Annotated in this window: 56 protein-coding genes, 1 other RNA gene and 1 riboswitch (1 of these 58 running past the window's edge); of the genes, 40 read left to right on the top strand and 17 right to left on the bottom strand. The window is 43.3% G+C overall.

The window, feature by feature from the left end:
* On the bottom strand, nt 1–2026 hold the 5' portion of the coding sequence (gene pbp1a / locus HMPREF1518_RS02125; protein WP_033583808.1) for a penicillin-binding protein PBP1A. It extends 149 nt beyond the left edge of the window; only the first 2026 of its 2175 coding nucleotides appear in the window; the start codon lies at nt 2024–2026; the stop codon falls past the left edge of the window.
* Nucleotides 2023–2619: a Holliday junction resolvase RecU gene (gene recU / locus HMPREF1518_RS02120; RefSeq protein ID WP_033583806.1), complete on the bottom strand. Its 597-nt coding sequence runs from the start codon at nt 2617–2619 to the stop codon at nt 2023–2025. Before recU ends, pbp1a begins: the two co-directional genes overlap by 4 nt.
* Nucleotides 2620–2685: 66 nt before the next feature.
* Between recU and HMPREF1518_RS02115 the strand changes: the two genes are divergently transcribed.
* From HMPREF1518_RS02115 to tig, 17 genes are all read left to right on the top strand, one after another.
* A complete protein-coding gene (locus HMPREF1518_RS02115) occupies nt 2686–3213 on the top strand; it encodes an SLOG family protein (protein ID WP_033583804.1) in 528 nt (175 codons plus the stop codon).
* Nucleotides 3214–3282: 69 nt separating this feature from the next.
* A complete protein-coding gene (gpsB, locus tag HMPREF1518_RS02110) occupies nt 3283–3609 on the top strand; it encodes a cell division regulator GpsB (RefSeq protein WP_033583802.1) in 327 nt (108 codons plus the stop codon).
* A gap of 22 nt (nt 3610–3631) precedes the next feature.
* Nucleotides 3632–4013: RNase P RNA component class B (gene rnpB / locus HMPREF1518_RS10565), an RNA gene on the top strand.
* 83 nt (nt 4014–4096) lie between these two features.
* Complete coding sequence (locus tag HMPREF1518_RS02105) at nt 4097–5254, top strand: THUMP domain-containing class I SAM-dependent RNA methyltransferase (protein WP_033583800.1); 1158 nt, start codon at nt 4097–4099, stop codon at nt 5252–5254.
* A gap of 12 nt (nt 5255–5266) precedes the next feature.
* Nucleotides 5267–6709: a cell division site-positioning protein MapZ gene (gene mapZ / locus HMPREF1518_RS02100; protein WP_033583799.1), complete on the top strand. Its 1443-nt coding sequence runs from the start codon at nt 5267–5269 to the stop codon at nt 6707–6709.
* Nucleotides 6710–6784: 75 nt separating this feature from the next.
* Nucleotides 6785–8209 (top strand): NADP-dependent phosphogluconate dehydrogenase, encoded by a 1425-nt coding sequence (gndA, locus tag HMPREF1518_RS02095; protein WP_007518502.1) that lies wholly within the window; start codon nt 6785–6787, stop codon nt 8207–8209.
* 11 nt (nt 8210–8220) lie between these two features.
* Nucleotides 8221–8910: a response regulator transcription factor gene (locus HMPREF1518_RS02090; protein ID WP_033583798.1), complete on the top strand. Its 690-nt coding sequence runs from the start codon at nt 8221–8223 to the stop codon at nt 8908–8910.
* A gap of 99 nt (nt 8911–9009) precedes the next feature.
* Nucleotides 9010–10005 (top strand): choline-binding protein CbpF, encoded by a 996-nt coding sequence (cbpF, locus tag HMPREF1518_RS02085; RefSeq protein WP_033583795.1) that lies wholly within the window; start codon nt 9010–9012, stop codon nt 10003–10005.
* 117 nt (nt 10006–10122) lie between these two features.
* Nucleotides 10123–11001 (top strand): mevalonate kinase, encoded by an 879-nt coding sequence (gene mvk, locus HMPREF1518_RS02080; RefSeq protein ID WP_033583793.1) that lies wholly within the window; start codon nt 10123–10125, stop codon nt 10999–11001.
* Nucleotides 10983–11936, top strand: coding sequence for a diphosphomevalonate decarboxylase (gene mvaD / locus HMPREF1518_RS02075; RefSeq protein WP_033583792.1), 954 nt, complete (start codon nt 10983–10985; stop codon nt 11934–11936). Before mvk ends, mvaD begins: the two co-directional genes overlap by 19 nt.
* Entirely contained in the window at nt 11923–12930 is a 1008-nt protein-coding gene (locus tag HMPREF1518_RS02070) for a phosphomevalonate kinase (RefSeq protein ID WP_033583791.1), read from the top strand. The genes mvaD and HMPREF1518_RS02070 overlap by 14 nt, the downstream gene beginning before the upstream one ends.
* The gene (fni, locus tag HMPREF1518_RS02065; protein WP_033583790.1) at nt 12914–13909 is read left to right on the top strand and encodes a type 2 isopentenyl-diphosphate Delta-isomerase; all 996 of its coding nucleotides are present in this window, start codon (nt 12914–12916) and stop codon (nt 13907–13909) included. The genes HMPREF1518_RS02070 and fni overlap by 17 nt, the downstream gene beginning before the upstream one ends.
* 172 nt (nt 13910–14081) lie before the next feature.
* Nucleotides 14082–14780: a cell wall-active antibiotics response protein LiaF gene (gene liaF, locus HMPREF1518_RS02060; protein ID WP_033583788.1), complete on the top strand. Its 699-nt coding sequence runs from the start codon at nt 14082–14084 to the stop codon at nt 14778–14780.
* Nucleotides 14777–15775 carry a sensor histidine kinase gene (locus HMPREF1518_RS02055; protein WP_033583786.1) on the top strand — a complete coding sequence of 333 codons (999 nt, stop codon included), beginning with the start codon at nt 14777–14779 and terminating at the stop codon, nt 15773–15775. Before liaF ends, HMPREF1518_RS02055 begins: the two co-directional genes overlap by 4 nt.
* Before the next feature lie 10 nt (nt 15776–15785).
* Complete coding sequence (locus HMPREF1518_RS02050; RefSeq protein WP_033583784.1) at nt 15786–16418, top strand: response regulator transcription factor; 633 nt, start codon at nt 15786–15788, stop codon at nt 16416–16418.
* The gene (locus HMPREF1518_RS02045; RefSeq protein WP_033583779.1) at nt 16419–17075 is read left to right on the top strand and encodes a DNA alkylation repair protein; all 657 of its coding nucleotides are present in this window, start codon (nt 16419–16421) and stop codon (nt 17073–17075) included. It begins immediately after the preceding gene.
* A gap of 90 nt (nt 17076–17165) precedes the next feature.
* On the top strand, nt 17166–18449 hold the full coding sequence (tig, locus tag HMPREF1518_RS02040) for a trigger factor (RefSeq protein WP_033583777.1): 1284 nt from the start codon (nt 17166–17168) through the stop codon (nt 18447–18449).
* Between the two features lie 47 nt (nt 18450–18496).
* Here tig and recD2 read toward each other — a convergent pair whose 3' ends face one another.
* From recD2 to rnhC, 3 genes are all read right to left on the bottom strand, one after another.
* The gene (gene recD2 / locus HMPREF1518_RS02035) at nt 18497–20866 is read right to left on the bottom strand and encodes an SF1B family DNA helicase RecD2 (protein WP_033583775.1); all 2370 of its coding nucleotides are present in this window, start codon (nt 20864–20866) and stop codon (nt 18497–18499) included.
* 129 nt (nt 20867–20995) lie between these two features.
* Entirely contained in the window at nt 20996–21610 is a 615-nt protein-coding gene (gene lepB, locus HMPREF1518_RS02030) for a signal peptidase I (RefSeq protein WP_033583773.1), read from the bottom strand.
* A gap of 3 nt (nt 21611–21613) precedes the next feature.
* Nucleotides 21614–22495: a ribonuclease HIII gene (rnhC, locus tag HMPREF1518_RS02025; protein WP_033583771.1), complete on the bottom strand. Its 882-nt coding sequence runs from the start codon at nt 22493–22495 to the stop codon at nt 21614–21616.
* 86 nt (nt 22496–22581) lie between these two features.
* Between rnhC and zapA the strand changes: the two genes are divergently transcribed.
* From zapA to HMPREF1518_RS01995, 6 genes are all read left to right on the top strand, one after another.
* Entirely contained in the window at nt 22582–22884 is a 303-nt protein-coding gene (zapA, locus tag HMPREF1518_RS02020) for a cell division protein ZapA (RefSeq protein WP_000002028.1), read from the top strand.
* Entirely contained in the window at nt 22881–23429 is a 549-nt protein-coding gene (locus HMPREF1518_RS02015; RefSeq protein ID WP_000623538.1) for a CvpA family protein, read from the top strand. The genes zapA and HMPREF1518_RS02015 overlap by 4 nt, the downstream gene beginning before the upstream one ends.
* A gap of 113 nt (nt 23430–23542) precedes the next feature.
* Nucleotides 23543–25879 carry an endonuclease MutS2 gene (locus HMPREF1518_RS02010; RefSeq protein ID WP_033583766.1) on the top strand — a complete coding sequence of 779 codons (2337 nt, stop codon included), beginning with the start codon at nt 23543–23545 and terminating at the stop codon, nt 25877–25879.
* A 165-nt stretch (nt 25880–26044) separates the two neighbouring features.
* Nucleotides 26045–26133, top strand: a riboswitch (glycine riboswitch).
* A gap of 89 nt (nt 26134–26222) precedes the next feature.
* Nucleotides 26223–27545: an alanine/glycine:cation symporter family protein gene (locus HMPREF1518_RS02005; RefSeq protein WP_033583764.1), complete on the top strand. Its 1323-nt coding sequence runs from the start codon at nt 26223–26225 to the stop codon at nt 27543–27545.
* Nucleotides 27546–27676: 131 nt separating this feature from the next.
* On the top strand, nt 27677–28225 hold the full coding sequence (locus HMPREF1518_RS02000; protein WP_033583763.1) for a carboxymuconolactone decarboxylase family protein: 549 nt from the start codon (nt 27677–27679) through the stop codon (nt 28223–28225).
* 109 nt (nt 28226–28334) lie between these two features.
* On the top strand, nt 28335–29234 hold the full coding sequence (locus tag HMPREF1518_RS01995) for a TDT family transporter (RefSeq protein ID WP_033583761.1): 900 nt from the start codon (nt 28335–28337) through the stop codon (nt 29232–29234).
* Nucleotides 29235–29257: 23 nt separating this feature from the next.
* On the opposite strand, the gene serS is transcribed toward HMPREF1518_RS01995, so the two are convergent.
* From serS to HMPREF1518_RS01980, 3 genes are all read right to left on the bottom strand, one after another.
* Nucleotides 29258–30532, bottom strand: a complete 1275-nt coding sequence (serS, locus tag HMPREF1518_RS01990; protein ID WP_033583760.1) for a serine--tRNA ligase — start codon at nt 30530–30532, stop codon at nt 29258–29260.
* 212 nt (nt 30533–30744) lie between these two features.
* Nucleotides 30745–31116: a DUF956 family protein gene (locus HMPREF1518_RS01985; RefSeq protein ID WP_033583758.1), complete on the bottom strand. Its 372-nt coding sequence runs from the start codon at nt 31114–31116 to the stop codon at nt 30745–30747.
* A gap of 2 nt (nt 31117–31118) precedes the next feature.
* A complete protein-coding gene (locus tag HMPREF1518_RS01980; protein WP_033583756.1) occupies nt 31119–32483 on the bottom strand; it encodes an aspartate kinase in 1365 nt (454 codons plus the stop codon).
* A gap of 282 nt (nt 32484–32765) precedes the next feature.
* Between HMPREF1518_RS01980 and HMPREF1518_RS01975 the strand changes: the two genes are divergently transcribed.
* The 14 genes from HMPREF1518_RS01975 to HMPREF1518_RS01910 all read left to right on the top strand — a co-directional run bounded on the left by HMPREF1518_RS01975 (nt 32766) and on the right by HMPREF1518_RS01910 (nt 44182).
* Nucleotides 32766–33551, top strand: coding sequence for an enoyl-CoA hydratase (locus HMPREF1518_RS01975; RefSeq protein WP_001015587.1), 786 nt, complete (start codon nt 32766–32768; stop codon nt 33549–33551).
* Between the two features lie 90 nt (nt 33552–33641).
* Nucleotides 33642–34076 (top strand): fatty acid biosynthesis transcriptional regulator FabT, encoded by a 435-nt coding sequence (gene fabT / locus HMPREF1518_RS01970; RefSeq protein ID WP_000386338.1) that lies wholly within the window; start codon nt 33642–33644, stop codon nt 34074–34076.
* Nucleotides 34076–35050, top strand: a complete 975-nt coding sequence (locus HMPREF1518_RS01965; protein WP_000852968.1) for a beta-ketoacyl-ACP synthase III — start codon at nt 34076–34078, stop codon at nt 35048–35050. Before fabT ends, HMPREF1518_RS01965 begins: the two co-directional genes overlap by 1 nt.
* Before the next feature lie 57 nt (nt 35051–35107).
* Nucleotides 35108–35332, top strand: a complete 225-nt coding sequence (locus HMPREF1518_RS01960) for an acyl carrier protein (RefSeq protein WP_000257840.1) — start codon at nt 35108–35110, stop codon at nt 35330–35332.
* 117 nt (nt 35333–35449) lie between these two features.
* The gene (gene fabK, locus HMPREF1518_RS01955; RefSeq protein ID WP_000857452.1) at nt 35450–36424 is read left to right on the top strand and encodes an enoyl-[acyl-carrier-protein] reductase FabK; all 975 of its coding nucleotides are present in this window, start codon (nt 35450–35452) and stop codon (nt 36422–36424) included.
* Nucleotides 36417–37337 (top strand): ACP S-malonyltransferase, encoded by a 921-nt coding sequence (fabD, locus tag HMPREF1518_RS01950; protein ID WP_033583753.1) that lies wholly within the window; start codon nt 36417–36419, stop codon nt 37335–37337. The genes fabK and fabD overlap by 8 nt, the downstream gene beginning before the upstream one ends.
* 45 nt (nt 37338–37382) lie before the next feature.
* Nucleotides 37383–38114 carry a 3-oxoacyl-[acyl-carrier-protein] reductase gene (fabG, locus tag HMPREF1518_RS01945; protein ID WP_033583751.1) on the top strand — a complete coding sequence of 244 codons (732 nt, stop codon included), beginning with the start codon at nt 37383–37385 and terminating at the stop codon, nt 38112–38114.
* A gap of 28 nt (nt 38115–38142) precedes the next feature.
* Nucleotides 38143–39378, top strand: coding sequence for a beta-ketoacyl-ACP synthase II (gene fabF / locus HMPREF1518_RS01940; RefSeq protein WP_000774052.1), 1236 nt, complete (start codon nt 38143–38145; stop codon nt 39376–39378).
* A gap of 2 nt (nt 39379–39380) precedes the next feature.
* The gene (gene accB / locus HMPREF1518_RS01935) at nt 39381–39869 is read left to right on the top strand and encodes an acetyl-CoA carboxylase biotin carboxyl carrier protein (protein ID WP_033583749.1); all 489 of its coding nucleotides are present in this window, start codon (nt 39381–39383) and stop codon (nt 39867–39869) included.
* A complete protein-coding gene (gene fabZ, locus HMPREF1518_RS01930; protein WP_000565515.1) occupies nt 39866–40288 on the top strand; it encodes a 3-hydroxyacyl-ACP dehydratase FabZ in 423 nt (140 codons plus the stop codon). The genes accB and fabZ overlap by 4 nt, the downstream gene beginning before the upstream one ends.
* 11 nt (nt 40289–40299) lie before the next feature.
* Nucleotides 40300–41667 carry an acetyl-CoA carboxylase biotin carboxylase subunit gene (gene accC / locus HMPREF1518_RS01925; RefSeq protein ID WP_000488663.1) on the top strand — a complete coding sequence of 456 codons (1368 nt, stop codon included), beginning with the start codon at nt 40300–40302 and terminating at the stop codon, nt 41665–41667.
* Nucleotides 41668–41702: 35 nt separating this feature from the next.
* Nucleotides 41703–42569, top strand: coding sequence for an acetyl-CoA carboxylase, carboxyltransferase subunit beta (accD, locus tag HMPREF1518_RS01920; RefSeq protein WP_001173380.1), 867 nt, complete (start codon nt 41703–41705; stop codon nt 42567–42569).
* Nucleotides 42566–43333 (top strand): acetyl-CoA carboxylase carboxyl transferase subunit alpha, encoded by a 768-nt coding sequence (locus HMPREF1518_RS01915; RefSeq protein WP_033583746.1) that lies wholly within the window; start codon nt 42566–42568, stop codon nt 43331–43333. The genes accD and HMPREF1518_RS01915 overlap by 4 nt, the downstream gene beginning before the upstream one ends.
* 147 nt (nt 43334–43480) lie before the next feature.
* Complete coding sequence (locus HMPREF1518_RS01910) at nt 43481–44182, top strand: CPBP family intramembrane glutamic endopeptidase (RefSeq protein WP_033583744.1); 702 nt, start codon at nt 43481–43483, stop codon at nt 44180–44182.
* 49 nt (nt 44183–44231) lie between these two features.
* On the opposite strand, the gene nusB is transcribed toward HMPREF1518_RS01910, so the two are convergent.
* From nusB to gatC, 9 genes are all read right to left on the bottom strand, one after another.
* The gene (gene nusB / locus HMPREF1518_RS01905) at nt 44232–44654 is read right to left on the bottom strand and encodes a transcription antitermination factor NusB (protein WP_000203659.1); all 423 of its coding nucleotides are present in this window, start codon (nt 44652–44654) and stop codon (nt 44232–44234) included.
* Nucleotides 44647–45036, bottom strand: a complete 390-nt coding sequence (locus HMPREF1518_RS01900) for an Asp23/Gls24 family envelope stress response protein (protein ID WP_000510584.1) — start codon at nt 45034–45036, stop codon at nt 44647–44649. The genes nusB and HMPREF1518_RS01900 overlap by 8 nt, the downstream gene beginning before the upstream one ends.
* Before the next feature lie 21 nt (nt 45037–45057).
* Complete coding sequence (gene efp, locus HMPREF1518_RS01895; RefSeq protein ID WP_000568640.1) at nt 45058–45618, bottom strand: elongation factor P; 561 nt, start codon at nt 45616–45618, stop codon at nt 45058–45060.
* A gap of 81 nt (nt 45619–45699) precedes the next feature.
* Nucleotides 45700–46827 (bottom strand): SPFH domain-containing protein, encoded by a 1128-nt coding sequence (locus HMPREF1518_RS01890; protein ID WP_033583743.1) that lies wholly within the window; start codon nt 46825–46827, stop codon nt 45700–45702.
* An 8-nt stretch (nt 46828–46835) separates the two neighbouring features.
* A complete protein-coding gene (locus HMPREF1518_RS01885; RefSeq protein WP_033583741.1) occupies nt 46836–47792 on the bottom strand; it encodes a zinc-ribbon domain-containing transport protein in 957 nt (318 codons plus the stop codon).
* A gap of 99 nt (nt 47793–47891) precedes the next feature.
* Nucleotides 47892–48287, bottom strand: a complete 396-nt coding sequence (locus HMPREF1518_RS01880; RefSeq protein WP_033583740.1) for a hypothetical protein — start codon at nt 48285–48287, stop codon at nt 47892–47894.
* Between the two features lie 57 nt (nt 48288–48344).
* Nucleotides 48345–49790 (bottom strand): Asp-tRNA(Asn)/Glu-tRNA(Gln) amidotransferase subunit GatB, encoded by a 1446-nt coding sequence (gatB, locus tag HMPREF1518_RS01875; protein WP_033583738.1) that lies wholly within the window; start codon nt 49788–49790, stop codon nt 48345–48347.
* A complete protein-coding gene (gene gatA / locus HMPREF1518_RS01870) occupies nt 49790–51256 on the bottom strand; it encodes an Asp-tRNA(Asn)/Glu-tRNA(Gln) amidotransferase subunit GatA (RefSeq protein ID WP_033583736.1) in 1467 nt (488 codons plus the stop codon). Before gatA ends, gatB begins: the two co-directional genes overlap by 1 nt.
* The gene (gene gatC, locus HMPREF1518_RS01865; RefSeq protein WP_033583734.1) at nt 51256–51558 is read right to left on the bottom strand and encodes an Asp-tRNA(Asn)/Glu-tRNA(Gln) amidotransferase subunit GatC; all 303 of its coding nucleotides are present in this window, start codon (nt 51556–51558) and stop codon (nt 51256–51258) included. Before gatC ends, gatA begins: the two co-directional genes overlap by 1 nt.
* 165 nt (nt 51559–51723) lie before the next feature.
* Here gatC and HMPREF1518_RS01860 point away from each other — a divergent pair, with 165 nt between their 5' ends.
* The 3 genes from HMPREF1518_RS01860 to HMPREF1518_RS11025 all read left to right on the top strand — a co-directional run.
* Nucleotides 51724–52416, top strand: coding sequence for a YwaF family protein (locus tag HMPREF1518_RS01860; RefSeq protein WP_033583732.1), 693 nt, complete (start codon nt 51724–51726; stop codon nt 52414–52416).
* 142 nt (nt 52417–52558) lie between these two features.
* On the top strand, nt 52559–54103 hold the full coding sequence (locus HMPREF1518_RS01855; protein ID WP_000155100.1) for a peptide chain release factor 3: 1545 nt from the start codon (nt 52559–52561) through the stop codon (nt 54101–54103).
* 699 nt (nt 54104–54802) lie between these two features.
* The coding region (locus HMPREF1518_RS11025) for an accessory Sec-dependent serine-rich glycoprotein adhesin (protein WP_033583731.1) at nt 54803–57671 on the top strand (2869 nt) is incomplete at its 3' end.

Below are 57671 nucleotides of genomic sequence, written 5' to 3'. Positions count from 1 at the left end.
CTGATGTCGAGCTTGAACTTTCAGTTGATGGGGTTTGCTGTGGAGCAGGTGTAGTCCATGTAGAACGAGCACCATTTTTAAATACGAATTCTCCACTTCTGTAGAGGCCCTCAGGCATAGTCCAGTCACCAGGATGATCATCTTCAGAGAGATAAGTCATCATTGAACGGTAGACCTTAGCAGCGACATAGAAGCCATCACCAACGATAGGAGTAAGACGATTTGAGTAACCTGTCCAAACTGCCATTGAATATTTACGAGTATAGCCAACGAACATTTCGTCCGGAGCTACATAACCCGTATTTTTAATGTAGTTTTCAATCTCATCATCTGTATAGTTTGACGTACCAGTTTTACCAGCTTGTGGTAGCCAAGGGAGGTAGGCTCCTCGACCAGTTCCGTATGCCAAGACAGTTTTCATCATATCTGTCATCATATAGGCGGTCGTTTCTTTCATAGCACGTGTACCAGAATCAGAGAATTCTTTTGAACTGCCATCACTAAAGACAATCTTGTTGATATACATAGGTTTACGGTAGATACCGCCATTGGCAAAAGCAGCATAAGCCGCAGCCATCTTCTCGCTGCTTGCTCCATACTTTTTGTCAGATTCAGTTGTATTACTTGAAATAGCATTAGCATAGTGTATGCTTGGGTAGTCAATACCGAGTCCATTTAGGAAGGTCTTGGCACGATCGAGCCCTACTTTCTCTAGCGTTTCTACAGCCGGCACATTCCGTGATTGCTGGAGAGCATACTGGAGTGTTATGTTTCCAAAGTAACTCTTATCCCAGTTATAGACAGGGGTAGAGGTTCCAGGGTAATTATAAGGACTATCGTGAACAATCGAAGCAGTTGAATCATAAACGCCATATTCCAAAGCAGGAGCATAGTCTGTAATAGGCTTCATGGTAGAACCCCAGTCACGGTTAGTTTCTACAGCTTGGTTTATTCCAAAGGAAACGTTACTTGATTGGTGGCGAGCACCTAATTGGGCAATGACTTTCCCGTTTGTGACATCAACGATAGTAGAGGCCACCTGTAACTCATCATCTGGATAGTTGACATACTCGTCCGTATTGTAAATATCCCAGAGACGTTGTTGGACCTTAGAATCAACGTTTGTGTAGACTTCCATACCCGTAGTTAAAAGGTTGTAACCTGTTTCCTGTTCAACTTGGTCAATCACCTCTTTGAGGTAATTATCCATGTATGGAGGATAACTATTAGCCGATTTTAGACTTTGAAGTCCATCTGTAATCGGAGTATTAATCGCTTTTTCATATTGCTCAGCTGAAATGTAACCTTGCCCCTTCATCTCAGAGAGGACGAGATTACGACGTTCTTGAGCGGCTTCTGGATGCGAGTAAGGGTCATACTGGTTTGGAGCCTGAGGCATACCAGCAAGGAGGGCCAATTGAGGGATGCTCAAATCTTTAAGGTCTTTGCCATAGTAACTTTGGGCAGCTGTCTGCATTCCGTAGTTACCGTTTGACATGTAAACCTTGTTGATGTAGTAGGTCAAGATCTCTTGCTTAGTCGCTTTTTGTTCTAGCTGAACGGCTAACCAAGCTTCCTGGGCCTTACGAGAAAGAGTCTGATCAGAAGTTGACGTAGAGAAATAAGTTAACTTAATCAACTGCTGCGTCAAGGTGGAAGCTCCTTGCAGACCTCCACCACCACGAAGGTTTCGTAGGGTAGCACCTAGGATACGGATCGTGTCGATTCCTCGGTGATTAAAGAAGCGATGGTCCTCAATCGAAACAATAGCGTTGACCAAATCGGTCGGTATTTCGTTTGCTTGGGCATTGACCCGACGTTCCGATCCAAGATCAGCGATAAGTTCATCATTGCTATCATAGATCTTACTTGACGTTGTAGCAACTAGTTTACTTTCAGATAGGGCTGGAGTCTTGCTAACATAGTAGAGAAAGAGACCTCCGCCCAGCATAATAGCTGCGATAAATACAGTTAAGAAGCAGATACTGATATATTTAGCTATTCGCAGGATATTTTGTTTGTTCATCTTGTTTTACCACCTAGTAAATGTTCTTTGATAATATCGAGATAGGGAATCTGGGGAAAGGCACCCAGCTCAATCCTATATCCATTTTCTCGAATATATCCAAGTGGCATTGACTTTTGTCCCTTATCTTGATGATAGAAACGAATCAGGTCAACAGCCGGCAATAAATAAGTTTCTTGCTGAGAAGCAAAGTGAAGAAGGACAAAGCAGATTCCTCGCTGGGCAAGGACCTGTTCCATATGCTGAATCTGATGGTGATGGAAATTCTTCATCGGAATCGCATGTTTTTGCCTAGTTTCCTTTGCTTCAAAGTCGATGTAATATCCATCATAAACCCCTGAATAGTCTGTGGTTGAGGCTTGTCTAAAGTAGGCTTCAACGATCTTGGCTCGACTTCGTTGGGGATAGTCAACACGTACGATTTGGACGGGAGTTGGTTTCTTGTGAATCACTGCCATCCCATGCGACAAGTAATAATCGTTCGTAGCGTTGATCATCTTTTCAAAAGACATTCCCCGATTTGCGAAATTTTTAGTTTGTGACGGGGGAGCTTGTCTCTTCTGTGATGAAATTTTATGTGGATAGTTGACCATAATTCTCCTTATTGGTACAATAACATCACTCTATTATATCATAAATTTACAAAGAAAGGGTTAAAAATGACAACAGCCTTGATTTCAGGTTATTCTGCCTTCGACCTTGGTCTCTTTAATGACAAGGATATTCGCGTTGATATTATCAAAACAGCTATTCGGAGAGACCTGGAGCGTCTAGCAGAGGAAGGGGTGACCTGGCTTGTCTTTACTGGGGCTCTGGGCTTTGAGTACTGGGTGCTTCAGGTGGCGAAAGACATGAAAATAGACTATGAATTTCAGCTGGCGACCATTTTTGATTTTGAAACCCATGGCAGTAACTGGAATGAAGCCAATCAAGTGAAGTTGAGCGAATTCAAGCAAGTTGATTTTGTCAAATATGCCTATCCACAGTATGAACACAAGGGACAACTACGTGATTATCAGAAATTTTTACTGGAGAACACAGATATTTGCTATCTTTTTTATGATGAAGAAAACAAAACTAAGTTACAATATTTTTACCAAATGATAAAAAATCAAGCGGACTATGTTACAAGGCAATTAACATTTGATGAGTTAAATGAACTAGCAGAAAATTTTTCTGAAAAGTAACCCTTTGACCTTGATTTTTACTTGTATTTTTTTATATAATAATACTAGTAACCCAGAATGGAGAGAGACATGGCAAGTATTATATTTTCAGCAAAAGATATTTTTGAACAAGAGTTTGGACGCGAAGTACGTGGATATAGCAGAGCAGAGGTGGATGAATTCCTCGATGATGTGATTAAGGATTATGAAACCTACGCAGCTTTGGTTAAATCCCTTCGCCAAGAAATTGCCGATTTGAAGGAGGAGTTGTCTCGTAAACCACAGGCGACTCCAACTCAACCAGACTCTATTGAAGTAACAGCTTCTACTTCAATGACAAACTTTGATATTTTGAAACGCTTAAATCGTCTCGAAAAAGAAGTATTTGGTAAGCAAATCTTAGACAACCAAGATTGATATTGAATAAGGGATGAGTGCAATTTTTGGATAATCGCGTGAAGAGGTTCTCTTTTCATGAGGAAAGTCCATGCTAGCACAGGCTGTGATGCCTGTAGTGTTTGTGCTAGGCGAATCCATAAGCCTAGGGACGAGTGATCGTTACGGCAGTCGAAATGGCTAAGTCTTCGGATAGGTCAGAATAGGCTTGAAAGTGCCACAGTGACGGAGTCTTTCTGGAAACAGAGAGAGTGGAACGCGGTAAACCCCTCAAGCTAGCAACCCAAATTTTGGTCGGGGCATGGAGTGCACGGAAACGAACGTAGTACTCTGACTGCTAGCAGATTTATGCTGTTAGCGGTAGACAGATGATTATCGAAGGAAGTGGTCCTAGTCACTTCTGGAACAAAACATGGCTTATAGAAAATTGCATATAGGTTGAGGCTGAGAAATCTTTCTCAACCTCATTTTTTAAAGTGAACAAGAGAAAGGTCCTGCAAGACTAGAAATGAAAGAACAATTTAATTTAATCGCAACTGCTGCGGCGGGTCTTGAGGCTGTCGTTGGACGAGAAGTGCGAGATCTGGGTTATGATTGCCAGGTTGAGAATGGACGTGTCCGCTTCCAAGGAGATGTGAAGGCAATCATTGAGACCAATCTTTGGCTTCGTGCAGCGGATCGCATCAAGATTGTAGTCGGAAGCTTTCCAGCTAAGACCTTTGAAGAGCTTTTTCAAGGTGTTTTGGCTCTAGATTGGGAAAACTATCTCCCGCTTGGGGCGCGTTTCCCGATTTCAAAGGCTAAATGTGTTAAATCAAAACTTCATAACGAGCCCAGTGTTCAGGCCATTTCTAAGAAAGCTGTTGTGAAGAAATTACAAAAACACTATGCCCGCCCAGAAGGAATTCCCTTGATGGAAACTGGTCCTGAGTTTAAGATTGAGGTATCCATCCTTAAGGATGTGGCAACTGTTATGATTGACACGACAGGTTCTAGCCTCTTTAAACGTGGTTATCGTACGGAAAAAGGTGGAGCTCCTATCAAGGAAAATATGGCAGCGGCCATTTTGCAACTTTCTAACTGGTATCCAGACAAGCCCTTGATTGATCCGACCTGTGGTTCAGGAACTTTCTGCATCGAGGCGGCTATGATTGCTAGAAAGATGGCTCCAGGACTTCGCCGTTCCTTTGCTTTTGAGGAATGGAACTGGGTCAGCGATCGGTTAATCCAAGAAGTTCGCACAGAGGCGGCTAAGAAAATTGATCGTGAACTTGAGCTGGACATTATGGGCTGTGATATAGATGCTCGCATGGTGGAAATTGCCAAGGCAAATGCTCAAGCAGCAGGTGTCGCAGGTGATATCACCTTTAAGCAAATGCGGGTACAGGACTTGCGCACTGACAAGATTAATGGCGTTATCATTTCCAATCCACCATATGGGGAGCGTTTGTCCGATGATGCAGGAGTTACGAAACTTTATGCTGAGATGGGACAGGTCTTTGCACCACTGAAAACCTGGAGTAAGTTTATCCTGACGAGTGATGAAGCTTTTGAAAGTAAGTACGGAAGTCCAGCGGATAAAAAACGAAAACTCTATAACGGGACCTTAAAAGTGGATTTGTATCAATACTTTGGTCAGCGTGTGAAACGCCAAGAGGTAAAATAGAAAGGTAAACTCATGAGCAAGAAAAGACATGATCGTCATAAAAAAGAACAGCAAGAGCCACAATTCGACTTTGACGAAGCAAAAGATTTGACTGTTGGTCAAGCAATTCGTAAGAATGAGGAGGTTGAGGCTGGAGTATTGCCTGAAGACAATATCTTGGACAAATACATCAAACAGCACCGCGAAGAGATCGAGGCAGATAAGTTCGAAACTCGTCAGTTTGAAAAAGAAGAATTGGCTTCTACTCGAAACTTAGAGGAATTGATCCAAGAAGTTCGTGAAACAAGTGAACTTTCTGGAGAGGTAGAAGGTTCAGATGTGGTTTCCGAGGAATCTATTGAAGAGATAGACAATGAAGAAACTACTCAGTTTGTTCCTCCACTTCAAGATGAAGAAAGTACTGAAATGGAGCCTCTCGTTTTAACAGAAACAGCATCCAAGGAAATGAATGAGGAAAATGAGGAACAAGAAGAAACCTATACTTCCCTATCACGATCAGTACAGACGGAACCTGAAACAGGCTCTAAAAAGAAACGTCTGATTACTATCGTTTCTGTGGTAGCTGCGATTCTTGTTCTTGCTGGGACGTATTATGTTTACCGTCAGGTATCTCGTTCAAACCAAGAAATTCAGTCTTCTCAAGCATCTTCAGGAAATCAAGAATCGCAAACCGACTTGCAAGAGTTCAATACGCTTTATGATTCCTTCTATACAGATGCCAATAAGACTGCTTTAAAAAATAGCCAGTTCGATAAGTTGAGCCAGCTAAAAACCTTACTGGATAAGTTAGAAGGTAGCCGTGATTATACACTAGCTAAGTCAAAATACGATAGCCTAGCAACTCAAATCGAGGCCATTCAAGATGTCAACGCCCTCTTTGAAAGTCCAGCTATTACTGATGGTGTCTTGAATACCAATGCTAAAGCCAAGGCGGATGCTAAGTTCACGGAAGTTAAAACGGGAAATACAGAGCTTGATAAACTGTTAGATCAGGCGATTAGTCTTGGTAAGAGTCAACAAACCAGTGCTTCCAGCTCAAGTTCTAGCACGAGTCAAGCAAGCTCAAGTTCAGCTACAGAAAGCAGTGCAAGCAGTACGACGCCTTCAACAAGTACCACAGCACCGGCTAGAGATACAAATGGTGGTTTATCTGGCGATGGGGTTAATCTTCAAAGAAGTGCTAGTCGTGTACCCTACAACCAATCAGCTGTAGACGATAGCAATAACCCTGCTTGGACGTTTGCAGATGGTGTATTGGAACAAATCCTAGCAACCTCACGTGCTCGTGGCTATATCACTGGCAACCAATACATTCTCGAACGTGTCAATATTGTAAACGGAAACGGCTATTACAACCTCTACAAACCAGATGGAACCTACCTCTTCACCCTCAACTGTAAGACTGGTTACTTTGTAGGGAATGGTTCTGGCCATGCAGATGACTTGGACTATTAGGAGTCCGTTACAAAATTCTTTTCTTTCATAGGTAAAAATGATAAAATAAAACAAATTAAATAAGAGGAGTGTCACATGACAAAAGCTAACTTTGGTGTCGTAGGTATGGCCGTAATGGGTCGTAACCTTGCCCTAAATATCGAATCTCGTGGTTATACAGTTGCCATTTACAACCGTAGTAAAGAAAAAACAGAAGACGTAATTGCTTGCCATCCTGAAAAGAACTTTGTACCAAGCTATGACGTTGAAAGTTTTGTAAACTCAATCGAAAAACCACGTCGTATCATGCTGATGGTTCAAGCTGGGCCTGGTACAGACGCTACTATTCAAGCCCTTCTTCCCCACCTTGACAAGGGTGATATCTTGATTGACGGAGGAAACACTTTCTACAAAGATACTATCCGTCGTAATGAAGAATTGGCAAACTCAGGTATCAACTTTATCGGTACTGGAGTTTCTGGTGGTGAAAAAGGTGCCCTTGAAGGTCCTTCTATCATGCCTGGTGGACAAAAAGAAGCCTACGAATTGGTTGCGGATGTTCTCGAAGAAATCTCAGCTAAAGCACCAGAAGATGGCAAACCATGTGTGACTTACATCGGTCCTGATGGAGCTGGTCACTATGTGAAAATGGTCCACAACGGTATCGAGTATGGTGACATGCAATTGATCGCAGAAAGCTATGACTTGATGCAACACTTGCTAGGCCTTTCTGCAGAAGACATGGCTGAAATCTTTACTGAGTGGAACAAGGGTGAGTTGGACAGCTACTTGATCGAAATCACAGCTGATATCTTGAGCCGTAAAGATGATGAAGGTCAAGATGGACCAATCGTAGACTACATCCTTGATGCTGCAGGTAACAAGGGAACTGGTAAATGGACTAGCCAATCAGCACTTGACCTTGGTGTGCCATTGTCACTTATCACTGAGTCAGTATTTGCCCGCTACATCTCTACATACAAAGAAGAGCGTGTACATGCTAGCAAAGTCCTTCCAAAACCAGCTGCCTTCAAGTTTGAAGGTGACAAGGCTGAGTTGATCGAAAAGATCCGTCAAGCCCTTTACTTCTCAAAAATCATCTCATACGCACAAGGTTTTGCCCAATTGCGTGTGGCTTCTAAAGAAAATAACTGGAACTTGCCATTTGCGGATATCGCATCTATCTGGCGTGATGGCTGTATCATCCGTTCTCGTTTCTTGCAAAAGATTACAGATGCCTACAACCGCGATGCTGATCTTGCAAACCTTCTCTTGGATGAGTACTTCTTGGATGTTACTGCTAAGTACCAACAAGCAGTTCGTGATATCGTAGCTCTTGCTGTTCAAGCTGGTGTACCAGTGCCAACCTTCTCAGCAGCTATTACTTACTTTGATAGCTATCGTTCAGCAGACCTTCCTGCAAACTTGATCCAAGCACAACGTGACTACTTTGGTGCACACACTTATCAACGTAAAGACAAAGAAGGAATCTTCCACTACTCTTGGTATGACGAGAAATAAGTAGGTCTGCCATGGGGAAACGGATTTTATTACTTGAGAAAGAACGAAATCTCGCTCATTTTCTCAGTCTGGAACTCCAAAAAGAGCAATACCGTGTTGATCTGGTCGAGGAGGGACAAAAAGCCCTCTCCATGGCTCTCCAGATAGATTATGACTTGATTTTACTGAATGCTCGTCTGGGGGATATGACGGCCCAGGATTTTGCAGAGAGGCTGAGTCGGACAAAATCTGCCTCAGTGATAATGGTCTTGGACCATCGCGAAGAATTGCAAGACCAGATTGAGACAATCCAGCGCTTCGCCGTTTCTTACATCTATAAGCCAGTGATTATTGATCAGCTGGTGGCTCGTATTTCAGCGATTTTCCGAGGTCGGGACTTTATCGACCAACACTGTAGTCAGATGAAGGTCCCAACGTCTTACCGCAATTTGCGTATGGATGTAGAACATCATACCGTTTATCGTGGCGAGGAGATGATTGCTCTGACGCGCCGTGAGTATGACCTTTTGGCCACTCTCATGGGAAGCAAGAAGGTCTTGACTCGTGAGCAGTTGTTGGAAAGTGTTTGGAAGTACGAAAGTGCGACAGAAACCAATATCGTGGATGTTTATATCCGTTATCTACGTAGCAAGCTTGATGTAAAAGGTCAAAAAAGCTACATTAAAACCGTGCGTGGTGTTGGGTACACCATGCAAGAATAGAAAAGCAGTTGCAGTTTTGTAACTGCTTTTTTTGAGAAATTTCTATATATTGACATACAATAAAGTCTTTGCTACAATCAGTTATGGAGGAAAGATCTAATGAAAAAATTTAAAATAATGATGCAAGTTGGACTCGCAGTCTTTTGCTTTGCTTTGCTAGCGACAAGCACCGTCTTTGCGGATGATACTGATTCAGAAGGCTGGCAATTTGTCCAAGAAAATGGTAGAACCTACTATAAGAAGGGAGAACTCAAAGAAACCTACTGGCGAGTGATTGATGGTAAGTACTATTATTTTGATCCTTTATCTGGAGAGATGGTTGTCGGCTGGCAATATATACCTGCTCCACACAAAGGGGTTACGATTGGTTCTTCTCTAAGGCAAGATGTTGCTTTTAGACCAGATTGGTTTTACTTTGGTCAAGATGGGGTACTACAAGAATTTGTTGGCAAGCAAGTTTTAGAAGCAAAAACTGCTACAAATACCAACAAACATCATGGGGAACAATATGATAGTCCAGCAGAGAAACGAGTCTATTATTTTGGAGATCAGCGTAGCTATCACACTTTAAAAACTGGTTGGATTTCTGACGAAGGGCATTGGTATTATTTACAGGAGGATGGTAGCTTCGATGCTCGTATCGACAGTTTAACGGTTGGGGAGCTAGTGCGTGGCTGGACCAATGATAACTCAACTTGGTACTATCTAGATCCAGAAACTGGTATCATGCAAACTGGTTGGAAACAACTTGGCAATAAGTGGTACTATCTCCGTTCATCAGGAGCAATGGCGACTGGCTGGTATCAAGAAGGCTCAACTTGGTATTATTTAGATGAACCAAATGGCGATATGAAAACGGGCTGGCAATACCTTGGGAACAAGTGGTACTATCTCCGTTCATCAGGATCTATGGCAACTGGCTGGTATCAGGAAGGCTCGACTTGGTACTACTTACATGCAAGTAATGGAGATATGAAGACAGGCTGGTTCCAGGTCAATGGCAAATGGTACTACGCTTACAGCTCAGGTGCTTTAGCAGTGAATACGACCGTAGAAGGCTATTCGGTCAACTATAATGGCGAGTGGGTTCAATAATGAAAGAGGCGATTGTGAAGGAAACAATCGCTTTTTTTGTGAAAATATAATAAAATAGATAGGAGAAAATACTACTGTATGAAATGAGACGGTCTTTTCGTCTGGTTAAAGGAAAACATGACAAAAAAAGTTGGTGTCGGTCAGGCACATAGTAAGATTATTTTAATAGGGGAGCATGCGGTCGTCTACGGCTATCCTGCTATTTCCCTGCCTCTCTTAGAGGTGGAGGTGACATGTAAGGTGGTCCCTGCTGAAAGTCCGTGGCGTCTCTATGAGGAGGATACCTTGTCCATGGCGGTTTATGCTTCGCTGGAGTATTTGGATATCAAAGAAGCCTGCATTCGATGTGTGATTGACTCGGCTATCCCTGAAAAACGGGGAATGGGTTCGTCAGCGGCTATCAGCATAGCAGCCATTCGAGCTGTTTTTGACTACTATCAAGCCGACCTGCCTCATGATGTACTAGAAATCTTGGTCAATCGGGCTGAGATGATTGCCCATATGAATCCAAGCGGTTTGGATGCTAAGACCTGTCTCAGTGACCAGCCCATTCGCTTTATCAAGAATGTTGGTTTTACAGAACTTGAGATGAACCTATCTGCCTATTTGGTGATTGCAGATACAGGTGTGTATGGTCACACTCGTGAAGCCATCCAAGTGGTTCAAAGCAAGGGGAAGGATGCTCTGCCGTTTTTGCATGCCCTGGGAGAATTGACCCAGCAGGCAGAAGAGGCAATTAGACGAGAAGATGCTGAGGGACTGGGACAAATCTTCAGTCAAGCGCATTTACATTTAAAAGAAATTGGTGTTAGTAGCCCTGAGGCAGACTCCCTCGTTGAAACGGCTCTGAGCCAGGGTGCTCTAGGTGCCAAGATGAGTGGTGGTGGGCTAGGAGGCTGTATCATAGCCTTGGCAACCAATTTGACTCAAGCTCAAGAACTAGCAGAAAGATTAGAAGAGAAAGGAGCTGTTCAGACATGGATCGAAAGCCTGTAACAGTACGTTCCTACGCAAATATTGCCATTGTCAAATATTGGGGAAAGAAAAAAGAAAAAGAGATGGTTCCTGCTACTAGCAGTATCTCTTTGACTTTGGAAAATATGTACACAGAGACGACTTTGTCGCCTTTACCGACGGATGCGACTGCTGATGCCTTTTATATCAATGGTCAACTTCAGAGTGAGGATGAGCATGCCAAAATGAGCAGAATCATTGACCGTTACCGCCCAGAAGGTGAGGGCTTTGTCCGTATTGATACCCAAAACAACATGCCTACCGCAGCGGGCTTGTCCTCAAGTTCCAGTGGTTTGTCCGCCTTGGTCAAGGCCTGTAATGCTTATTTCCAGCTTGGTTTGAATCAGAGTCAGTTGGCGCAGGAAGCTAAGTTTGCCTCAGGTTCTTCCTCTCGGAGCTTTTATGGACCACTAGGTGCCTGGGATAAGGATAGTGGGGAAATTTACTCTGTTGATACAGACCTGAAACTAGCTATGATTATGTTGGTGTTAGAGGATAAGAAAAAACCAATTTCTAGCCGTGATGGAATGAAACTTTGTGTGGAAACCTCGACGACCTTTGATGATTGGGTTCGTCAGTCTGAGAAGGATTATCAGGAGATGCTGGTTTATCTCAAAGAGAATGACTTTGCCAAGGTTGGGGAATTAACGGAGAAAAATGCACTAGCCATGCATGCTACGACCAAAACAGCATCACCAGCTTTTTCTTATCTGACGGATGCAACTTATGAAGCGATGAACTTTGTCCGCCAGCTTCGTGAGCAAGGCGAAGCCTGCTACTTTACCATGGATGCTGGTCCCAATGTCAAGGTCCTCTGTCAGGAGAAAGACTTGGAGCATTTGTCAGAAATTTTCGGTCAACGTTACCGCTTGATTGTGTCAAAAACAAAGGATTTGAGCCAAGATGATTGCTGTTAAAACTTGCGGGAAACTCTATTGGGCAGGTGAATATGCTATTTTAGAGCCAGGACAGTTGGCCTTGATAAAGGCGATACCTATCTATATGAGGGGAGAGATTGCCTTTTCTGATAGCTACCGTATCTATTCAGATCTGTTTGATTTTGCAGTGGACTTGACGCCAAATCCTGACTACAGCTTGATTCAAGAAACGATTGCTCTAGTGGAAGATTTCCTCGTTTATCGTGGGCAAGCCTTGCGACCTTTTTTCTTGGAAATCCGTGGAAAAATGGAACGCGAAGGCAAAAAGTTTGGTCTGGGTTCTAGTGGTAGCGTCGTTGTCTTGGTGATCAAGGCCCTGCTGGCTCTATATGATATTACGGTTGATCCGGAACTCTTGTTCAAGCTGGTAAGCGCAGTCTTGCTCAAGCGAGGCGACAATGGTTCTATGGGAGACCTTGCCTGTATTGTGGCAGAAGATTTGATTCTCTACCAGTCGTTTGATCGCCAAAAGGTGGCTGCTTGGTTGCAAGAAGAAAGCTTGGCGACGGTTTTAGAGCGTGATTGGGGATTTTCAATCTCACACGTACAACCTGCCCTAGCATGTGATTTCCTAGTTGGATGGACCAAGCAAGTGGCCGTATCGAGTCAAATGGTTCAGCAAATCAAGCAAAACATAGGCCAGAATTTTTTAAGTTCCTCAAAAGCAACGGTGTCTGCTTTGGTAGAAGCCTTGGAGCAGGGGAATGCCGAAAAAGTTATTGAGCAGGTGGAAACAGCCAGTCAGCTTTTAGAAGGTTTGAGCCCAGATATTTACACACCTTCGCTGAGACAGTTGAAAGAAGCCAGTCAAGATTTGCAGGCTGTTGCCAAGAGTAGTGGGGCTGGTGGTGGTGACTGTGGGATTGCCTTGAGTTTTGATGAGCAATCAACTGAAACCTTAAAAAATCGCTGGGCCGATCTGGGGATTGAGCTCTTATACCAAGAAAGGATAGGACATGACGACAAATCGTAAGGATGAGCATATCCGCTATGCCCTTGAGCAGAAAAGTTCCTATAATAGCTTTGATGAGGTGGAGTTGATTCATTCTTCCCTGCCTCTTTATGACCTGAATGAGATTGATTTGTCTACAGAGTTTGCAGGTCGAAAGTGGGATTTTCCTTTTTATATCAATGCCATGACAGGTGGGAGCGATAAGGGGAGAGAAATCAATCAAAAACTGGCTCAGGTGGCAGAAGCCTGTGGGATTTTGTTTGTGACGGGCTCTTATAGCGCAGCCCTCAAAGATCCAACAGATGACTCTTTTTCTGTCAAATCTAGCCATCCAAATCTCCTACTTGGAACCAATATTGGCTTGGACAAGCCTGTTGAGTTAGGACTTCAGACTGTAGAAGCGATGAATCCTCTCCTCCTGCAAGTGCATGTCAATGTCATGCAGGAATTGCTCATGCCAGAGGGAGAAAGAAAGTTTCGAAGCTGGCAATCGCATCTGGCAGATTATAGCAAGCAAATCCCAGTTCCTATTGTCCTAAAGGAAGTGGGTTTTGGGATGGATGTAAAGACTATCGAAAGAGCCTATGAACTGGGTGTTCGAACGGTTGACCTGTCAGGTCGTGGTGGCACCAGCTTTGCCTATATCGAAAACCGTCGCAGTGGCCAACGTGACTACCTCAATCAATGGGGCCAGTCCACCATGCAAGCCCTTCTCAATGCCCAAGACTGGAAAGACAAGGTCGAACTTTTGGTTAGCGGAGGGGTTCGGAACCCGCTGGATATGATTAAGTGCTTGGTCTTTGGAGCCAAGGCTGTGGGACTGTCACGTACCGTTCTGGAATTGGTTGAAACCTACTCGGTCGAAGAAGTGATTGGCATTGTCCAAGGCTGGAAAGCAGATCTACGTTTGATCATGTGTGCTCTTAATTGTGCCACCATAGCAGATCTGCAAAACGTAGACTATATTCTTTACGGTAAACTAAAAGAAGCAAAAGATTAGATGTAGAGAGGTCGGGACAAGAATCCCGCCCTTTTTTGTAGCCTTTTGTCAACTGTAGTGGTCTGAAAGAACCTAGCTTGTAGGAGCGATTTCTGTCCTATCTCCTTTTTCCATCCTCAGACCGAGGTGACTTTTTTGAATTGTGATAAAATAGAAAAGAGAGGATACAGCTATGAAAAAATTTCAAATCTTTTTATTTATCGAAGCCTGTCTGTTGACGGGAGCTCTGATTTTGATGGTATCAGAGCATTTTTCGCGTTTTCTGCTGATTCTATTCCTCTTTTTGCTCTTGCTCCGCTATTATACAGGTAAGGAGGGCAACAATGTCTTCCTCCTTGTAGCGACTATTCTTTTCTTTTTCATCGTCATGCTTAATCCCTTTGTGATTTTAGCTATCTTTGTAGCGGTGATCTACTGTCTCTTTCTTCTCTATCCGATGATGAATCAAGAAAGAGAGGAGACCGACTTGGTCTTTGAAGAGGTGGTAACGGTTAAAAATGAACACAATCCTTGGTTTGGCAATCTCCATCATTTCTCTAGCCATCAGACCTGCCAGTTTGACGATATCAACCTCTTTCGCCTCATGGGCAAGGACACCATACATTTGGAAAGAGTTATCCTAACCAATCATGACAATGTCATTATCCTTAGAAAGATGGTCGGAACGACTAGGATTATCGTACCTGTAGATGTGGAAATCAGCCTCAGTGTCAACTGCCTCTATGGAGATTTAACTTTCCTCAATCAACCCAAGCGAGCCCTCCGCAATGAACACTATCATCAGGAGACCAGAGACTATCTCAAGAGTAACAAGAGCGTCAAGATTTTCCTAACTACTATGGTTGGCGATGTGGAGGTGGTCAGAGGATGAAAAAGCAATCGTATCTGTTAATCGGGCTGACTTCTCTCCTTTTTATCCTCTTTTTGACCAATAGTCTACTTGATATTCTCAATCTTGATTGGTCCTATTTGCTACAAGATATCGAAAAACTGGAAAAGTTAATCTTCTTGATCTTGGTCTTTAGCCTTTCCATGACTTTCTTTTTTGTTCTCTTTTGGCGCGTGATAGAAGAAGTCTCTCGCAGAAAAATGCAGGTCAATCTCAAGCGACTGCTAGCAGGAAAAGAGGTGGTTGCCTTTGCAGATCCAGACTTGGATGCCAGTTTCCAATCCTTGTCTGGCAAGCTCAACCTCTTGACAGAGGCTGTTCAAAAGGCTGAAAATCAAAGCCTGATCAAGGAAGAAGCAATCATTGAGAAAGAACGAAAGCGGATAGCACGTGACTTGCACGATACAGTTAGTCAGGAGTTGTTTGCAGCCCATATGATTTTATCAGGTGTCAGCCAGCAGGCTTTGAAGCTGGATAGAGAAAAGATGCAGACCCAGTTGCAAAGTGTTGCAGCTATCCTTGAAACAGCCCAGAAAGATTTGCGGGTCTTGCTCCTACATTTGCGACCTGTTGAGTTGGAAGAGAAGAGTTTGGTTGAGGGGATTCAAATCCTCTTAAAAGAGCTTGAGGACAAGAGTGATCTCAAGGTTAGTCTCAATCAAAATGTGTCTAAATTGCCTAAGAAGATTGAAGAACATATCTTCCGTATTTTACAGGAATTGATCAGCAATACCCTCCGCCATGCCCAGGCATCTTGTTTGGATGTCTATCTCTATCAGACAGATGTTGAATTGCAGCTGAAAGTGGTGGACAATGGGATTGGTTTCCAGTTGGGGAGTTTAGACGACTTGAGTTATGGACTGCGAAATATCAAGGAGCGAGTCGAAGATATGGCAGGAAACATTCAACTTTTGACAGCACCTAAGCAAGGACTGGCGGTTGATATCCGTATTCCCCTGCTAGACAAGGAATCATAAAGGAGCAGAGATGAAAATTTTACTTGTAGATGACCATGAAATGGTTCGATTGGGCTTGAAAAGCTATTTTGATCTCCAAGACGATGTGGAAGTTGTGGGCGAGGCTGCCAACGGATCTCAAGGTATTGAGTTGGCCTTGGAATTGCGCCCAGATGTCATTGTCATGGATATTGTCATGCCTGAGATGAATGGGATTGATGCTACCTTGGCTATCCTCAAAAAATGGCCTGAAGCCAAGATATTGATTGTGACCTCTTACTTGGACAATGAAAAAATCATGCCGGTCTTGAATGCTGGTGCCAAAGGCTATATGCTTAAGACTTCAAGTGCAGATGAATTGCTCCATGCTGTCCGTAAGGTGGCTGCTGGCGAGCTGGCCATTGAACAAGAGGTCAGCAAGAAGGTTGAATACCACCGCAATCATATGGAACTTCATGAAGAATTGACTGCACGTGAGCGAGATGTACTTCAGTTAATCGCCAAGGGCTACGAAAATCAGCGGATCGCAGATGAACTCTTTATCTCTCTCAAGACGGTCAAGACCCATGTGTCCAATATCCTTGCCAAACTTGAGGTCAGCGATCGCACCCAGGCGGCGGTCTATGCCTTCCAGCACCACTTGGTCGGGCAGGAGGACTTTTAGATGAGTCTTGCAGATTTACTTGAGGAGCTAGAAGCAGCAAAAGACCCTGAAAAAGCAGGGCCTATGGAAGCCTATATGCGCCATCAATTTCCCTTTTTAGGGATTGCAGGTCCTGAAAGAAATGCACTCTATAAAAAATACTTTCCAAGCGTGAAAAAAACAAAGATTATTGATTGGGATTTTGTAGATATCTGCTGGGAAAAGGAGCCAAGAGAATACCAATATGTAGCTGCCAACTATTTGAAAGCCATGCAGTCTTATCTAACGAAGGATGATTTGCCTAAGCTTGAGCGTCTGGTCGTGACCAAGTCTTGGTGGGACACGGTAGATATCCTAGATCGAGTAGTAGGAAGTTTGGTAGCCGACTATCCAGAACTTGAAGAAGTGATTTTAAAATGGAGCCTCTCAGACAATATCTGGCTGAGACAAGTCGCTATTGACCACCAGTTGTTAAGAAAAGAAAAAACAAATGTCCAACTGATGGAAAAGATCCTGGTCAACAATCTGGACCAGACAGAATTTTTCATCAACAAAGCCATCGGCTGGGCTCTAAGAGACTACTCTAAAACCAATCCCGAATGGGTAGCACGTTTTATTGAAAAAAATAAGAAGAGAATGGCTGAACTTAGTATCAGGGAAGCGAGCAAGTACCTCTAGCACTATTGAAAAGCGCATTCATTACTTGAAAAAAGTCGCTATTATATGGTATAATGGACTGTATTAAAAATTTTAAGGAGAAATGACAGAATGTCTGTATCATTTGAAAACAAAGAAACAAACCGTGGTGTCTTGACTTTCACTATCTCTCAAGACCAAATCAAACCAGAATTGGACCGTGTATTTAACTCAGTAAAGAAAACTCTTAACGTTCCAGGTTTCCGTAAAGGTCACCTTCCACGCCCTATCTTCGACCAAAAATTTGGTGAAGAAGCTCTTTATCAAGATGCAATGAACGCACTTTTGCCAAATGCTTATGAAGCTGCAGTAAAAGAAGCTGGTCTTGAAGTCGTTGCGCAACCAAAAATTGACGTGACTTCAATGGAAAAAGGTCAAGACTGGGTTATCACTGCCGAAGTTGTGACAAAACCTGAAGTTAAATTGGGTGACTACAAAAACCTTGAAGTATCAGTTGATGTAGAAAAAGAAGTAACTGACGCTGACGTTGAAGAACGCATCGAACGCGAACGCAACAACTTGGCTGAATTGGTTATCAAAGACGGCGCTGCTGAAAATGGCGACACTGTTGTCATCGACTTCGTTGGTTCTATCGATGGTGTTGAGTTCGACGGTGGAAAAGGTGAAAACTTCTCACTTGGACTTGGATCAGGTCAATTCATCCCTGGTTTTGAAGACCAATTGGTAGGGCACTCAGCTGGCGAAACTGTTGACGTTGTCGTAACATTCCCAGAAGACTACCAAGCAGAAGACCTTGCAGGTAAAGAAGCTAAATTCGTAACAACTATCCACGAAGTAAAAGCTAAAGAAGTTCCAGCTCTTGACGATGAACTTGCAAAAGATATCGATGAAGAAGTGGAAACACTTGCTGAATTGAAAGAAAAATACCGCAAAGAATTGACTGCTGCGAAAGAAGAAGCATACAAAGATGCCCTTGAAGGTGCAGCAATTGATAAAGCTGTAGAAAACGCTGAAATCGTAGAACTTCCAGAAGAAATGATCCACGAAGAAGTTCACCGTTCAGTAAATGAATTCCTTGGAAACTTGCAACGCCAAGGTATCAACCCTGACATGTACTTCCAAATCACTGGAACTACTCAAGAAGACCTTCACAAACAATACGAAGCAGAAGCTGAGTCACGTACGAAGACTAACCTTGTTATCGAAGCAGTTGCCAAAGCTGAAGGATTTGACGCTTCAGAAGAAGAAATCCAAAAAGAAATTGAGCAATTGGCAGCAGACTACAACATGGAAGTGGCTCAAGTACAAAACTTGCTTTCAGCTGACATGTTGAAACACGATATCACTATCAAAAAAGCTGTTGAATTGATCACAAGCACTGCAACAGTAAAATAATCTTAAAAGAGAAAAAGCCCACCTGACTAGGTGGGCTTTTTGCTTGTCTATTTTCCAAAAATCTCTTTGAGGTCTGCATCTGTAATCCCGATCATGGCTGGAATACTAGACCAGTTTTCCTCGGTGAGGATGTGAGATTGTTCAGAGTCACTTGATGTGGCAGTTTCAGAGAAGGCTTGTTTGCTTTCTTCAATTTTATTTTCAATTAAATCACTGAAACGCTCAGTCAGATAGGTCTTGCGGGCAGTCCCGATATGCTTGACTGCATAGTCAAAGGCCTGTAATTCACCAAGAAGGATGAGCTTGCTCTTGGCCCGTGTGATAGCTGTGTAGATGAGATTTCGCTCCAGCATGCGCTTGCTAGCACTGGTGATGGGCAGGATGACAACAGGAAACTCACTTCCCTGAGACTTATGAATACTCATGGCATAGGCTAGTCGAATCTTGTACCATTCGTTGCGTGGATAGATGACCTCATTGCCATCAAAATCAATGACAATCTCGTCTTGTTTGGACTTGGTGTATTTTCCAGGAATCAGGTCTGTGATGTAGCCTAGGTCTCCGTTAAAGACATTGACCTCGGCATCGTTGACTAGGTGAATGACCTTGTCCCCTGTTCGATAGTGACACTGAGTTGCTTCAAAGCTAACTTGCCTCTTTTGCTGAGGATTGAGCAGGTCTTGCATGAGTTGGTTGATGGCGTCAATGCCAGCAGTTCCTCGATACATAGGCGCTAACACCTGAATATCATGAGCCGGAATGCCACTTCTGAGGGCAGCACCGAGGATTTTCTCAATGGTAGCTGGGATATGGCCACTAGCGATTTCAAAGTAGGAGCGATCAGCTTTTTTCTGGGTGAAATCTGCTGGCAAGATGCCTTGTCGAATCTGGCTAGCTAAGGTGACGATAGTTGATTCTTCACTCTGACGATAAATCCGTTCCAAGCGCGTCTGCGGAATCAGAGGTATCTGGAGCAGGTCAGCCAGGACTTGTCCAGGACTAACAGAAGGTAACTGGTCGCTATCACCCACGATGAGAATTTTGCTGTTAGAGGAGATATTGGAGAAGAGTTGGTTGGCTAGCCAAGTGTCCACCATAGAAAACTCGTCCACGATGATGAAGTCGGCATCCAGATAATCTTCCAGATGGCTGGTATCATCGTCACCCGTCATTCCCAAATGGCGGTGTATAGTAGCGCTAGGCAAACCTGTCAATTCATTCATGCGCCGAGCCGCTCGACCAGTTGGTGCAGCGAGAAGAATCGGCAGGTTGCTTTTTTTCCTGAGGTCAAGTCCTTCTAAGAGTGCATAAACAGTGATAATTCCATTGATAACAGTCGTCTTACCTGTACCAGGCCCACCTGTTAGGATAAAGACCTTGTTCTGGATAGCGTCGCAGATAGCTTGTTTTTGAATAGTATCGTACTGAATCCCCAGTTCTTGCTCGACAGTAGAGATATGCTTGTGAATGGTTTCCAAATCCTGACTTTTCTGCTTTTCTTTTTCAAGGATACGAACCAAGTGACTGCGGATGCCTTCTTCGGCGAAAAAGAGGCTGTTATCAAAGATTTTGGTATCAATCTGCTGAACCTTATCTTCTTCAATCAGATGAGATAATTCCTGAGCTACTTGGCTGGGATCGAGTTCCACGGGGCGAGAAGATTCAAGGAGAGTCAGGGTTTGTTCCAGCAAATCTCGGGCTTCCATATAGGTATCGCCCGTATCCATACATCCCTGAAAAAGACTATGGACAAGGCCAGCACGGAAGCGTTCAGGAGCTTGACTTTCGATGCCTAGTTCGGCAGCTAATTGGTCAGCAATGGTAAAACCCAAGCCCTTGATATCTTCAACCAGTTGGTAGGGATAATTTTCAACCACATCCAGTGTTTCTTCCTTGTAAAAGTCTTGAATCTGAAAGGCTAGTTTATTGGGAATCCCGTAGTTGGCTAGTTTGGCTAAGACCATTTCTGTCCCATAGTTGAGACGGAGGGTGGAGACAAAAGCCTCACGGTTTTTGGCAGAGAGTCCAGCAATGCTTTCCAGCTTTTCAGGATGCTCCAGAATTTCGTCTATGGTATTGTCACCATAGCTATCAACAATTTTTTGGGCCGTTTTGAGACCAATCCCCTTGAAATGACTGCTAGAAAAGTATTTGACTAGCCCATTCTTAGTGGGTTTTGCTCGCTCATAACGACTGATCTGTAGCTGTTTCCCATACTTGGAGTGCTGAACGATTTGTCCCCAAAAAGTATAGTCTTCACCCTCGATCACGTCCGCCATGGTTCCGGTAACGATGATTTCAAAATCGTCAAAGTCCTCCGCATCGGTATCTTCGATATCTAGGAGGAGAATGCGATAAAAATTACTGGGATTTTCAAAAATAATACGTTCAATGGTGCCTGAAAAATAAACTTCCATAGGTTTCCTTTACATGAGTTCATGAGAGTTGAATCCTTAGTTTCTTTCAACAAACTAGGAGACTAAAAGGCCTTCTTCTCGCAATAGAAAAAGAGACTGAGATTTAGCATTCTCGGCCTCTTCCTTATCTTAAAAAGTTCCGATACGGTTAAGTGGCCAGAAACGGAATTTTGCTTCGCCCTTGATATCGCTGGCCTTGAAGGTACCGACATGGCGGCTGTCGCTAGAGACTAGACGATCGTCACCAAGGAGAAGGTACTCACCTTGAGGGACAGTAAAGCTGAAGCTGGTATTGGAATTGACATCGACCGTAAAAGCCTGTGCCTTTTGAGCAAGTTCTCTAAAGTAAACTCCCTTATTGCCTTCAAATCCTTTTCCAGTATAGGTGTTCTGCAATTTTTCTGTTTTGAACAAGTTGAGATATTCAGCTAGGTAAGGTTCATTCGTTTCTTCACCGTTGATAAAGAGTTTGTCATTTTCGTAGCGGATGGTATCTCCAGGCATGCCGATGACCCTTTTGACAATGTCTTTATTTCCGTCTTCCTCATGCGCAACCACAATGTCGAAGCGGTCAATTGGGAGGTGTTTAACAACGAAGAGAACTTCTCCGTCGGCTAGGGTAGGGTCCATCGAGTGTCCTTCCACACGGACATTGCTCCAAAGGAAGATACGGCTAAGGCCGACCAGCGCAATAATCAGGAAGAAAACTCCCCATTCTTTTAGAAATGTTTTAAACAAATTCATAACTCACCTTTCTAGAAGTGCTTTGGCTTTTTCAGTGTTTTTAAAATGTAGTTTGGCACAGAAATGAAGTCCCTTCATGCCATAGGCCTGAAGGATTTTGCTAGCAACCTTATCAGATGCAGTTCCAGCACCACTTGGCAGTTGATAGCCTAGTTCTCGTCCAAGATTTTCCAAGTTTTCGAGGAAGAGATCCCGCGCGATGATAGAGCTAACTGCAACAGCCAGGTATTTGCCCTCGGCTTTTTCTTCTAAGCTAATTTTGTTTGGAAAACGGTTGGCTTCTTGTGCCAAGTACTTGTCATAGTTTTTAGGACTTGTAAAAGCATCAATCACGATTTTTTCTGGCTGGACTCCTTTTTGAAGAAGGAGAAAGATAGCCTGATTGTGAAGGGCAACCTTTACAGAAACAGCATTGTAACGCTCTCCAATAATTTCGTTGTACTTGCTCGGTGAAAGGAGGAGCGCTTGGTGCTGGATTTTTTCCTTGAGGATAGGGGCAATCTGACGAATCTTTTGGTCTGTCAGGGTTTTTGAATCCCCCACACCGAGTTTTCGCAAGAAGTCGTGCTGGTCCGGTGTCACAAAGGAAGCTACGACAGCTAGCCCACCAAAGTAGGAACCATTTCCCACCTCATCGGTTCCAATTATAGGAAAATCTTGTCCACTGTTTTCTTGTTGAACTTGGTAGCCAAAGAAACTGGCGTACTGCTCAGCAGCTTCGCCCTGCAGGAGGACTTTTCCAGAAGTATAGATGGAAACTGTTGCCTGAGGCAGTCTCAAAAAATAGCGAATATAAGGATTTTTACTAGGACTGAGAGCCTTCTGATACTGACTTAAAAAGCTCTGAATTTCCTGTTCACTTGGTGTGAGTGTGATACTTGCCATAGTCTCTATTGTACCACAAAAGCAGGAGAATTGGTAAAAACTGACAAAGTTAGCGAAATTTGGTATAATATCGTGAGGTGAATTTTATGGCAAATCTAAATCGATATAAGTTTACATTCGGGAAAAAGACATTAACCTTGACAACCGAGCATGACAACCTCTTTATGGAGGAAATTGCCAAGGTTGCGACTGAAAAATACCAAGCAATTAAAGAACAAATGCCTGGGGCGGATGATGAAACCATTGCGCTTCTTTTGGCGGTCAATTGTCTGTCTACACAGCTCAACCGTGAGATTGAATTTGATGACAAGGAGCAAGAGTTGTTAGAACTCCGCCACAAGTTGATTGCTGTCAAACAAGAACAGAGCAAGATTGAGGACTCCCTATGATTTCAATCCTACTCTTATTGGTTCTGGCTTGGGGCTTTTACATCGGCTACCGTAGAGGCTTGGTCCTGCAAGTTTATTATTTCCTCGTGGCAGTGATTTCAGCCTTTGTTGCGGGACAGTTTTATAAATCATTGGGAGATCACTTCCACTTACTTGTCCCTTATGCCAATCCTCAGGAAGGACAGGGCACCTTTTTCTTCCCTTCAGACCAGCTGTTTCACCTAGACAAGGTCTTTTATGCAGGCCTAGCCTACCTTTTAGTTTTCGGAATTTGTTATAGTATCGGACGTTTTATCGGTTTGTTCCTGCACTTGATTCCAACTAAAAAGCTCGATGTCAAATGGTTGCGTATCGGATCAGGCCTTTTATCTCTATTGGTAACCTTATTTGTCTTGCAAATGGCTCTGACCATTCTTGCAACAGTGCCTCTGGCAGTCATTCAAAATTCACTCGAAAAAAGTATAGTAGCCAAACATATCATCCAAAGTGTCCCTTTTACGACAAACCTTATCAAACAACTCTGGGTGACAAATTTAATCGGATAAAAAGGGCGGGATTTTTCCTAGCCCTTTGTTTACAGATTGGACGACTAGGGTCAGGTAAAGTCCAAAAACCTCTAGGCACTACAATCTTGTAAACAAGCATACAAGGAAAGAATATGAATACAAAAATACTAGAAACCTTAGAATTTAATAAAATCAAAGCCTTGTTTGAACCGCATCTCCTGACTGAGCAAGGCTTAGAGGAGCTAAAAGGCTTGGCTCCAACTGCCAAGGTGGATAAGATCAAACAAGCCTTTACAGAGATGGAGGAAATGCAAGCTCTATTTGTGGAGCAACCTCACTTTACCATCCTAGCGACGCGTGAGATATCAGCGGTTTGCAAGCGTCTGGAGATGGGGGCGGACCTCAATATTGAGGAGTTCCTGCTCCTCAAACGGGTCTTGCTGGCTAGCAGAGAGTTGCAAAGTTTTTATGCCAATCTTGAAAATGTACGCTTGGAGCAGTTGGCGAGATGGTTTGAAAAACTACATGATTTTCCACACTTGCAAGGGAGTCTTCAATCCCTAAATGATGCAGGATTTATCGAAAATTTCGCCAGTGAAGAGCTAGCACGCATCCGTCGGAAAATCCATGATAGCGAGAGTCAAGTTCGAGATGTCTTGCAAGACTTACTCAAGCAAAAAGCGCAGATGTTGACGGAAGGTATAATCGCTAGCAGAAATGGCCGTCAAGTTTTACCAGTAAAGAACACCTATCGCAATAAGATTGCAGGTGTTGTCCATGACATCTCTGCCAGTGGGAATACGGTCTATATCGAGCCACGTGAGGTGGTCAAGCTGAGCGAAGAAATCGCTAGTCTGCGAGCAGACGAACGCTATGAGATGATTCGCATCCTGCAGGAGCTCTCAGAACGCGTCCGCCCTCATGCTGCTGAGATTGCTAATGACGCTTGGATCATCGGCCATTTAGACTTAATTCGTGCCAAGGTACGTTTCATCCAAGAAATGCAAGCAGTTGTTCCTCAACTTTCAGAGAATCAAGAGATTCAACTCCTTCATGTTCGCCATCCTTTGGTCAAAAATGCTGTTGCAAACGATGTACACTTTGGTAAGGAATTAACAGCCATTGTCATTACAGGTCCTAATACTGGTGGGAAGACCATCATGCTCAAAACCCTAGGCTTGACTCAACTCATGGCCCAATCTGGCTTGCCTATTTTAGCTGATAAGGGGAGCCGTGTCGGTATTTTTGAGGAAATCTTCGCAGATATTGGGGATGAGCAGTCTATCGAGCAAAGCTTGTCTACCTTCTCCAGCCACATGACCAATATCGTAGATATTCTTGGCAAGGTCAATCAGCACTCGCTCTTATTGCTAGATGAGCTCGGGGCAGGTACCGACCCGCAGGAAGGAGCAGCGCTTGCTATGGCTATTCTGGAGGATCTTCGTCTCCGTCAGGTCAAGACTATGGCGACGACCCACTATCCAGAACTCAAGGCTTATGGTATCGAAACAGCCTTTGTGCAAAATGCCAGCATGGAGTTTGACACAGCCAGCCTGCGTCCGACCTATCGCTTTATGCAGGGAGTTCCTGGTCGAAGCAATGCCTTTGAAATTGCCAAACGTCTGGGCTTGTCAGATGTCATCGTAGGAGATGCCAGCCAGCAGGTCAACCAAGATAATGATGTCAACCGTATCATTGAGCAATTGGAAGAGCAAACGCTTGAAAGTCGCAAACGCTTGGACAATATCCGTGAGGTGGAGCAAGAAAACCTCAAGATGAACCGAGCACTCAAAAAACTCTATAACGAGCTCAATCGTGAAAAGGAAACTGAGCTCAACAAGGCGCGTGAACAGGCTGCCGAGATTGTGGAACTCGCTCTAAGTGAGAGTGACCAGATTCTCAAGAATCTTCACAGCAAGTCTCAACTCAAGCCCCACGAAATCATTGAAGCCAAGGCAGAACTGAAAAAACTAGCTCCTGAAAAAGTCGACTTGTCTAAAAACAAGGTTCTTCAAAAGGCCAAGAAAAAACGAGCTCCAAAGGTGGGGGATGATATCATTGTTCTCAGTTATGGTCAGCGTGGTACCCTGACCAATCAGCTTAAGGATGGTCGCTGGGAAGCCCAAGTTGGCTTGATCAAGATGACCTTGGAAGAGAAAGAATTTGACCTTGTTCAGGCCCAGCAAGAAGCCCCAGTCAAGAAGAAACAAGTCAATGTTGTGAAACGAGCTTCTGGTCGTGGTCCGCAAGCCAGACTGGATCTTCGTGGCAAACGGTACGAAGAGGCCATGAACGAGCTGGACGCCTTTATTGACCAAGCCCTGCTCAATAACATGGCGCAAGTCGATATCATCCATGGTATCGGAACAGGTGTCATCCGTGAAGGAGTCACCAAATACCTACAAAGAAACAAACATGTTAAGACTTTCGGCTATGCTCCACAGAATGCTGACGGTAGTGGCGCCACCATTGTGACCTTTAAAGGTTAAAAAAGAGTACGTCTCTTTTTTTGAAAAAGAAGTGAAAATCCATCTTTTTTCAAATAATATATTGACAAAGACTAACTTTTCTTGTAAAATAATAAAAAATTAAATACCAACACCGAATGAAGTTTAATAGAAGTGGAGAAAGGTTTGTTTTCCATGACTGTAAATGGACGGAACTCTGGAGAGACCGTAAAGGCACCGAAGGGGCAAGGCAGGCAACTGCTCAAACTCTCAGGTAAAAGGACAGAGCTAAGATAGACCGCTTTTTGGCATTTATCTAAGCATTCCAGAGTACATGTATCTTGCATGTGCTCTTTCTTTTGGGGTTGAAAGATAGGAGAAGGATATGTTAGAATTGCTAAAAGCGCTTGATGCTTTCGTTTGGGGGCCTCCCCTCTTGATCTTATTGGTCGGAACGGGTATCTATTTGACCATCCGACTGGGTATTTTGCAGGTAGCTCGTCTCCCTATGGCCTTTCAGCTGATCTTTACCAAGGATAAGGGGCACGGCGATGTGTCGAGCTTTGCTGCTCTCTGTACGGCTCTAGCAGCCACAGTTGGTACGGGAAATATCATCGGGGTAGCGACAGCAATTAAGGTTGGAGGACCAGGGGCCCTCTTTTGGATGTGGATGGCAGCCTTTTTTGGGATGGCGACCAAATATGCCGAAGGCTTGCTGGCCATCAAATACCGTACTAAGGATGCAAATGGAGCTGTAGCTGGAGGGCCCATGCATTACATCCTTTTGGGGATGGGAGAAAAGTGGCGTCCACTTGCTATCTTCTTTGCCCTAGCGGGTGTATTGGTAGCCCTTCTAGGGATTGGTACCTTTACCCAAGTCAATTCGATTACAGAATCCATTCAAAATACAGCTCAAGTTGATCCAGCTATCACAGCTCTTATTTTATCCATTTTTGTAGGGATTGCCGTCTTTGGTGGCCTCAAATCCATATCAAAAGTTTCGACAGCAGTGGTTCCTTTTATGGCTATTGTCTATATTTTAGGAACTCTTACAGTTATTCTCTTTAATATCGAGAAAATCCCAGCCACACTTGCACTGATCTTTACTTCAGCCTTTAGTCCAGCTTCTGCGGTAGGTGGTTTTGCAGGTGCCAGCATTCGGATGGCTATCCAAAATGGTGTGGCGCGAGGAGTCTTCTCTAACGAATCTGGCCTTGGTTCAGCTCCCATTGCAGCTGCTGCAGCTAAGACTAATGAGCCTGTCGAGCAAGGCTTGATTTCCATGACAGGAACCTTTATTGATACCCTCATTATCTGTACGTTGACTGGTTTAACAATCTTGGTAACTGGGGTTTGGAGTGGTGATTTGAATGGAGTTGCCTTGACTCAGTCAGCCTTCTCAACAGTTTTTTCACACTTTGGACCAGCTCTTTTGACCATCTTCCTTGTACTCTTTGCCTTTACGACGATTCTCGGATGGAACTACTACGGAGAGCGCTGTTTTGAGTTTCTCTTTGGTGTCCGCTTTATCTGGCTTTACCGTGTAGTCTTTGTAGTCATGGTTCTGTTGGGAGGATTTATCGAATTGGACATGGTCTGGATTATTGCAGATATCGTCAATGCCTTGATGGCCTTACCTAACTTGATTGCCCTTTTAGTCTTGTCGCCAGTCGTCATTGCTGAGACTAAAAAGTATTTTAAACATTAACCTAATCACACTTTTAGTGTGATTTTTTTCATTTCATAGACATTTCTTATCAAGGCGATTGAAAATATATATTATCCAAGGGGAAAATTCTATGATAGACTAAATGACAATAAAATGAAAAGAGGTTTCTTATGACAACATTTACAATCCACACAGTAGAATCAGCACCAGCAGAAGTAAAAGAAGTTCTTGAAACAGTACAAAAAGACAACAACGGCTATATTCCTAACCTAATCGGTCTCTTGGCCAATGCCCCGACCGCGCTTGAAGCCTACCGAACTGTCGGAGCTATCAACCGTCGCAATAGCCTGACACCAGTGGAACGCGAAGTAGTGCAAATCACAGCTGCCGTAACCAATGGTTGTGCTTTCTGCGTCGCAGGTCACACAGCCTTTTCAATCAAACAAATCCAGATGAATGATGATCTTCTCCAAGCTCTCCGCAACCGCACTCCGATTGAAACAGATCCTAAATTGGACACCCTAGCTAAGTTTACCTTGGCGGTCATCAATACCAAAGGGCGAGTAGGAGATGAAGCCTCGGCTGAATTTTTGCAAGCTGGCTACACGCAACAAAATGCCTTGGATGTGGTTCTCGGTGTTAGTCTTGCCAGCCTTTGCAACTATGCCAACAACCTAGCCAATACGCCTATTAACCCAGAATTACAACCTTATGCCTAGTTCGAATCAGAAAGAAAAATGAAGACTGAGCAATCCAGTCTTCATTTTTCTATGCTATTTTAAGCGCTTTTATGCTATACTAATAATAACATGATTATTGGAGGCTCGGATGAAAAAGCTCCCCTTGGTATTCTCTGGCTGTTTATTAGGTTTAGCAGGTGCAGGAAATCTGATTGCAGATACTTTGCCTGTTCTGTCGCATTTATTGAGTCTGACTGGTTTAGTTTTGTGGATTTTCTTTCTGATTCTTCATCTTTTTAATTGGGAAGAAACCAAGAAAGAATTGACTAAGCCCCCTCTTTTATCTGGGATGGCCACCTTTCCCATGGCTGGGATGATTTTATCGACCTATGTCTTTCGCGTATTCCCTGCTCTTCCTATAGTAGCACAAGGGATCTGGTGGTTTTCATTTCTCTTGGATTTGGCTTTGATTGCTACTTTTACCACCAAATTTGCCTGTCCAGGTCGGAGGGTCAATGCGACTCCTAGCTGGACGGTACTCTATGTGGGGATAGCAGTAGCAGCCTTGACCTATCCTCTTGTCGGTATCATTGAAATTGCCTATGCGACCTTGAGTTTTGGTTTTGTCTTGACCTTCTATCTCTATCCCCTTATTTATAGTGATTTAAAGAAAGATCCACTCCCAGTGGCCTTGCTTGGACAGGAAGGAATCTACTGTGCTCCCTTTTCCCTACTCTTAGCTTCTCTAGTTCGAGTTGGAGGAGCAGGCCTACCGACTTGGCTCTTGATTGTCATGATTTTGGCATCTCAGTCCTTCTTTTTCTTTGTTTTAACTCGCCTGCCCAATATTTTAAAACAAGGATTTCAACCAGCCTTCTCAGCCCTCACCTTCCCAACCATTATCACAGCTACTTCAATCAAGATGGCTCAGGGGATCTTGAAACTTCCATTTCTGGATTATCTGGTGTTTGCTGAAACTGTTATATGCCTCACTATTTTATTCTTTGTATTGGGTGCTTATCTGATTTGGTTACGAAAAAAGGTCTAGCTAGAAATAGCTAAACCTTATTTTTATGGTTTGATAACTTCAGCTCCACCCATATATGGACGAAGTACTTCTGGAATGGTTACAGAACCATCTGCATTTTGATAGTTCTCAAGAATAGCAGCAACCGTACGTCCAACTGCAAGTCCAGAACCGTTCAAGGTGTGGAGAAGTTTAACCTTACCATCTGCTTCATCACGGTAACGGATTTGGGCACGACGGGCTTGGAAATCTTCTGTATTTGAACAGCTTGAGATTTCACGATAGGTATTTTGGGCTGGAATCCAAACTTCCAAGTCGTAAGTCTTAGCAGCTGAGAAGCCCATGTCCCCAGTAGAGAGGGCAACGACACGGTATGGAAGGTTGAGTTTTTGAAGAATATTTTCAGCGTTGGCTGTCATTTTTTCCAATTCTTCGTAAGATTCTTCTGGTTTGGCAAATTTGACCATTTCAACCTTGTGGAATTGGTGTAGACGAATCAAGCCACGTGTATCACGACCTGCAGAACCAGCCTCAGAACGGAATGATGGGCTCATAGCAGTGAAGTAGATTGGTAGGTCTTTACCGTCAAGGATTTCATCACGGTAGTAGTTTGTAAGAGGCACTTCAGCTGTAGGAATGAGGACATAATTAGTGTCTTTCAATTCAAAAGTGTCTTCCTTGAATTTTGGATATTGACCAGTACCAAACATAGAATCATGGTTAACCATGTATGGTGTGATGACTTCAGTATAGCCCTCTTTTCCATGCTCGTCCAACATAAAGTTGTAGATAGCACGTTCCAAACGAGCCCCAAGTCCTTTATAGAAGAGGAAGCGAGCACCAGTAACTTTTGCTCCACGTTCCCAGTCAAGGATACCCAAGTCTTCACCAAGATCCCAGTGAGCTTTTGGTTCAAAGTCAAACTCGCGTGGAGTTCCCCAACGACGGACTTCCACATTGTCATCTTCGTCGGCTCCGATAGGAACACTGTCAGCAGGGATATTTGGAAGAGTAGTGGTAAATTCTGTCAATTTAGCATCGATGTCCGCCAATTCCGCATCCAAGGCTTTGACTTCAGCAGATAAGTTTTGCATCGCAGCAATCTTGTCATCGGCATTTTCCTTGTTGCGCTTGGCTTGGGCAATCTCAGCTGAAACTGTGTTGCGTTCTGCCTTGAGGTTTTCAACCTTGACCAAGATGTCACGACGTTTAGCATCGATTTCTTTCATCTCGTTTAAGACAGCAGGATCTACACCACGTGTAGCCAATTTTTCTGCGACAGCATCAAAGTCTGTACGAATACGTTTAATATCTAACATAAGAACTCCTTTATGAAAAAACACACCTGACAAAGCGTTGGAGTGGCAGGGCCACGGTTCCATCCAACTTCACAGGTGTGCACTTGATTGTGTATGTAATTGTTACTAACGGTAGAATTTCACTTACCCCTCCTATCTGCTCGCAGCACCCGCAGACTTTCTGGAAGAAGAGGATAACCTACTTATCCGTTGCTATGATTATACTAAAGTTTCTACTTTTTTGCAAATAGATTTTTGAATTTTTGACCAATGGTCTGGAGTAAAGTAGGAAGTTTCACAACCTTGTCATTGCCAAGTCTTTCCCGAGCGATTTTGAGAATAGCTCCAGAGTCTTTGGAAGCAAAGAGGAATTTTCCTTGATCAGTGAAGACTTCAAAGTGGCGACTGATTTTGCGACCACTTACGTTGGCTCCAATTTGCTGAATACTTGACCAGGGAATTTGGATATATTGTTCGACATTGACATCAGGATAAAACTCTAAGGCTTGATCCCCAACTAGAAATTTTCCGACTTTTCCCGAGATGGAAAGATAGGATGTTCCAGTGGTTTGTAGGTCAATGACTTTATTGAGTGATTGGGCCATGATTAATCTTCCTTACTTTCATCGAAAAAGGCATGGTAGAGAGCCTTGATAGCTGCCCTTTCTTGCTCTTTATTGACAACAAACATGATGGAAACTTCACTTGAGCCTTGGGACATCATCTGGATGTTGATTTTGTTTTCAGATAGAGCGCGTGTTGCAGTAGCAGTTACCCCGATATGGCTCTTCATCTTTTCTCCGACAATCATAATGATTGAAAGGTCATGTTCGATTTCAGCATGGTCCACTTCGGCCTTTTGAACTAACTGACGCAGAATTTCTTCCTCCTTGATAGGAGTCAATTCACGGGAACGAAGGATGATTGAAAGATCATCGATACCTGTTGGCATATGTTCCCAACCAATGTTAAGATCTTCAAGGATTTGAAGAATCTTACGACCGAATCCAACCTCGCGGTTCATGAGGTATTTTGACATGTTGATGCTGACGAATCCAGAATCACCAGCGATCCCAACGACTGGGAATTTATCGCTACTGTGTTTTAGAACGATACGAGTTCCTGGATGATCAGGGTTGTTGGTATTCTTGATAACAAGAGGAATTTTTCCGCGGTAAGCGGGTAGAAGAGCTTCGTCATGAAGAACTGAAAATCCAGCATATGCCAACTCACGCATTTCACGGTAGGTTAATTCAGGAATGGAGTGTGGTTGGTGGATAATACCAGGATGGGCAGCAAAGATACCATCTACGTCAGTAAAGTTTTCATAGAGATCAGCCTTAACACCTGCTGCAATGATAGAACCTGTGATATCTGAACCTCCACGTGAAAAAGTACAGATTTGATTTTCTTTAGTCACACCAAAGAAACCAGGGATGACAAGGACTTCGGTGCTATCAGCCAAGCCTTCAATCTTGTCATAACTAGATGGAATGATACGTGCGTTTCCAGGTTCACTTGTGACAACGATCCCAGCTTCTCTTGGGTGAACATAGCGTGCATCGATACCGTTTTGGTTAAAGTAGGCTGCAATCAATTTGGCATTGTTATTTTCTCCAGCCGCTAGGAAGGTATCATAGAGAAATTCATTGTCCTCTATAGGAAGAGTTGCCAAGGCCCGAATACTTTTAGAGATTTTTTCTAAAACAGCAGGTTTTAACCCTAGTTCACTAACCATAGCGGCATAACGGTCAATGATCCAGCTTTGGCTAGCACTGATGTCATTTCCAGCCACATAGTCGCGATAGTATTTGATCAAGGCATCGGTTACCTTGGTATCTTCAGCATTGCGTTTGCCGGGTGCAGAAACGACTACAAAACGGCGCTCTTTATCACTTTTAACGATGTTTAAAACTTTTTCTAACTGACCAGCAGAGGCAAGCGAGCTTCCACCAAATTTTACAACCTTCATAAGGACTCCTCAAGTAAGTATTTTATACGATTATAGCAGAAAGAGGGGCATTTTTCAATGAAGAAAATAACTTCCTATTATAATAGAAGAAAACACTAACTTATTCTGAAAAGTGATAACCGTTTAAAAGTAAGGGTGTCAAATTTTACTCACACTCATAAATGATGGGTAAATAATCAGCTGAGACACTTTCCTTTAGTTTTTTCTTGCCTCTTTATCCAAAAAAAGGTATACTTTGATGATAAAACAATTTTATTGCCTTACAAAAGAAAAGGAGAAGCTATGAATCATATCTTATATCAGATCGTAGATGATCTTGCTATCATCACTTTGAATCGTCCCGAAGTGGCAAATGGTTTCCATATCCCAATGTGTGAGGAGATTTTAGAAGCTTTGACTCTAGCAGAGCAGGATCAAGCTGTGCAGTTCATCTTGATTAATGCTAATGGGAAGGTCTTTTCAGTTGGGGGAGACTTGGTTGAGATGAAACGAGCAGTAGACGAAGATGATATCCCTTCTTTGAATAAGATTGCAGAATTAGTCAATACAATTTCTTTTAAAATCAAGCAAATTCCTAAACCTGTTTTGATGGAGGTAGATGGAGCGGTTGCTGGTGCTGCAGCAAATATGGCAGTAGCAGTTGATTTCTGTTTAGCGACTGACAAGGCAAAATTTATCCAAGCCTTTGTCGGAGTGGGATTGGCGCCAGACGCTGGTGGGATTCATCTCTTGAGTCGTAGCATCGGGGTAACACGGGCTGCACAACTTGCCATGACAGGTGAAGCCTTGACTGCTGAAAAAGCGCTAGAATGGGGCGTGGTATACCGTGTTTGTGAAGTTGACAAATTAGAAAAAACAAGAGAACAAGTTCTGAAAAAATTAAGAAGAGGTTCAGCAAACTCATACGCAGCCATTAAAAAGTTAGTTTGGGAAAGTCAATTCAAGGATTGGCAGAATTATGCTGAATTAGAATTGAAACTACAAGAATCGTTATCTTTAACTGAAGATTTTAAAGAAGGGGTTCGAGCACATTCTGAAAGAAGAAGACCAAAATTTTCAGGAAAATAAAAAAATACTTGCATAATTTTTTGAAGTTTGTTATACTTCTTTTATCAAATGTTTTGATTGTAAAAGCTTTTTGAGGGGGAGGGAAAAAGTTTGGACTACCAACAAGTAAATGATTATCTAACATCTATTTTTAATAACGTCCTTGTGATCGAGGAGGTTAGCTTACGAGGTAGTCGATTCAAAGACATCTCCATCAAAGAAATGCACACGATAGATGTGATTGGGAAGTTCCCGGAGGCAACGCCAAGTAAGGTTTCAAAAGAACTGATGGTAACTCTTGGGACAGTGACGACGAGTTTGAATAACCTGGAGAGAAAAGGTTATATTGAGCGTATTCGTTCTGACCAAGACCGTCGAGTGGTCTATCTGCATTTGACAAAGCAAGGTCGTTTGGTTCACCGCCTTCATAAACGGTTCCACAAGGCTATGGTCGAAAAAATCATCGATGGCATGAGCCCTGAGGAAAAAGAGGTCATGGGCAGAGGTTTAACGAACCTTTATCAATTTTTGGAGGATTTGAAATAATGGCTTTTGCAAAAATAAGCCAGGTTGCTCATTATGTTCCAGAGCAAGTGGTCACTAATCATGACTTAGCCCAAATCATGGACACAAGCGATGAGTGGATTTCAAGTCGGACAGGAATTAAACAGAGACATATCTCAAAAACAGAGTCTACAAGTGATTTAGCGACAGAAGTAGCTAAGAGCCTGTTGGCTAAAGGGAGCTTAACAGCAGATCAGATTGATTTTATCATTGTAGCAACGATTACCCCAGACTCGATGATGCCTTCCACAGCAGCTCGAGTTCAGGCAAATATCGGAGCGCATAGAGCTTTCGCCTTTGATTTGACAGCAGCTTGCAGTGGCTTTGTATTCGCTCTCTCAACTGCAGAAAAGTTTTTAAGTTCTGGACAGTTCAAAAAAGGGATTGTTATCGGGGCTGAGACCTTATCCAAGGCAGTTGATTGGTCAGATCGTTCAACAGCTGTTCTCTTTGGGGATGGAGCTGGTGGGGTTCTCTTGGAAGCGAGCGAAACACGGCACTTCCTTGTGGAAAGTCTCTATACAGATGGCTCTCGGAGCGAGTGTTTGACCTATGGTCAAACGGCTTTGGCTTCTCCTTTCTCGGATCAAGAAGCAGTTCCTGCTTTTTTGAAAATGGATGGACGAGCAGTTTTTGATTTTGCAAATCGTGATGTTGCTAAATCGATCAAAGAAACCATTGAAAATGGTCCAATCGCAGCTTCAGAATTGGATTATCTCTTGCTTCATCAGGCAAATATCCGCATTTTGGATAAGATGGCTAAGAAGATCGGCGTAGACCGAGACAAACTTCCTGCCAATATGATGGAGTATGGAAATACCAGTGCAGCAAGTATCCCGATTTTGCTCTCAGAGTGTGTGGAGAATGGCATGATTCGTTTAGATGGTAGCCAGACGATTCTCCTATCAGGCTTCGGTGGAGGTTTGACATGGGGCACACTCATTCTTACAATCTAGGTAATCATGTGGTAAACACATAGTTATAAATTTTTTATATTTTAAAGGAGTCCTATCATGGCAGTATTTGAAAAAGTACAAGAAATTATCGTTGAAGAACTTGGGAAAGACGCATCAGAAGTAACACTTGAATCTACTTTTGATGATTTGGATGCAGATTCATTGGACTTGTTCCAAGTAATCTCTGAAATCGAAGATGCTTTCGATATCCAAATCGAAGCAGAAGATAACTTGAAAACAGTTGGTGACTTGGTTGCCTACGTTGAAGAGCAAACAAAATAATTAACATATTACTAGAAGGAGTAGGGGAAACCCACTCCCTCTTGTTTAGGTAATAGTTTGAAACTCAAATGATAAACTCATCGAACTATTACGTAAGCAAGGAATGATGGAGGCACTATGAAAACACGTATTACAGAATTATTGAACATTGATTATCCTATTTTTCAAGGAGGAATGGCCTGGGTTGCGGATGGTGACTTGGCTGGTGCAGTATCAAAAGCTGGTGGTCTAGGGATCATCGGTGGTGGGAATGCACCGAAAGAGGTCGTAAAGGCTAATATCGATAAAATCAAATCACTTACGGACAAACCTTTTGGTGTCAACATCATGCTCTTGTCACCTTTTGTAGAAGACATCGTTGACCTCGTGATTGAAGAAGGGGTCAAGGTGGTGACAACTGGTGCAGGTAATCCAAGTAAATACATGACTCGTTTCCATGATGCAGGAATTACTGTTATTCCTGTTGTTCCAAGTGTTGCTTTGGCAAAACGCATGGAAAAAATTGGTGCAGATGCAGTTATTGCAGAGGGAATGGAAGCCGGTGGGCATATTGGTAAATTAACGACGATGACCTTGGTTCGCCAAGTTGCTGCAGCTGTTTCAATTCCAGTTATCGCAGCTGGAGGAATTGCGGACGGTGAAGGTGTCGCTGCAGGCTTTATGCTTGGTGCTGAGGCCGTTCAAGTTGGTACGCGTTTCGTGGTAGCTAAAGAATCTAACGCCCATCCAAAATACAAGGAAAAAATCTTAAAGGCGCGTGATATTGATACGACTATTTCAGCTCAACACTTTGGACATGCTGTTCGTGCCATTAAAAACCAATTGACACGTGACTTTGAGCAGGCTGAAAAAGATGCCTTTAAACAAGAAAATCCAGATCTAGAAATCTTTGAACAAATGGGAGCTGGTGCTCTTGCTAAAGCCGTTGTTCATGGAGATGTAGAAGGTGGATCTGTCATGGCAGGTCAGATTGCTGGTTTGGTTTCTAAAGAGGAAACTGTCGAAGAAATCCTAAAAGATCTATACTATGGCGCAGCCAAAAAAATTCAAGAAGAAGCCTCTCGTTGGGCAGGAGTTGTAAGAAATGACTAAAACAGCCTTTCTATTTGCGGGTCAAGGTGCTCAGTATCTAGGGATGGGGCGTGATCTCTATGATCACTACCCTATCGTCAAGGAAACAATTGACCAAGCCAGTCAGGTTTTGGGTTATGACCTTCGTGACTTGATTGATAAGGAAGAAACCAAGTTAAACCAGACTCGCTATACGCAACCAGCTATTTTAGCGACTTCGGTTGCTATTTACCGACTATTGAAAGAAAAGGGCTACCAGCCGGATATGGTAGCAGGATTGTCTCTTGGGGAATATTCTGCTCTTGTAGCAAGTGGTGCCTTGGACTTTGAGGATGCTGTTGCCTTGGTTGCTAAGCGTGGTGCTTATATGGAAGAGGCTGCACCTGCAGGCTCTGGAAAGATGGTTGCCGTTCTGAATACTCCAGTCGAAGTGATTGAGGAAGCTTGTGAAACAGCCTCTAAAGTTGGAGTAGTGACTCCAGCTAACTACAACACCCCAAGCCAAATCGTTATCGGTGGCGAGGTGGTTGCGGTTGACCGCGCAGTTGAACTCTTGCAGGAAGCAGGAGCAAAACGATTGATTCCTTTAAATGTATCGGGTCCTTTCCATACAGCCCTACTTGAGCCAGCCAGTCAGCAACTAGCTGGTGCTCTTGAGGGAGTGAGTTTCTCTGATTTTACTTGCCCACTAGTTGGCAATACGGAAGCTGCTGTTATGGAAAAAGGTCGAATCCAAGAGCTTTTGACGCGTCAGGTGAAAGAACCTGTTCGTTTTTATGAAAGTATTGCTGTGATGCAGGATGCTGGGGTAACCAACTTTATTGAAATTGGTCCTGGTAAGGTCCTATCAGGTTTTGTCAAAAAAATCGATAAAACAGCTCAGCTAGCTAACGTTGAAGACCAAGCAAGCTTGGATGCTTTGTTAGGAAACTAATGATCCCTTCTCCCACAAAATACAACAGGAAATAGGAGAAATAGAATGCAACTTACAAATAAGAATGTCTTTGTAACAGGTTCAAGTCGTGGTATCGGACTTGCCATTGCTCACAAATTTGCCCAACTAGGTGCTAATGTAGTTTTGAATAGTCGCGGAGCAATCTCAGAAGAATTGCTGGCTGAGTTTTCAAACTATGGTGTCAAAGTAGTACCGATTTCAGGTGATGTTTCAGACTTTGCAGATGCCAAGCGTATGGTAGATCAAGCGATTACAGAACTCGGTTCTGTTGATGTCTTGGTCAACAATGCTGGGATCACTCAAGATACGCTTATGCTCAAGATGACCGAAGAAGACTTTGAAAAAGTGATTAAGATCAACTTGACAGGTGCCTTCAACATGACGCAAGCAGTCTTGAAACAGATGATCAAGGCACGTGAAGGTGCGATTATCAACATGTCTAGTGTGGTCGGTTTGATGGGAAATATCGGACAAGCCAACTATGCAGCTTCTAAAGCAGGCTTGATTGGTTTTACCAAGTCAGTTGCACGTGAAGTTGCCAATCGCAACGTACGCGTAAATGCTCTTGCACCAGGGATGATTGAGTCAGATATGACTGCTGTTTTATCTGATAAGGTCAAGGAAGCGACATTGGCCCAAATCCCAATGAAACATTTTGGTCAAGCAGAACATATCGCAGATGCTACAGTGTTCCTGGCTGGACAGGATTATTTGACTGGACAAGTTCTCGCTGTTGATGGCGGACTTAGCATGTAAAAAATAAGGAAAGATATAGGTAAGACAGATGAAACTAAATCGAGTTGTAGTAACAGGTTACGGATTGACCTCTCCTATCGGAAATACTCCAGAAGAATTTTGGAACAGTTTGCAAACTGGAAAAATTGGAATTGGAGAAATCACTAAATTTGACCACAGCGAATTTGCTGTGCACAATGCAGCAGAAGTCCAAGATTTCCCATTTGATAAATACTTTGTTAAAAAAGATACCAACCGTTTTGACAACTATTCTTTGTATGCCTTGTATGCGGCTCAAGAAGCAGTGACGAATGCAAATCTTGATGTAGAAGCAATTGATAAGGATCGCTTTGGTGTCATCGTGGCTTCTGGTATTGGGGGAATTAAAGAAATCGAAGATCAGGTTATCCGTCTTCATGAAAAAGGTCCAAAACGTGTTAAACCAATGACACTTCCAAAAGCCTTGCCAAATATGGCTTCAGGAAATGTTGCCATGCGTTTCGGAGCAAATGGTATCTGTAAATCAATCAATACAGCCTGTGCCTCATCAAACGATGCCATTGGGGATGCCTTCCGTTCCATCAAGTTTGGTTTCCAAGATGTCATGTTAGTTGGTGGATCAGAATCATCTATTACTCCTTTTGCTATCGCTGGTTTCCAAGCATTGACTGCCCTATCAACTACAGAGGATCCAACTCGTGCTTCTATCCCATTTGACAAAGATCGTAATGGTTTTGTGATGGGAGAAGGTTCAGGTATGTTGGTTCTTGAAAGTCTTGAACATGCTGAAAAACGTGGCGCAACTATCTTGGCTGAAGTAGTTGGCTACGGTAATACCTGTGATGCTTACCATATGACTTCACCTCATCCAGAGGGTCAAGGTGCGATTAAGGCTATGAAATTGGCTTTGGAAGAAGCAGAAATTTCTCCAGAGCAAGTAGCATATGTCAATGCCCACGGAACTTCAACTCCTGCTAATGAAAAAGGAGAAAGTGGAGCGATCGTAGCTGTTCTTGGTAAAGAAGTACCTGTATCTTCAACCAAGTCCTTTACAGGACACTTACTTGGTGCTGCAGGAGCAGTAGAAGCCATCGCTACCATCGAAGCCATGCGTCATAACTATGTACCAATGACCGCTGGAACAAGTGAGTTATCAGACTATATCGAAGCGAATGTCGTTTATGGACAAGGCTTGGAGCAAGAAATCCCTTATGCTATTTCAAACACTTTTGGTTTTGGTGGACACAATGCGGTTCTTGCTTTCAAACGTTGGGAGAATAAATAATTATGAATTTAAATGAAATCAAGGACTTGATGGCTCAATTTGACCAATCAAGTTTGAGAGAATTTTCTTATAAAAATGGAACGGACGAATTGCAGTTCAGTAAGAATGAAGTAAGAATGGCTTCTGAAGCACCAGCTCAAGTTGCTCCAGTGCCAACTGCAGTAGCTGCAAGTCCAGTAGTTTCGGCCCCTTCAACTCCAGTAGAGAGTGCAGTGGAAGAAGCTCCAGCACCAGCTGAAACGTCGGTTGCTCCAGAGGGTGATGTCGTTGAAAGTCCACTTGTAGGGGTGGCTTACTTGGCTGCTGGACCAGATAAACCTGCCTTTGTCACAGTCGGAGACAGTGTTAAAAAAGGTCAGACTTTGGTGATTATCGAAGCCATGAAGGTTATGAATGAAATTCCTGCACCTAAGGATGGTGTGGTGACAGAAATTCTCGTTTCAAATGAAGAAATGGTTGAGTTCGGTAAAGGATTGGTACGCATCAAATGATCGATATTCAAGGAATCAAAGAAGCTCTACCCCATCGCTACCCCATGCTCCTAGTGGATCGTGTCTTGGAAGTGAGCGAGGATACCATTGTTGCCATTAAAAATGTCACCATCAACGAACCTTTCTTCAATGGTCATTTTCCACAATACCCAGTTATGCCAGGTGTTCTTATCATGGAAGCCTTGGCTCAGACTGCTGGTGTCTTGGAATTGTCCAAACCTGAAAATAAAGGGAAACTGGTCTTCTACGCTGGAATGGACAAGGTTAAGTTCAAGAAGCAAGTTGTACCAGGTGATCAATTAGTCATGACGGCTACTTTTGTCAAACGTCGTGGTACGATTGCTGTGGTTGAAGCAAAGGCTGAAGTAGATGGTAAGCTTGCAGCGAGTGGTACTCTTACCTTTGCAATTGGAAACTAAGGAGGATCTCCATGTTTCGTAAAATTTTGATTGCCAACCGTGGTGAGATTGCGGTTCGCATTATTCGAGCTGCGCGTGAATTGGGCATTGCAACTGTAGCAGTTTATTCAACTGCTGATAAGGAAGCTCTTCACACACTCCTTGCGGATGAAGCTATCTGTATCGGACCTGGTAAGGCGACAGAATCTTATCTCAATATCAACGCTATTTTATCTGCTGCAGTCTTGACAGAAGCAGAAGCCATCCACCCAGGTTTTGGTTTTCTTAGCGAAAACTCCAAGTTTGCCACGATGTGTGATGAAGTGGGGATTAAGTTTATCGGCCCTTCTGGGGCTGTAATGGATACCATGGGAGATAAGATCAATGCGCGTGAGCAAATGATCAAGGCTGGGGTTCCAGTTATCCCAGGATCTGATGGTGAAGTTCATACGGCTGAAGAGGCGCTTGCAGTTGCAGAAAAAATTGGCTATCCAGTCATGCTTAAGGCATCGGCAGGTGGTGGTGGAAAAGGGATTCGTAAGGTTGAAAAGGCAGAAGACTTGGTCGCAGCCTTTGAGACAGCATCCAGTGAAGCCAAGGCCAATTTTGGAAATGGCGCAATGTATCTTGAACGTGTGATTTATCCAGCTCGCCATATCGAAGTTCAGATCCTTGCGGACCAAGAGGGTCATGTTGTCCATCTTGGTGAACGGGACTGTTCACTCCAACGGAATAACCAAAAGGTCTTAGAAGAAAGTCCGTCCATTGCGATTGGCAAAACCCTTCGTCATGAAATTGGTGCTGCAGCCGTTCGTGCAGCAGAGTCTGTAGGCTATGAAAATGCAGGGACGATTGAATTTCTTCTCGATGAAGCGAGTGGCAATTTCTACTTCATGGAAATGAATACTCGTGTGCAAGTTGAACACCCAGTCACAGAGTTTGTTTCAGGTGTTGATATCGTGAAAGAGCAGATTCGCATTGCTGCCGGGCAACCCTTACCTTTCAAACAAGAAGATATCGTCCTACGAGGTCATGCTATCGAGTGCCGGATCAATGCAGAAAATCCAGCATTTAACTTTGCCCCAAGCCCAGGTAAAATTACCAATCTCTATCTACCAAGTGGTGGAGTTGGCTTGCGCGTGGACTCAGCGGTTTATCCAGGTTATACCATTCCTCCTTACTATGATAGTATGATTGCCAAAATCATTGTTCATGGGGAGAATCGTTTTGATGCCTTGATGAAAATGCAACGGGCACTTTATGAACTTGATATTGAAGGAGTGCAAACCAATGCAGACTTCCAGTTGGATCTGATTTCAGACCGCCGAGTTATCGCTGGTGACTACGATACTTCCTTCTTGATGGAAACTTTCTTGCCAAAATACCAAGAAAAAGAATAGACTTTCAAACAGTATGAGAACTAAAAGGGGGAGTTATGGCTCTATTTAGTAAAAAGGATAAGTATATTCGGATCAATCCTAACCGTTCCGTAAGGCAGAAACCACAAGCCAAGCCTGAGGTTCCGGATGAACTCTTCTCCCAGTGTCCTGGTTGTAAACACACCATTTACCAAAAGGATCTTGGGAGCGAACGAATTTGTCCCCATTGTAGCTATACTTTCCGTATTTCAGCTCAGGAACGCTTGGATTTGACGATTGATTCCGGTAGCTTTGTGGAGATGTTTACAGGTATTGAAACTCAAGATCCATTAAACTTTCCTGGCTATCAGAAAAAACTTGCAACAATGCGTGAAAAGACAGGTTTGGATGAAGCAGTACTAACTGGTACAGCTAGCATCAAGGGACAAAAAGTTGCCCTTGGGATCATGGATTCTAACTTTATCATGGCTTCTATGGGAACCGTTGTGGGTGAAAAAATCACGCGCTTGTTTGAGTATGCAACGGTAGAAAACTTGCCAGTCGTTCTCTTCACAGCTTCTGGTGGAGCCCGTATGCAAGAAGGAATCATGAGCTTGATGCAGATGGCTAAGATTTCTGCGGCAGTTCAACGCCATTCCAAGGTAGGACTTTTTTACCTAACTATTTTAACCGATCCGACAACAGGTGGGGTGACCGCTTCTTTTGCTATGGAAGGTGATATTATCCTAGCGGAGCCACAGAGTTTGGTTGGTTTTGCTGGGCGTCGTGTTATCGAAAATACAGTTCGTGAGACCTTGCCGGATGACTTCCAAAAGGCAGAATTTCTGCTTGAACATGGATTTGTTGATGCAATTGTCAAACGGAGAGAATTGCCTGAAACAATTGCTAAATTAGTGAGATTGCATGGAGGAAGTCGCGGATGAATATTGCAAAAATAGTCAGAGAGGCACGCGAGCAGAGTCGTTTGACAGCACTTGATTTTGCCAATGGAATTTTTGACGAGTTTATCGAATTGCATGGAGATCGCTCTTTCCGAGATGATGGTGCGGTTATCGGTGGAATTGGTTGGTTAGGTGATCAAGCAGTAACTGTCGTTGGTATCCAAAAGGGGAAGAGTCTTCATGACAACCTCAAACGAAATTTTGGGCAACCTCATCCAGAAGGCTATCGTAAGGCCTTGCGCCTGATGAAACAGGCGGAAAAGTTTGGCCGTCCAGTTGTGACCTTTATCAATACGGCGGGTGCTTACCCAGGTGTAGGAGCCGAGGAACGTGGACAAGGTGAAGCAATTGCTCGAAACCTGATGGAAATGAGTGACCTCAAGGTTCCAATCATCGCGATTATTATCGGTGAAGGTGGATCTGGTGGAGCCCTAGCTCTAGCTGTAGCTAACCGTGTATGGATGTTAGAAAACTCAATCTACGCCGTACTTAGCCCTGAAGGATTTGCCTCTATCCTTTGGAAGGATGGAAGTCGTGCTATGGAAGCAGCAGAGTTGATGAAAATCACTTCGCATGAACTTCTAGAAATGGGAATCGTAGACAAGGTAATCTCAGAGGCAGGGTTGTCAAGTAAAGAACTGCTAGCTTGTGTTAAAAATGAATTGCGTGCAGAACTAGATAGGTTGCAAGGATTACCACTCGACCAACTTATTGAAGAACGTTACCAACGCTTTAGAAAATACTAAGAAAATTTAAAAGCTAGAACATTTTGTTCTAGCTATTTTGATAATAGAGCATGGATAAACATGAATACTCTAGATAAATAAGAAAAACAATCAATGGTCTATCCTCTATATTGCCCTAATAGAGAGTTTACCATTAGGAGAGAAAGAATGAAAAAGACAATACATTTAGGAATCTGTATGATTTTAATGTTCCTGTACATTTATTTAACTCCATTAGGGGCTATAACTCTAGCTAGGACCTTTGGTTTAGGAATGGACAGCTATATAATCTTCCTAGTTGGAGAAGTGTTACTTATTTTCTTTTTATTCGTTTTGTGGTTGAAAAAGAAGAAGATGCTCTTTATCTTCGAGAAAAAGAGTTGGCGCTGGTCTTATCTCGCTTTCTTAGTGGCTTGTTTTCTTATCTATTCTTTTTTAAATGGATTTAGAATGCAGAATATTCGATTAATTGACCATAGCTTTATTTTCCAAGACCTTCTTTCAGAACTTTACTCAAACGGAAGAGAAACGACTCTATCAAGTCTTATATTTTTAATATTTAACATTTCGATTGTACCTGTTGTTGAGGAGACAATCTATAGGGGTTATTTTATGAATACTTTCTTTCCGAAGTCGGAGTTTTATTTGGATGTGATCTTGTCTTCTTTCATCTTCGGGCTCAGTCACTTGGTTCTATCCCATCGTGATCCCATCAGTCTCATCATTTATAGTATTCTCGATCTTCTATTTGCAGTTGCTTATCGAGTTACAGGCAGTCTTCGATTTACCATTGTTTGTCATAGTTTCTATAATGTTATTCCCTATGCTCCGTCAATCTTATTTTATATTTATTATTTGATTTTTAGATAGTAGTAGGCAAAGAAAAAAGTGTTTGATAGATATCAAACACTTTTTCTTTTTACTGTTCTTCTGTTACAAACTGGCTGAGTAGTCCGTTGATAAAACGGGCAGATTTTTGATCTGAGAAGTCCTTTGCAAGCTCGATAGCTTCATTAACCGCAACCAGCTGTGGAGTGTCAAATGAAGTGATTTCAAAGACTCCCAAGCGAAGGAGGTTTCTCTCCACGAGTGTTAAACGCTCGATGGTCCAACCTGCTTTTAAATGCTGTGTGATTTGCTTGTCTAGTTCTTCCTTTTTAGCTTGAACACCAGAAACTAGCTCTGTCAAAAAGGCTGGAAGTTGCACATCCGTATCTTCACGATCATGAGTATAGGCGAAACGACAAGCAGTTTCGACATCCGTACCGAACTCAAGACTCATGAGTGCTTGAAAAGCGCATTTACGGAGTTGGCGTCTAGATTCTAATAGTGGACTAGTCATTGAGGAAGTCCTCGTCAAATAGATCTTTCAATTCTGGTTTTGGTGTTTTATCTGGAACGATACCTGCAACGTGAATATTGATAGCAGCGAGTTCTACATCAGCCATATTACGGACGGCATCTTTGACCGCTTTCTGGATAGCAACCGCTACTTTAGGAACTTTTACTCCGTACTCTAGGTAGAGGTAGATATCAGCTGTGAGTTCTTCGTCCACGTTTTTTAGATAAACGCCACGGCCGAGTGAAAGTTTTGAGAGGGTATCAGATACTGATTTGTTTGAAAAAGAGTGAACACCCTCTACTTTTGCAGTAGCAATAGCAATGATTTTTTCAAGTACACGTGGGGCGATAACAATTTCGCCAAGTTGTTCTTCAATTCCCATAGAATGACCTCTTTCTAGAGATTAGGCACGAGAAACGTAAGTTCCTTCTGCAGTGTTGATAACGAGTTTTTGTCCTGCTTCGATGAAGTCTGGAACGTTTACGACAAGTCCAGTTTCCATCGTTGCTGGTTTACCAGAACCTGTAACCGTAGCACCTTTGATAGATGGTTGAGTTTCTGCAACTGTCAATTCAACAGTAGTAGGAACGGTGACACCAATCACTTCAGTTCCGTAGAATTGGATCTTCACATCTGAGTTTTCAAGGATGTAAAGCAATTCGTTTTCAACGTTGACTACAGGGATTTCGTATTGGTCGTAAGTTTCTGTATTCATGAAGTAGGCTGTGTCATCCATTTTGTACAAGTATTGAGCTGGGACAGTCTCGATGATAGCTTGTTCAAATTTTTCCTCTGGACGGTAGCTTGTGTCAAATGTAGAACCAGTACGGACATCACGCAATTTCATACGCATGATGGTATTTCCTTTACCTGGTTTGTGGTGGCTAGCTTCCAAAACGCGGATCAATTTTCCGTCAGCTGTTTCAAAGGTCATACCAGCCTTTAATTTACTTGCTTCAATCATGTTTTTACCTCTTTAATAAAATAATTTACTCTTTATTGTACCATAAAAGACAACATTACTCAAATATCAGAAGGAGCTTAATTAGTTGACTGGTACGATATTTCCATCTTCGTCTTTAGTAACGAGGACGTATTTTCCATCGACTTCGATGTAAAAATTCTTGCTGGCAGTTTGCCCAGTATTTTGAGCCGGTGCTTGATTTTGAACTTGTTGGCTTAGTTGACCACCGAGAGTTTGGCCAAGATTCATGCCCATAAACATGTTCATCCCATTGCCATTTCCTTCGTTGGAAGCTGCAGCAATGAGTGCTTCGTTACGCGCACGGCGTTCTTCGATTTCAATCGTGTTGTACTTCATTGCCACGAGCTCACTATCAAGCTTGCGAACGATATCAAGACTTTCTTGGTCGTAGCTGAGGTCTTCAAGCAAGATATTAGTTGCTTCAATCCCGTAGAGGCCTGTCCAAACCTTGTTGACCTCTTGTTTAGCGAGTTCGTTAAAGGTGTCTTGGTTGGCATTGAGGCTATAGATATCAACCTTGTTTTCGTTGGTATATTTGGCAATGGCAATCGCGATTTTCGGTGCGATATTTTGACGGAGCGTTCCTTGAGCTACATCTTGGAGAGTAAATGGCTGTCCGTCAGTAATTTGACGGCTAACAGAGCTCACGTAGAAGAGGACTGGATCTGCTATTTTTACATCAAACAAGCCATAGAAACGGATGTTAAGCAGTTGTTGGTAACGTTCGCTGAAGTATTCGACCGCATTTTGTGTGCCGAATTTATTACCTGCAATAGGTTGCATGCGGATAAAGATGATTTCTTGTTGGGTGATGACTTGTCCACCAAAAGAGAAACGGTTTTTAAAGTTTTCCCAAGTGCCCTTTAAACCACCTTTTTCAAGGAGCCAGGCATTATCACCAGCTTGCCATTCGTGGCTACCAGCTTCGAGGACTTCACCAAGGAAGGTACCATTGTTTACCAAAACAGCGGTATAGCCTTGGGGAACGATAACCACACTGCCATCTGACAAAAGTCCAGTATTTTGATTGCTGTGACGAGAACGTCCATCTGGGTCTTTTGTGAGTAATTGACCCTTGACGGCCAAGGCATCGCCAGAGACATTATCTGGAAGGACAATGGCTTCCTTGAATTTACTATCATTAAAACTATTTAAGCCTGCTGATAAGGCTGCACGTATAAATCCCATAATTCCTCCTAATTATAAAGCTCGTCTTCATCCACAACATCATAGGTATCAAGTACCCATTGGTTTGGACTGCGAGAGAGATTGGCACCACAGTAGTCACACTCGCTAACTGCAGAGATTTTTAATGGGGCGCCACAGTTTGGACAGTGGTCGCTCACAACTTGGTCTGGATTGACTGCTTGCGTTTGGCTACCATGTTGACGGATAAAGTTCAATTGATACACGGTGAAGAGATCTTTTTTAGGATTTCCTTCGAGGACACGACGAGTCTCATCGTCAATGACATAGTCCCGCAAGGTAGATGACAGAATCACCACTAAGGTATCATTTCCGTCAGGATTTTCAATGAACTCCTTGATGCGAACGTTTTCGATACAAACTTTCTCTAAAACATTGGTTGTTTTAGCTCGAATATGGTCCTCGAGTTGGGTACTATGTTGGGAGTAGAGACTAGTACTTTCTAGCGCACGGACTGAATTCCAGTTTTTCTCAGTCCAGGCAACCTGCAATTTAAGATAAACTTCCTTAACCCAAGATGTGAAGGCATCAGCGTCAAAGTTTGGATCCCCATTTTTAACACGACTAATGGCCAGTGTGTTGTGTTCAACTCGACGATGGAGCGTTTGATAATCATTATTAGTGTAGGTTGAACTCGAATCTCCAGACTTACTCTGCAAGGATTTGACGATAACAACTAGTATGATTCCTCCAACTAATATGAACATAAATCCTAGATAGGGAGAGCTAGTAGAACTGTCAGAGGATGAGCCGTATCCAGAGCGGTAGTAGTGGTAGGATGAGCCGCCAGAACGACTTCCACCTCCACTTGAGCGGCTGCTACTTCTGGAGCTACTGCGGCTGCTCCCTCCACTTCTGGAATGTCCGACACCCGCATCAACGATTTGAGGCACGGATAGAAAAACAAGTAATAAGCAGGTCATTAAAAGAGCGTAAAACTTTTTCATGTGTCTCCTAACTATATGATTGAAAAGGTAGCATTCTGAATTCGAATGATTATTAAACTATTTAATAACCTTTAAAAATCATTTAAGATATACTAGGCGTTATTTACTAGCATTTAGCTTCTTTATGGAATGGCGTTCGATGAGCCATCCCACAATCCATCCTATTGCTAGCAAGTAATTTTCAAAAACACCGATAGCATTTACAGGAGAGTGATACTCCATATAATTGAGTAAGTGATTTGTTCCTATTCCAATTCCGCCAATAATGAGAGCAAGAAGTGCGATTCGTAGATAGAACCAATCGTATTTAATATTGACAGCGAGAATAATAATCAATACAGCTAAATTCCATATTCCAATTTCTCGTTGCCAACCAGCAGATATTCCGTACCCGGAGTGGCTTCCCATGTACGATGGAAAGAAAATTTGTAGTATAGAAGCACCTAACATAGCGATGATGACTAAGACAAATAGCAATCGTAAAAATTTGTTCATTTATTTTCCTTGTCTCATTCTCGTCTTAAAAGTAGAAAAAAGTGTATAAAGAGTAAATTACTCACTTTCTTTCAACTTCGCCAATTCTTGTGCCAGGAGTTTAAGGGCAACTTGTGGGTTGGCTTGGCCTTTGGTTGCTTTCATGAGGAATCCTGTGAAGGCCTTGTCTGCGTTACGTTTGCCTGACTTGAAGTCGGCAACGGCTGCTTCATTATCTGCGAAGACTTGGTGGATGATTGGAATCAGAACATCTGGATCAGAGATTTGTACCAAGCCTGCTTTTTCCACGTATTCACGCGCGCCACCGCCATTTTTAGCCAGGTGGACAAAGACTTTCTTGGCAATCTTAGAAGAGATAGTACCATCTTCGATGATGGAAATCATTTCTACTAAGTTTTCTGGTGTCAATTCGATTTGTTCCAGTGTCTTACCTTCGGCGTTCAAGAACTGAGCAACTTCACCTTGGAGCCAGTTAGAGACTTGTTTGGCATCGCCACCGAGGGCAACAGCTTTTTCAAAGAAGTCAGAAGTGACTTTGTTTGCCGTCAACTGGCTAGCATCGTAGTCTGACAAGCCAAGGTCAGATACGTAGCGCGCACGGCGTTCTTTTGGAAACTCTGGCAGTTCAGTACGCATTTCCTCAATCCACTCGTCTGAAATTTCAAAGAGTGGGAGGTCTGGTTCTGGGAAGTAGCGGTAGTCTGCAGTACCTTCTTTGACACGCATGAGGATGGTTGCTTTGTTGGCTTCATCGTAACGGCGTGTTTCTTGGCGGATTTGACCACCTGAGCGAAGGATTTCAGCCTGACGTTGGACTTCGTATTCGAGACCCTTGCGAACGTTTGAGAAGGAGTTGAGGTTTTTCAACTCAGTCTTGGTACCGAATTTTTCTTGACCATAAGGACGAAGGGAGATATTGGCATCCACACGCATGGAACCTTCTTCCATCTTAACGTCAGAAATGCCAGCGTACTGGATGACTTCCTTTAGGGCAGTTAGATAAGCATAGGCTTCTTCTGGGGAACGCATGTCCGCTTCAGATACAATCTCAATCAATGGCACCCCTTGGCGGTTGAGGTCAACATAAGAGTAGCCATCTGTACCGTGGGTGTTTTTACCAGCGTCTTCTTCTAAGTGGGCGCGTTCGATACCGATTTTCTTGGTCGTACCGTCTTCTAGCTCCACTTCAATCCAGCCGTTGTAGCCGATTGGCTCATCAAATTGAGAAATTTGGTAGGCTTTTGGATTATCAGGATAGAAGTAGTTCTTGCGGTCAAAGTGCATCTTTTTGTGGATGTCCATGTTGAGGGCAAGAGCAGCCTTGATACCGGCATCGACAACACCTTTATTGAGAACTGGCAGAACTCCTGGGAAAGACCAGTCAATCACGTTAGTGTTGGCGTTTTGGTCATTTCCAAAGTGGGCAGAAGTAGGTGAGAAGATTTTTGAATTGGTGTTGAGCTCTACGTGGACTTCAAGTCCAATGACTGTTTCAAAGTTCATTAGTTGTCACCTCCAAAAATCACGGGTTGTTGTTTGTGGTAGTCTGTTGTTGCTTCAAAGGCAGCAGCAGCTTGGTAAATGGTCTCTTCTGAGTATTTAGGACCGATCAATTGCAGACCGACAGGTAGACCTTGAGCGAATCCAGCAGGGATCGAAATTCCTGGGAGACCTGCTAAGTTGACAGGAATGGTCAAGAGGTCAGCTAAGTACATGGCAACTGGATCGTGGTTGAGTGAATCCAAGTCATAGGCAACGCTTGGAGCAGTTGGTCCCAAAATCAAGTCGTAATCCGCAAAGACGTTTTCGAAATCTTGGATGATGAGGGTACGGACTTGTCCAGCCTTCTTGTAGTAGGCATCGTAGTAACCTGATGAAAGGCTGAAAGTACCTAGCATGATACGGCGTTTCACTTCTTCACCGAAACCTTGGCTACGGCTGTTTACATAGATTTCATCAAGGTTACTTGCATCTTCTGCGCGGTAGCCATAACGGATACCGTCAAAGCGTTGCAAGTTTGATGAGGCTTCCGATGAAGCGATGATATAGTAAACGGCAACACCGTATTTAGAATGAGGAAGGCTGACTTCTTCGACGATGGCACCCAGTTTTTCAAAGTGTTTGGCTGCGTTAAGAATGGTTTCCTTAACCTCTGGGTCAATCCCTTCACCAAGGTATTCCTTAGGCAAAGCAATTTTCATTCCCTTGATGTCTTGACCAATTTTTGAAGTAAAGTCGGCAATGCGGACAGGAGCAGAAGTAGAGTCTTTAGCATCTTCGCTGGCAATCGCATTGAGCAAGAGGGCATTTTCTTTAACAGTTGGTGCAAAAGGTCCAATCTGGTCTAATGAGCTACCGAAGGCAATGAGACCGAAACGTGAAACCGTTCCGTAGGTTGGCTTGAGACCAACGATCCCGTTGAAGGCAGCAGGTTGGCGGATGGAACCACCCGTATCAGAACCAAGTGACAAGCGGACTTGCCCAGAAGCTACAGCTGCGGCAGAACCGCTTGATGAACCACCGGGAACCTTGCTGTGGTCCCAAGCATTTTTAGTGGCACCGTAGTAAGAAGTTTCACCTGATCCACCCATGGCAAACTCGTCCATGTTGGTTTTTCCGACAACAATCATACCCTTAGCTTTGGCATTGGCAACGGCTGTCGCATCAAAGATTGGCTCGTAGTTGTAGAGCATTTTTGAGGCAGCAGTTGTGAGGATGCCGTCAGTAGAAATATTATCCTTAACAGCCAGTGGAATTCCTGAAAGGACATTATCCGCGTCAATTCCAGCTTCATCAATGGCTTTAGCTTGAGCAAGGGCTTGTTCTTCAGCGATAGTGACAAAAGCATTGATAGCTTTCTCGCGAGACTTGATATCTTCAAGCGTGGCTTGTGTCAATTCAGTAGCAGAAATTTCCTTAGAGACAAGGAGGTTGTGCAAGTCTTCAATAGTTTTGTTATTAAAAGTCATTAGGCATCTCCTCCATCATCTAGGATAGCTGGTACCTTGATATAGTAGTTTTCTTTTTCAGGTACGTTTTTAAACAAGCGGTCACGGTCTGTTCCTTCTTCGGCCACATCAGGGCGGAGTACGGTCTTGCGGTCAGCCAGGGTTGTAGTAGGTGCGACACCAGTTGTGTCGACTTCGCCCAGCAATTCAACCATGTCAACAATTTTAGACAAGGTTGTCGCAAAGGCAGCAGTTTCTTCTTCAGAGAATTTTAATTTTGAAAGATTGGCAACGTGTGTTACCTCTTCTTGCGTAATTTTCATCTTGCATCCTTTCGTGAAATGATGATTTTTAGTCTGTTCTATTTTACCATATTTTCCTATAAATAAGGGAGCCAAACTGAAAAGAAATAGAAATTGAAAAATCGCTTTTAATTCGCTATAATGGTTAAACTAGAGAATAGAGAAAATAAGGGTTAGGATAGAAATATGTTCCATCAATTTATCACCAGATCTCAAACGGTTCCTCCTCCCATTTCGCTCTTTTGGTATGGGATCATGATGCTTCTCTTAGTGCTTTGTATTTATGGAGCGCTTGTTTATCACAAAAATCCGAAATTTGTCCGCTTGTTTAAGGGGATTCAGATCCTCCAGTTGCTAGCCCTATATAGCTGGTATGTTGGCTTTGGGATCCCATTTTCTAATAGTCTTCCTTTTTATCATTGCCGTTTGGCTATGTTTGCGGTGGTTTTCTTGCCAGATAAATGGCGGAGCAAGCAATATTTTGCCCTCTTAGGAGCAAGTGGAGCGGTATTTGCTTTGGTTTACCCTGTTTTTGACCCCTATGATTTCCCCCATATTACCAGTTTTTCATTTTTGATTGGGCACTATGCCCTTCTAGTGAATTCCTTGATTTACTTGATGAATCACTATGACAAGACCTTGCTTAAGAAGTATATGATTGTAGCCTATACCTTTATTCTCAACCTCTTTTTAGTTGGGGTTAATCAGGTAACGGGTGGAAATTATGGTCTCTTAAGAGATACCCCGTTTATCTCGAATGCTTCTCTATGGATAAAGTACCTCCTTGTGTCGGTCATCCTTTCACTGGCTCTTGTTCTCTTTGATATCTTGTTCAAGAAACGGTGGAAAAAGAGAAATCAGGCGCAATCTGTGCTTTAGCTTGCCTTTTCATCAGATGAGCAATTGAAAAACTCCCCAAAATCCGCTATAATGGAGAGTTGAAAGGAATGGTAAAATCCAATGTAGAGATCATTCTTAGCTACTGAAACAACTAAAATAGAAAATCAAAGAAAGAGAACTTATGACTATTCAAGAAGAAATCAAGAAACGCCGTACCTTTGCTATCATCTCCCACCCGGACGCCGGGAAAACAACCATCACTGAGCAGTTGCTCTACTTTGGAGGTGAGATTCGTGAGGCTGGTACGGTAAAGGGGAAGAAAACAGGGACTTTTGCTAAGTCTGACTGGATGGATATCGAGAAACAACGTGGGATTTCGGTCACGTCATCTGTTATGCAGTTTGACTACGACGGCAAGCGCGTGAACATCCTCGACACACCAGGGCACGAGGACTTCTCAGAAGATACCTATCGTACCTTGATGGCGGTGGATGCTGCGGTCATGGTCGTGGACTCTGCCAAGGGTATCGAGGCCCAAACCAAGAAATTGTTTGAGGTTGTGAAGCACCGTGGCATTCCAGTCTTTACCTTTATGAACAAGCTGGACCGTGATGGTCGTGAGCCACTGGACCTCTTGCAAGAGCTAGAAGAAGTCCTTGGCATTGCGAGCTATCCGATGAACTGGCCAATCGGTATGGGGAAAGCCTTTGAAGGATTGTATGACCTCTATAACCAACGTTTGGAGCTTTATAAAGGGGATGAACGTTTTGCTAGTCTGGAAGATGGGGATAAGCTCTTTGGCAGCAATCCTTTCTACGCTCAGGTTAAGGACGATATCGAACTGTTGCAAGAAGCAGGAAATGAATTTTCAGAAGAAGCTATTCTTGCAGGAGAACTGACTCCGGTCTTCTTCGGTTCAGCCCTCACTAACTTTGGGGTGCAGACCTTCCTTGAGACCTTCCTTGAGTTTGCTCCAGAACCACATGGCCACAAGAAAACAGATGGCGAAATTGTGGATCCTTATGACAAGGATTTCTCAGGATTTGTCTTTAAAATCCAAGCCAACATGGACCCTCGTCACCGTGACCGTATCGCCTTTGTTCGTATCGTATCAGGTGAGTTTGAGCGAGGGATGAGTGTCAATCTGCCTCGTACTGGGAAGACTGCCAAGCTTTCTAATGTCACCCAGTTTATGGCAGAAAGTCGTGAAAATGTAACCAATGCCGTGGCAGGAGATATCATCGGTGTTTACGATACTGGTACTTATCAGGTTGGAGACACTTTGACAGTTGGAAAAAACAAGTTTGAATTTGAACCGCTACCAACCTTTACCCCTGAAATTTTCATGAAAGTTTCTGCCAAGAACGTCATGAAGCAAAAATCTTTCCACAAGGGGATTGAGCAACTGGTGCAAGAAGGAGCCATTCAGCTTTATAAGAATTACCAAACTGGCGAGTACATGCTAGGGGCTGTGGGACAACTCCAGTTTGAAGTCTTTAAGCACCGCATGGAAGGCGAGTACAATGCAGAAGTTGTCATGAGCCCAATGGGTAAAAAGACGGTTCGTTGGATCAAGCCTGAGGACTTGGATGAACGGATGTCCTCAAGCCGCAATATCTTGGCTAAAGACCGTTTCGACCAACCAGTCTTCCTCTTTGAAAATGACTTTGCCCTTCGCTGGTTTGCAGACAAGTATCCAGACGTAGAGTTGGAAGAGAAAATGTGATGAAGATACAAAGCCCGTAAAAAAGCGAGAAGAAAATAGGAAAATCGCCGAAGGAACGTAGTTTCTAGAAGATTTTATCTTTTTCTCGATGCTTTTAGGGCGTGTTCAGTTTTTCTAAACGCTTCACTAGGAAAAATCCACGAATATTATCGATTCGTGGATTTTTCCGTCGTAACCACGTTTTACAAATGAAATCGATTTGTAAAACTCAGTGTCGTAGATTAAGGCTATTAATTAGTATGGCATTTTGCTTAAATATGTCGTAAGAAAAGTCCTCGAATGTTTTTGATTCGTGGATTTTTTTGTTGGAAAGGATAGAAAGTTACCTCGGCTACCGGCCTCATTAATTCATTTGTGAAACTGCCTTTAAATACTCCACTCCTAAAAGTCTGTGGATGCTATTGATTCATGGACTTTTTCTATATTTTGAATAAAAATCAATTCCCTGAGTGATTGGAATTATTTGCTCAATTTTTAAAGCATATAGAAATGATTAAAAAATAAATAAAATATATTAACAGAACAATAAAATGAGAATTATATTGAAAAAATAGAATAGATTTGAAATCAAGTTATTTTTGAAATCATTTTCTTTCTTTAGGATATATTATAGATATTGAATTGTCGGTATATTTGGTATATAATAAGGAGATAGTATTTTATAGGTGAATAGATCTTTTTCAAGTTGAGGGGATGAACATGTTTTTTAGACGCCAGAAGGGTGAATATAGAGAAACAGACCGTGTAACTCGGTTCAAATTAATCAAATCAGGGAAGCATTGGCTACGGGCCTCGACTTCCCTTTTTGGCTTATTTAAGGTGATGCGTGGAAGTGCGGATACGAGCCAAGTAAAGACAGAAATGGTTGAAAAGCAAGAAGGTCAGAAGTTGACCGGCTTGGATGTCTTGAAAGGGATAGCAGCTACGGGAACGATCTTAGGTGGTTTTGCTGCGACGCAAACGCGTGTTTATGCCAATGATGCAGTCGCTGTTGAAAAGACTGTCGAATCAAAAGATACCCTGGCGACGAGAGATTCAGTAGTGCTGGGGACGACACAGGATCATCAAGATGCCGCTAGCTTGTCTCTGTCTACCAGTCAAAGCCAGTCATTGTCAGAATTCAATTCGCAGAGCGCCAGTCAATCTGCCTCTACGAGCCAGTCTATCAGTGCCTCAAACTCTTCTAGCGTGAGCCAGTCGATGAGCCAATCTGCTTCTACTAGTCAATCCTTGGCAAACAGTCAAAGTGTAACTGCTAGTTCAAGTGAATCCCTTGGAACACAGAAACAAGCGAATAGTGGTCTGTCAGAGAGAGCTTCAGTTGGTGTTCAAAGTCAGTACCAAGCAAGTGAGTCAGCTCGGGAGACAGTGAAAGAATCACAACCTTCGAAAGAATTAGAAGCAGTTGATTTTTCTACAGAATCCTTACCTCAAAGTCAGTCTGGTCGTGTAAAGAATGAAGGTGTGACGGCTGAATCGAGTTTCACAATGACTTCTGTAGCCTTGACAGAAAAGCAAAGTGAAGAAAAACGGAAGAAATTAGAGGCCTTGTCTGCTGAGATTGGGCAATTTCTAGCTCAAGCGCAGGGACTTCCAAACTCGGATGAGGCGATCACGAAGGCTAGTCTAGCGAAGAATGAGATAGCAGAGGCCTTGAAAGGGGAGGTTTCTAACCTTGCCACTATCCTACAAAAAGCTACAGAAGCTCGAAATAGCATTGCAAATGCTGTGTTACGTGCCAACTCTGGACTTCGTGACAGCAGAAACGGACAAGCTTTGACCAAAGCTTCAAATACCGCTAGCTTCAGAGCTGCTAGGGATACAGAGAAGCCAGAACTTCAGAAAATAACCGTTACAGGTGGCGCAGTTCTAGAAGGACAAAAATTTAAAATTTATCGAGAAGAAAATTTTTCTGCGACCATTGAGTTTACTGATAACAGTGGTCGAATTGAACATGCAAAATTTGTTCCTACTGCTGTTCCTGCGGCCTATCCGGCTACTTCAACTCTTGTCTCATTCACTACGAGTAATGGCCAAAGTATCAGCATGATTGTTCCGACAAATAAACTAGCCAAAGATGGAAATGCTACAGCATCAAATCCTTTCACCGTTTCAATCACGGGTTCTGTTGGAAAAAATCAAGCAGTAAATAGTTTGTGGACTCGTTATGTTTTCACCTATGATCAGGAAGGTAATTTTAGCGGAAATACTACTGACGTAGGTCTTGTAAAAGATTTAACAGCCAATCCTGCCGCAATTCAATTTGAAGTCCATGCTCAGTCTGAAAAGTACGAACCAGCTATCAATGCTGAGGTGAATCGAAACTTTACTCTAACGGCCAATTCAGGGACTGTTTCTGTTGGTGAAGCCAGTCAGTACATCACGAATGCTACAGGGACGCCAGAATTACCTACTACAGGAATTACTAAGGGAACTAGAACAACCTATACTTGGAAATCTGGAACTAATACGAATTTGTCTGCTGGTCGGCATACTTTGACAGCGGTGGTAACTTATCCAGATGGAAGTACGGATGAAATTGACGTGAGCTTTACTGTGCGCCCTCAGACGCCAAGGATAGAGAATCAATATCTTAACGAAAAAGGTGGGCTCTCAAATCAAGCGATTACGGTAGATGGGGTTGCTCCAGGTGGGACAGTTACTTTAACAATTGCAGGTGAAACATTTACCAAACAGGCAACGGGGAGTTCTACCAGTGTAACCTTTACTGCAACTGACTTGAAGAAAGTATATGATCGCAATGGAGGACGACTTCCTAGTGGACCAGTGACTGCTAGTACGACAGTGGATGGTTTGGTTTCAGATGTGTTTAATGGACAAATTACGCCAAATCAAGCGTCAATTTCAGTAAGTAATAGCCAGTCTGCCTCGGTGAGCTCGAGTGAGTCAGCATCGGTAAGCTCCAGCCAGTCAGCGTCTGCAAGTTCGAGTCAGTCCGCTTCAGCGAGTGCGAGTCGATCAGCCTCAGCGAGCGCTAGCCAATCCGCTTCAGCGAGTGCAAGTGAATCAGCTTCAGTAAGCTCCAGCCGGTCTGCATCGGTAAGTTCAAGTGAATCCGCTTCAGCCAGCGCTAGTCAATCAGCCTCAGTAAGTTCAAGCGAATCAGCCTCAGCGAGCGCTAGCCAATCCGCTTCAGCGAGCGCTAGTCAGTCTGCGTCCGTAAGCTCAAGCCAATCTGCTTCAGCGAGCGCGAGCCAGTCAGCGTCTGTCAGCTCAAGCGAATCGGCTTCAGTAAGTGCCAGCCAGTCTGTGTCCGTAAGCTCAAGCCAATCAGCATCAGTGAGTGCTAGTCAATCTGCATCTGCAAGTTCGAGTCAATCCGCCTCAGTAAGCTCAAGCCAATCTGCTTCAGCGAGCGCTAGTCAGTCAGCCTCAGCGAGCGCTAGCCAATCCGCTTCAGCTAGCTCGAGTCAATCTGCATCTGTGAGCGCAAGTGAGTCAGTTTCCGTAAGTGCTAGCCAATCAGCATCATTGAGTTCGAGTCAGTCTGCCTCAGTAAGTTCGAGCCAATCTGTATCGGTGAGCTCAAGTCAATCCGCTTCAGCGA

Source organism: Streptococcus sp. SR1, assembly GCF_000526075.1.
Lineage (GTDB): Bacteria > Bacillota > Bacilli > Lactobacillales > Streptococcaceae > Streptococcus > Streptococcus halitosis.
The sequence above is the reverse complement of the archived record's forward strand: the minus strand, read 5'-3'. Positions and strand labels throughout refer to the sequence as shown.

Excerpts from the sequence above, each read along its gene's own strand:
- HMPREF1518_RS01985 (WP_033583758.1), bottom strand. The coding sequence starts at position 31,116 with ATGGCCCAATCACTCAATAAAGTCATTGACCTACAAACCACTGGAACA.
- fabG (WP_033583751.1), top strand. The coding sequence starts at position 37,383 with ATGCAACTTACAAATAAGAATGTCTTTGTAACAGGTTCAAGTCGTGGT.
- rnhC (WP_033583771.1), bottom strand. The coding sequence starts at position 22,495 with ATGGCAAGTATCACACTCACACCAAGTGAACAGGAAATTCAGAGCTTT.
- accD (WP_001173380.1), top strand. The coding sequence starts at position 41,703 with ATGGCTCTATTTAGTAAAAAGGATAAGTATATTCGGATCAATCCTAAC.
- HMPREF1518_RS02055 (WP_033583786.1), top strand. The coding sequence starts at position 14,777 with ATGAAAAAGCAATCGTATCTGTTAATCGGGCTGACTTCTCTCCTTTTT.
- liaF (WP_033583788.1), top strand. The coding sequence starts at position 14,082 with ATGAAAAAATTTCAAATCTTTTTATTTATCGAAGCCTGTCTGTTGACG.
- HMPREF1518_RS01965 (WP_000852968.1), top strand. The coding sequence starts at position 34,076 with ATGGCTTTTGCAAAAATAAGCCAGGTTGCTCATTATGTTCCAGAGCAA.
- HMPREF1518_RS02015 (WP_000623538.1), top strand. The coding sequence starts at position 22,881 with ATGATTTCAATCCTACTCTTATTGGTTCTGGCTTGGGGCTTTTACATC.
- fabZ (WP_000565515.1), top strand. The coding sequence starts at position 39,866 with ATGATCGATATTCAAGGAATCAAAGAAGCTCTACCCCATCGCTACCCC.
- HMPREF1518_RS02090 (WP_033583798.1), top strand. The coding sequence starts at position 8,221 with ATGGGGAAACGGATTTTATTACTTGAGAAAGAACGAAATCTCGCTCAT.
- recU (WP_033583806.1), bottom strand. The coding sequence starts at position 2,619 with ATGGTCAACTATCCACATAAAATTTCATCACAGAAGAGACAAGCTCCC.
- serS (WP_033583760.1), bottom strand. The coding sequence starts at position 30,532 with ATGTTAGATATTAAACGTATTCGTACAGACTTTGATGCTGTCGCAGAA.
- gndA (WP_007518502.1), top strand. The coding sequence starts at position 6,785 with ATGACAAAAGCTAACTTTGGTGTCGTAGGTATGGCCGTAATGGGTCGT.
- cbpF (WP_033583795.1), top strand. The coding sequence starts at position 9,010 with ATGAAAAAATTTAAAATAATGATGCAAGTTGGACTCGCAGTCTTTTGC.
- HMPREF1518_RS02000 (WP_033583763.1), top strand. The coding sequence starts at position 27,677 with ATGACAACATTTACAATCCACACAGTAGAATCAGCACCAGCAGAAGTA.
- HMPREF1518_RS01910 (WP_033583744.1), top strand. The coding sequence starts at position 43,481 with ATGAAAAAGACAATACATTTAGGAATCTGTATGATTTTAATGTTCCTG.
- HMPREF1518_RS01860 (WP_033583732.1), top strand. The coding sequence starts at position 51,724 with ATGTTCCATCAATTTATCACCAGATCTCAAACGGTTCCTCCTCCCATT.
- mvaD (WP_033583792.1), top strand. The coding sequence starts at position 10,983 with ATGGATCGAAAGCCTGTAACAGTACGTTCCTACGCAAATATTGCCATT.
- HMPREF1518_RS01960 (WP_000257840.1), top strand. The coding sequence starts at position 35,108 with ATGGCAGTATTTGAAAAAGTACAAGAAATTATCGTTGAAGAACTTGGG.
- HMPREF1518_RS01900 (WP_000510584.1), bottom strand. The coding sequence starts at position 45,036 with ATGGGAATTGAAGAACAACTTGGCGAAATTGTTATCGCCCCACGTGTA.
- accC (WP_000488663.1), top strand. The coding sequence starts at position 40,300 with ATGTTTCGTAAAATTTTGATTGCCAACCGTGGTGAGATTGCGGTTCGC.
- recD2 (WP_033583775.1), bottom strand. The coding sequence starts at position 20,866 with ATGGAAGTTTATTTTTCAGGCACCATTGAACGTATTATTTTTGAAAAT.
- lepB (WP_033583773.1), bottom strand. The coding sequence starts at position 21,610 with ATGAATTTGTTTAAAACATTTCTAAAAGAATGGGGAGTTTTCTTCCTG.
- HMPREF1518_RS02070 (WP_033583791.1), top strand. The coding sequence starts at position 11,923 with ATGATTGCTGTTAAAACTTGCGGGAAACTCTATTGGGCAGGTGAATAT.
- HMPREF1518_RS01995 (WP_033583761.1), top strand. The coding sequence starts at position 28,335 with ATGAAAAAGCTCCCCTTGGTATTCTCTGGCTGTTTATTAGGTTTAGCA.
- efp (WP_000568640.1), bottom strand. The coding sequence starts at position 45,618 with ATGATTGAAGCAAGTAAATTAAAGGCTGGTATGACCTTTGAAACAGCT.
- fabK (WP_000857452.1), top strand. The coding sequence starts at position 35,450 with ATGAAAACACGTATTACAGAATTATTGAACATTGATTATCCTATTTTT.
- gatB (WP_033583738.1), bottom strand. The coding sequence starts at position 49,790 with ATGAACTTTGAAACAGTCATTGGACTTGAAGTCCACGTAGAGCTCAAC.
- HMPREF1518_RS01855 (WP_000155100.1), top strand. The coding sequence starts at position 52,559 with ATGACTATTCAAGAAGAAATCAAGAAACGCCGTACCTTTGCTATCATC.
- HMPREF1518_RS02105 (WP_033583800.1), top strand. The coding sequence starts at position 4,097 with ATGAAAGAACAATTTAATTTAATCGCAACTGCTGCGGCGGGTCTTGAG.
- HMPREF1518_RS01885 (WP_033583741.1), bottom strand. The coding sequence starts at position 47,792 with ATGAAAAAGTTTTACGCTCTTTTAATGACCTGCTTATTACTTGTTTTT.
- gatC (WP_033583734.1), bottom strand. The coding sequence starts at position 51,558 with ATGAAAATTACGCAAGAAGAGGTAACACACGTTGCCAATCTTTCAAAA.
- mapZ (WP_033583799.1), top strand. The coding sequence starts at position 5,267 with ATGAGCAAGAAAAGACATGATCGTCATAAAAAAGAACAGCAAGAGCCA.
- HMPREF1518_RS02050 (WP_033583784.1), top strand. The coding sequence starts at position 15,786 with ATGAAAATTTTACTTGTAGATGACCATGAAATGGTTCGATTGGGCTTG.
- HMPREF1518_RS01880 (WP_033583740.1), bottom strand. The coding sequence starts at position 48,287 with ATGAACAAATTTTTACGATTGCTATTTGTCTTAGTCATCATCGCTATG.
- HMPREF1518_RS01980 (WP_033583756.1), bottom strand. The coding sequence starts at position 32,483 with ATGAAGGTTGTAAAATTTGGTGGAAGCTCGCTTGCCTCTGCTGGTCAG.
- mvk (WP_033583793.1), top strand. The coding sequence starts at position 10,123 with ATGACAAAAAAAGTTGGTGTCGGTCAGGCACATAGTAAGATTATTTTA.
- fni (WP_033583790.1), top strand. The coding sequence starts at position 12,914 with ATGACGACAAATCGTAAGGATGAGCATATCCGCTATGCCCTTGAGCAG.
- zapA (WP_000002028.1), top strand. The coding sequence starts at position 22,582 with ATGGCAAATCTAAATCGATATAAGTTTACATTCGGGAAAAAGACATTA.
- HMPREF1518_RS01890 (WP_033583743.1), bottom strand. The coding sequence starts at position 46,827 with ATGGGATTTATACGTGCAGCCTTATCAGCAGGCTTAAATAGTTTTAAT.
- HMPREF1518_RS02005 (WP_033583764.1), top strand. The coding sequence starts at position 26,223 with ATGTTAGAATTGCTAAAAGCGCTTGATGCTTTCGTTTGGGGGCCTCCC.
- nusB (WP_000203659.1), bottom strand. The coding sequence starts at position 44,654 with ATGACTAGTCCACTATTAGAATCTAGACGCCAACTCCGTAAATGCGCT.
- gatA (WP_033583736.1), bottom strand. The coding sequence starts at position 51,256 with ATGACTTTTAATAACAAAACTATTGAAGACTTGCACAACCTCCTTGTC.
- gpsB (WP_033583802.1), top strand. The coding sequence starts at position 3,283 with ATGGCAAGTATTATATTTTCAGCAAAAGATATTTTTGAACAAGAGTTT.
- tig (WP_033583777.1), top strand. The coding sequence starts at position 17,166 with ATGTCTGTATCATTTGAAAACAAAGAAACAAACCGTGGTGTCTTGACT.
- HMPREF1518_RS02010 (WP_033583766.1), top strand. The coding sequence starts at position 23,543 with ATGAATACAAAAATACTAGAAACCTTAGAATTTAATAAAATCAAAGCC.
- HMPREF1518_RS02115 (WP_033583804.1), top strand. The coding sequence starts at position 2,686 with ATGACAACAGCCTTGATTTCAGGTTATTCTGCCTTCGACCTTGGTCTC.
- fabD (WP_033583753.1), top strand. The coding sequence starts at position 36,417 with ATGACTAAAACAGCCTTTCTATTTGCGGGTCAAGGTGCTCAGTATCTA.
- HMPREF1518_RS01915 (WP_033583746.1), top strand. The coding sequence starts at position 42,566 with ATGAATATTGCAAAAATAGTCAGAGAGGCACGCGAGCAGAGTCGTTTG.
- fabF (WP_000774052.1), top strand. The coding sequence starts at position 38,143 with ATGAAACTAAATCGAGTTGTAGTAACAGGTTACGGATTGACCTCTCCT.
- HMPREF1518_RS02045 (WP_033583779.1), top strand. The coding sequence starts at position 16,419 with ATGAGTCTTGCAGATTTACTTGAGGAGCTAGAAGCAGCAAAAGACCCT.
- accB (WP_033583749.1), top strand. The coding sequence starts at position 39,381 with ATGAATTTAAATGAAATCAAGGACTTGATGGCTCAATTTGACCAATCA.
- HMPREF1518_RS01975 (WP_001015587.1), top strand. The coding sequence starts at position 32,766 with ATGAATCATATCTTATATCAGATCGTAGATGATCTTGCTATCATCACT.